We start from the raw sequence: 57671 nt of genomic DNA on the forward strand, positions 1-57671 counted from the left end.
TTGCATGGCGGATCAGCGCCGCTTTTCGTCTGCAAAAGCCCGTGAATCACGGCAAGGAGATTCCCGAAAGGGAATTAAAGGGAATTGTGCGGAAAGCACAATTAAATGGATCGCCTGTAAAGTCCTCCGAATACATGACTGTTCGGAGGCAAAGTGAGGGCTGCATCAGCGGCTGGTCTGCGGAGTCAGCAGAAGCATGTCCGTTCGGACGTAAAAGGAACCTGAGCAGCGGTCCCGCCGGAAAGGCTGGCGCCGGTTAGCGGCGTCGCAGCAAGCCCGGGGAGACGGCAGGCCGCCCGGTGCCCGAATTGACCGAGGCAACGCATGCGGAATCAGCAAAAGCCGGGAATGCATTGACGGTGGCATTCCATTCGCCAGTCAAAGTCATCATTATCCCAACCTCCTTCTTTGCTGTCCGCTGCGTGGATTGCGATGCGGCCTGGAACCCAGGCCGATCACCATGGGGTCAGGAATAAAGGTATCGCAGGATTCGGCGAATTGCCAGCAATTCGCAGAGGAAAAAGTAGAACTTTCCGGAAAGAAAGGTTTACAGGCCCCAACGGACAATAGCGGGTGTCTTTTTATCCCAGCCCAGGGTGCAGACCTTGGCCGTCCCCAGGACAAAGTGCCGGCCCTCCGCAGGCGGCAGTTCCAGCCAGCGCGCGGTGAGGATCCGGGAGAAATGCCCGTGCGCCACGATCAGCACGTTATCCATCCCGGATTCCAGGATCCGGCCGATAATCTTGTCCGCCCTGGCGGCGACCTCGTCCAGCGTCTCACCGTTGGGCACGCCATGGGTCCAGATCAGGTAGTCGGGGTTGTCCTTGCGGATCAGGTCGGAGCTGATCCCTTCGTAGTCGCCGTAGTTCCACTCCACGGCCAGCGGCTCGTGCCGGGCGTCGGGGAAGCCGGCAAGTTCGGCGGTCCGCCGTGCCCGGCGCAGCGGCGAGGTGAGCACCAGGTCGAAATCAACGCCGTCCAGCACCTTCCGGGCCTCGACGGCCTGCTGTTCGCCTTCCACGGTCAGCGGGAGATCGGTCAGGCCGGTGTACTGCCCGCTTTTGGACCACTCGGTCTCACCGTGGCGGAGGATCCAGAGTTGCGGGCGCGGGGCAAAGGCGGGGTTGGTCACTTGGACTCCTCAACGGGTGAAGGTTCGACGACGGCGGGAGAGGCTTCGGCCCCAGGTCCTGCAGGTGCTGATTCAGGCTGTTCCGCCCACCAGCGGAGCAGGCGTGCCTCCGCTTCTTCGGTGGGCAGCGGTCCGTATTCCATCCGTTCATTTAGAAGGAATTTGTAGGCGCGGCCCACCACGGGCCCGGGCTTGAGTCCCAGCAGCGCCATGATCCGCGCACCGTCCAGGTCCGGGCGCACGGCGTCCAGGGACTCCTGTTCCCGGAGGGCGGCAATCCGTGCTTCAAGGTCGTCGTAGGCGAAGGCCAGGCGTTCGGACTTTCGCTGGTTCCTGGTGGTGACGTCGGAGCGGGTCAGCCGGTGCAGGCGTTCGAGCAGCGGCCCGGCGTCCGTGACATAGCGCCGGACGGCGGAGTCGCTCCAGCCGGCGTCGCCGTAGCCGTAGAAGCGCATATGGAGTTCCACCAGCCGCGCCACGGCCTTGGTGGTGTCGTTGTCGAACCGCAAAGCCTTCATCCGCTTGCTGGTGAGCTTGGCACCCACCATGTCGTGGTGGCGGAAGCTCACCGCGCCGCCCGGTTCGAAGCGGCGCGTGGCCGGCTTCCCGACGTCGTGCATCAATGCTGCAAAGCGCAGCACGAAGTCCGGCCCGGGCACAGGGCCCTCCACGTCCGTTTCAAGCTCGGCTGCCTGTTCCAGGACCTGCAGGGAGTGCTGGTAGACGTCCTTGTGCCGGTGGTGCTCGTCGGATTCGAGGCGGAGGGCGGAGACCTCGGGCAGCACGTGCTCGGCCAGGCCGGTGTCCACCAGGAGGTCGATGCCTGTCCGGGGGCGGGACCCACAGACCAGCTTGACCAGTTCGTCCCGCACCCGCTCCGCGGAAATGATCTTGATCCGGTCGGCCATGCCCGTCATGGCATCCCGGACGTCGTCGCTGACGGTGACCCCCAGCTGGGCGGCGAACCGGGCCGCACGCATCATGCGCAGCGGGTCGTCAGAGAAGGATGCTTCCGGCGAACCCGGGGTGGCCAGCACGGAGGCGTGGAGGTCCCGCACACCGCCGAAAGGGTCCACCAGCTCCATGGAAGGCAGCTTGAGGGCCATGGCGTTGATGGTGAAATCCCGGCGCAGCAGGTCGTCGGTCAGCGAGGAACCAAAAGCCACCACTGGTTTCCGGGAGTCGGGATCGTAAGCCTCTGCCCGGTAGGTGGTGATCTCGATCTGGAATCCGGCCTTTCGCATGCCGATGGTGCCGAAGGCCCGGCCGATCTCCCAAAAGTTGTCGGCCCACTTCTTGATGAGTGCCACAGTCTGGTCCGGGGTGGCGTCAGTGGTGAAGTCCAGGTCGGGGGAGGTCCGGCCCAGGAAGAGGTCGCGCACCGGACCGCCCACAAGCGACAGCTCGTGGCCGGCGTCCACGAAGCGCTGCCCGAGCTCCAGGACCACCGGGGGCACCTTGAAGTCGACAGTGTGGGAATCAGTCTTGTGATGTGCGTGCGCCATAGTTCCTTAAGCTTGGCAGAAACCTGCGCCTTGGCAGTCCAAAAACGCGTCACGATCCGCGCTGATTGGCCCTCCCCTCCGGAAAGTGCGTCATATCCCGTCCATGTTGGTGTCATGTTCCGGTCATCACGGGAGGGCAACAGTCGTTAGAGTGGACTCCATGGCCCATCCAGTACCGAGCGCTCCAGGCAGGAGGACAAACGCACCATTGCCGTCGGCAATCGGTGCGCACGTTGCCCCTGCCCAGCATTCGGCACCGGCATCGCTGCCCACGGTGGAGGAAGTCTCCGCCGGGGGCGTTGTGGTGGACACGTCCGACGCCGAATTGAGGGTGGCGATTATTGCCCGCCTTAACAGGGGTGGACGCCTTGAGTGGTGCCTGCCCAAAGGTCATCCGGAGGGCAAGGAAAACAACGAAGAGGCCGCGGTCCGGGAAATTGCCGAGGAAACGGGCATCGAGGGGACCATCCTGGCACCGCTGGGCAGCATCGACTACTGGTTCACCGTCAGCGGCCACCGGGTCCACAAGACCGTGCACCATTACCTCCTGCGCGCCACGGGCGGCGAGCTCACCATCGAGAACGATCCCGACCAGGAAGCCGTAGACGTCGCCTGGGTGCCTATCCAGGAGCTGGCCCGGAAGCTGTCCTTCCCCAACGAACGCCGCATCGCCGACCTCGCCCGCGAGGTCCTGCCCGGGCACCTCTAAGCCAGCCCGCCGCCGTCGCCATTGCGGTGTTAAGTGCCGGCGGGTGAGACGATGAAGTCGATGTCAGCTACCAACTTTCCTTCCGACCGGTCCGGCCGGCCCGATGACGCCGCACCTGACGGCGTGCCCCCAGAGCCGGCAGCCCCGGACCTCGCGGAGCCCGCAGCGGCAGGCGTCAGCGAGACCCGTTCCAGCGCCATCATGGCTGCGGGTACGCTCGTGTCCCGTTTCCTGGGCTTCGGCAAGACCTGGATGCTCGGCACCGCCCTGGGCCTCGGTTCAACGGTCAATGACACGTTCATCAACGCCAACAACCTGCCCAACCTGATCTTCCTCCTGGTGGCCGGCGGCGTGTTCAACGCCGTGCTGGTACCTCAGATCATCAAGGCCAGCAAGGCCCCGGACAGGGGAGCGGACTACATCAGCCGGCTGCTGACACTCGCTGTCCTGCTCCTGTTCGGCCTGACGGCTCTGGTCACCCTGGCGGCACCGGGGGTCATCGAACTGACCACCCAGGGCTACTCGCCACAGCAAAAAGCCCTCGCGGTCACCTTTGCCTTCTGGTGCCTCCCGCAGATCTTCTTCTACGGCCTCTACGCCCTGCTTACCCAGGTCCTGAACGCCAACGGCGCGTTCGGCCCTGCCATGTGGGCGCCCATCCTGAACAATGTGGTGGCCATCGCAGGCCTGGGGATGTTCATTTGGGTTTTCGGCACCAACGAGTTCAGCCGGCACACTTTGGACAACTGGGGGTCCACGCAGACGCTGCTGATCGCCGGGTTCTCCACCATTGGTGTGCTGTCGCAGACTGCCATCCTGCTGGTGCCGGTTTTCCGTCTGAAGCTGGGACTCCGGCCGCGTTTTGGCTGGCGCGGCGTGGGCCTGGGCCACGCGGCCAGGCTGAGCGTGTGGACGCTCCTGACGGCCGCCGTCGGGCAGCTGGCCTTCCTGTATGTCATGCGTATCGCCACCATCCCCGGTGCGGAGCGTATCCGGCTGCAGCAGGCGGGGGACCCCTCGGCGTCCACCCTTCCCGGCAACGCGGTCCTTGAAGTCGCCAGCCAGCTGTACCTGCTGCCCCATTCGATCATTGCGCTGTCCCTGGCCACCGTGCTGTTCAACCGCATGACCCGAGCCTCCCAGGAGGGCAACCGGGCGGAACTGCGGGATGCCCTGTCGCACGGGCTGCGGACCATGGCCGTAGCCACTGTTTTTGGTGCCTTGGCGCTGTTCGCCCTGGCAGGTCCGCTGGGCATGTTTTTCTCGGGCGGCCTGCGCCAGGACGGCGTCATGCTGGCCCAGACGCTGACCATCCTGGCCCTCAGCACCCCGTTCATGAGTGCCAACTTCATGATGTCCCGCGTGTTCTACGCCAACGAGGACGCCCGCACGCCCTTCTACGTCCAGCTGCTCCTCGCCGTGGTGTACGTGGCCGGCGCCTTCGCCATCCAGTTCCTGCCGGTGGGCCGGATCATCTACGCAGTCGCCGTCCTGTATATGGTGGGCAACATCCTGTCCGTGGTCATCAGCGCATTCTTCCTGCGCCGCATGCTGGGCAGCCTCGACGGTCCGCGGATTGCCAACTCGTACATCCGCATGGGGTACGCGGCCCTGGGTTCGGCCATCGCCGGTGCCGTTGCCCTGTGGCTCATGGGCAGCTACAACCCCGACGGCTTCGCGTGGAGCGGGCGCCTCCAGGCGCTGGTGACGCTCGTGGTGGCGGGCCCGGTCATGCTGGCCGTCTACTTCCTCCTCCTTCGCGTGTTCCGCGTCTCTGAACTGAGCGACATGCTCCGGCCCCTGCTGGGAAGGTTTGGCCGGGGTGGCCCGGCTTCCGCTCCGGAAGCCGGGGACGCGCCGTCGCCCTCTCCCTCCGCCGGTCCCTCCGCTGACCGCCCGGAACGGGCCACAACATCCGTGGACACCGGCCTCATTCCCCGAATTTCCGGGGAGTTCGACGCCGTGTCCTTCCGTGCCGGCCCAGATCCCCAACGAGGGGCCCGCCGCCAGGACACGTACGACGACGGTGCGCGGCAGGGTGCCGAAGGAGCCTACCTGCCGGGCGAGGACCAGCCAAGCACCGCACGGGGCGGCCTGCTGAGTGAACAGATTCCACTTCCCGGCCGGCGCACCTACCAAGGCAAGGCCGGCGAGAACCCATTTTTCAGCAGCCGGCGGAAGCGCAGAAAGTAGCCCATGTGTGTCCCGGCGGCCGTCTTCTCCGCGGCCGTCCGTAGCGGATCGGCTAGGATCGAACAGGTACAGGGGTAGTTGCATTCAGGGTTTGCCGTGCGCGGCGCCTGAAGGGCGGTTGCGTCATCGAGGCCGGCGATCCCGGACAGTCTAGGAGGAACACGTGTCCAACCCGATCGATGTCGGATCAGTACTGGGCGGCCGGTACAAGGTCACCGCCACAGTGTTGGCTTCGCACGACCACGATCTGGTGCTGGACGGTGTGGACCAGGTCCTCAACCGCCCGGTCAGCATCCTGGTTGCCGGGCCGGAGAACACGGAACAGGTTGCGCAGAGTGCCCGTGAAGTGGCCACCGGCGAACGTCCCGGAACGGTGCAGGTCCTGGACCTTGGCGTGACCGAGGACGCCACCTACCTCATCACAAACCACACTTCCGCCGCCGACCTGCTGGACCTGGTGGTGGCCCCCAGCCCGCCGTACGTGGAGCCGTTCTTCACCGACACCTTGGGCAGCGAGATTTTCGGGCAGGCGCGGTCGCACGAGCCCGAGCCGTACGACGAAGAAGACCACGTCGAGGCAGGCTACATCAGCTACGCCGATTCGCACCCTAACCAGGTTGATCCCTACCGTTCAGCTCCGGACGTCCCGCCCAGGCCTCCTGTCCGTCCCGCTGCCCGGCAGCCCGCACCGACGGGCCGGACCGGAGCGGCTGCAGCCGCTGCTGCTGGTGCCGCCGGTGCTACCGCGGCTTCCGGTGCCGCCGCGGCTTCGAAGACGGGGACGGGCGCCTCCCGGATAGACCCTAATGCCACTGCTGCACAGCCGATCGCCCATAACCCTGCAACCGCGTCCGGGCCGGCACGCTCCGCGGATACAGACACTGGCCCGAACGATACTGCTCCTGCGGGCAACTCTTCGGCAGAGGCCCAGCCATCCGTTGCGGAACGCAAGCCGAAGGTGTCCCTGTGGTCCAACGACGACTATGCCCAGGCTGGGGACCAGGAGCCGTACGAGGACATTGATGAGGCCCCGCAGGAGCCGCGCCCGGTCAAGAGCAAGTCAGCCCTGTTCGCCCGTGCGGCGGCACCCGCTGCCACCGGTGTCTCGTTTGCTGACCGCGATGACTACAACGATGACCAGGAAGAGTCCGAAAACCAGCCCCGATCCATGCGTTGGCTGGTGGGCGGTCTACTGGCTGTTGTCCTGATTGCCGGCCTGATCTTCGCCGTCACCAACCTCGGAAGCCTTTTCACGTCGGAACCGCAGGCCAAGCCTACTGCTGCGCCTGTTACCAGCACTGCACCGCAGGCCTCTGCGCCGGCAACGCAGGCAGCTCCGTCCGCGCCCCCTGTTGTTCCGCCGGTCATCGAGAGCGTCACCAGGCAGGGGAATTTCGACTTCGCCGCCACGTTCGACGGCGACCTGATCAAGGCATACGACGGTAACGCCGCCAGCTACTGGTCGGACATGGAGTTCGCGACGGAGAACTGGGGCGGTCTGGCACCCCAGGGTGTCCCGCTCGTAGTGAAATTGAAGGGCACCGCCACCATCTCCGCCATCACGCTCTCCCAGCTCGGAGGATCGGGTGGCAACATCACCGTCTACACCAACGACCGGCCTTCCATGGACGGAGCCAAGGCAGTGGGAACGAACAGCTTCACATCCACTGACTTGAACATGCCCCTCCCGGAACCCGTCCAGGCGCAGTACGTGATCGTCTCCATTAACTCCCTGCCCAAGCTTGCGGCGCCCAAGACCCGGTATGGCTACGGCCTCCGGCTTGCTGAGATCAAGGTCCAGTAGAGCTTCGTCACCACGGCACCCTGCTGCTGCAATCAGGCCCGCAGCAGCAGGGAATGTAGTCTCGAAAGAGTGCCCTCCGGCCACTGGAACTCTGTCTTCCGCAATGGCTTACGTTGCCTGGGCGCTGGAATATTCAGCATGCCGACGCAGTTGTGCCATGTGGCCGGCCTCCACGGGGAGGCGAGTCGAACAAGGAAGAGGTTCACGGTCCAGTGACCATCGAAGAGAAGACGGCGTCGGACGTTCGCGACGTCATTATTGTGGGCTCGGGCCCCGCGGGCTATACGGCAGCCGTCTACACGGCCAGGGCAAACCTCAAACCCTTGCTGCTGGCTGGCTCGGTGACCGCCGGCGGAGAACTGATGAATACCACGGACGTGGAGAATTACCCCGGGTTTCCCGAGGGCATCATGGGCCCGGACCTGATGGAAAACTTCGAGAAGCAGGCGGCGCGGTTCGGCACGGACATCCAGTTCGAGGATGTGACTGCCCTGGAGCTCGACGGGCCCGTCAAGACTGTCACCATCGGTACGGGGGAGACCTTCAAGGCAAAGGCAGTCATCCTCTCCACTGGTTCTGCCTACCGCGAGTTGGGCCTGCCCAACGAAAAGCGGCTTTCGGGACACGGTGTTAGCTGGTGTGCAACCTGCGACGGTTTTTTTTTCAAGGATCAGGACATAGCTGTCATCGGGGGTGGTGACTCGGCGATGGAGGAGGCCCTGTTCCTCACCAAGTTCGCGAAGTCCGTAACGGTTGTTCACCGCCGTGACTCGCTGAAGGCTTCGAAGATCATGGCCGACCGTGCTCTCGCGCACGACAAGATCAAATTTGTCTGGAACAGCACCGTGGATGACATCCTGGGACTGGACAAGGTCACCGGTTTGCGGTTAAAGAACCTCTTGGACGGGTCAGTGTCCGATCTCGCCGTTACAGGCGTGTTCGTGGCTATCGGCAATGACCCCCGTACCGACCTGGTTAAGGGTGTCTTGGAGCTGACCCCGGAGGGGACCATCGCCGTCGAGGGGAGGAGTTCCCGGACCAGCCTCCCTGGCGTCTTTGCAGCCGGTGACGTCGTGGATCCCACGTACCGGCAGGCGATCACTGCCTCGGGTTCGGGGTGTGTGGCGGCTATCGATGTGGAGCATTACCTCGCAGACCTGAACGCGTAGTCTGCGCAACTGTTGATTCGAGAGAAAGATAAGGTTATGAGCAACGCTAAAAATGTAACTGATGCCAGTTTCGGTACTGATGTCCTGTCCGCCGACAAGCCGGTAATCGTTGATTTCTGGGCCGAGTGGTGCGGCCCTTGCCGCAAGCTCGGGCCCATCCTGGACGAAATCTCCGTTGAGTATGGCGAGAAAGTGGACGTGGTCAAGGTCAACGTCGATGACAACCCTGCAATCGCAGCGCAGTACGGCATCACCTCTATTCCTGCCGTCTACCTCTTCCAGGGCGGTGAGGTGAAGAACACCGTTATTGGTGCCAAGCCGAAGCAGTTCTTCGAAAAAGAGTTCTCGGACGTCCTGTCCTGACGCTTTTCGTCCCCGGACTGCCATCTGACCTCAAGGTTTAGTGCAGGGACGGGGTTGTGGAGTGGCCATCGCCTTTCGGCGGTGGCCACTTTTGTATGTCCCGGGCATACAGGGCTGTGGGCGCACCGCCAGAATATATGGACTCTCTTGGTCGGTAAGCAAGATGAAGAGTCGAAGACTTGCTGCTCCTGCACGTCTATGTTTCACGTGAAACAGTGATCGTCGTTGCCCTCTTGTCGCCTTCTGGGAGAACAGACCTCATCATCACGGACGGGCTCTGGCCTGCGAGGCCATCCAACTCGGCCATGGTCGGTGTCGGCGGTTACCCGGGACCATCTGAGGTTCGGCCTTCTGCACTCCTAGGCAATCGTCGCTTTCACATGTTGTCCTACGCCCGGAGGTAGGCTCTGGCGCCAGCCGGGAGGCATGCAGCCCACTCAGCAGGATGCAACATCGACTGGGGTCGGCGCAGCGTGGCCTCCTGCCAATTCCGCTTCTACGCAGTCTCCTGGAAGCTATTTCACGTGAAACTGCTTGCATCCAGGGGTTGCGCTCAGGCCGTGCGGGCAGAACCGCACGCAGAACCGAAGGGAAACAGATAGCAAAAGTATTCGGACCTTTTCCCACGACTATCAGGACGTGTAGGGTCGCTCAGTCAATCCAGGCCGCGGTGCCTTTGTTGGATCGTCAATAGCTCGAGAGAGTGCAGCTGCATGCCGTGAGGCGGGTCGGAGTGACCTGGAGGGGGAGGAACCTGATGGCGCGCGGGGAGTTCGAAACATTATAGGCATGAGCTCTCCCGTCCGCCCTCCGGGGCATAGCTGGTGATGCACCGCGACTGTTACAGCAGGTCCTAAACGTGTAGTACGGCGACCTGCAGTCTGCAGGCGCGACTCGCGCGAGTAAACCTCTCTGACGCAAAGGATCCATAGGCCCTATCTGTGCTCAAAGATGGGGTGCCGCGTCGGACGGTCAATCAGGCAGCGCAACACTGCTAGCCATAGGCACGGTTGGAAGGTGCTGGCCTATTCCTGCTGCGAAAGAGCGCAACCAACAGCAAAACGGTCTATAACCCAATCTTGTAGGGAAAGATGACGACCAAGCCCACTTGCCTGGCTGGCCGGTCTCCATCTTCCTGCCTCGATCTGCTATAGCTCCATGACCGGTGCACCCCACAAGTCAGCACAATCGTACGCTCCAACTGTCCAGGAGAGATTGAGTACCAGCGGCTGCCCACAGTAACGACTGACCGAACTACACACGGCCTAAGACCTCCACCGCGGTATAGCGTGCAGTTGGCCCATCTAGGACTCCGTGATTCACGTAAAACACCGGCTTGCGCGGAGACGGTAGCCAGCGAGGAAGCCCCAAAGGTTCGGACGTTTCACGTGAAACAATCACCCGTGTGCTGCGCGTCAACGTGTACGAGAAGCCGAGGCAGCACCTATGGCGGCCTAACTGGAGGTTGCCGTTGTGCTCTTGTTGATTGCACTATCCTAGTCCTGGCCCCAAGCAAGGAATCCGGTGACGGGGAACTGCTCCTGCAAGCGAAGCTGGCGAGGCACTCGTACCTACACGGACAGGTGCCGTCTGCTTTTCGTCGCTAGCTGCCCTGGATGGGGAAAACGGAGAGCCGTTCAGGGAACGGCCGTCGGGCTTTTGCAGGCCGCCACACCCAACGAGGTCATGCCCTGGCGGTCACCATTGGTCAAGGTGAACCGCCCCCATAGGTTTGAAGACGCCACCCTGTGCCCTTGGTTGTGCTTAAGGAAGATCACGGGGCTTCATTTCTATGCCTCGAGATATTTATACGTTCTATAGAGGAAGGCGGTTGCCCATATCACCCGATCGGCCCCTATCACCGCCACAGAGGGCCCTGCCGACTCCGCGGTGCAGGTTGCGCCGCAGGAAGACCCCAAGGGTCCCGCCTTCAGTGCTCGACCTTATCCACAAGGTTATCCACCGCTACCCACCCTGCCTCTCCACAGCCTTTTCCACAGGCAAGCGCGGTCTACCTGCCATGAGTCAGGGCTACGGGGGCGCAGATATGGTCAGTATCACGCACCGCGCGAGCGGGCATACGAACCACAAACGCCGCCAGTAGCTCGCAGCTCACACGTGGTCGCAGTCTTGGTGAGGCGAAAACACCTCGTAACGAGCGATTAGCGCTCTTCAACTGCCCTAGTTGCGCAGGTCGCTGCTGTTTCACGTGAAACGGTACGCACCCCGGAGGTCCACGCCGGCGGTGAGAAGAGGGTGAGCGGGTACGACGGGCCTGTCTTACAAGAATCAGTGCGTCCATCAATGGCACAGTGGCCTTCATATATCCACAGCGTTATCCACAGGGATATCCACCGGCATAGCAACTTGAAAAGAACGCTCGAGGCGCCCTGAGGCTTACCGATACGTGGCAGGCGAAACCAGCGGAGGAAGGCATCCTTGCTTCACACCCTGCAACCTACAGGCACCCGCCAACTGCCGGCCGGGCTCGGTGGTGAACCAGCGCGGCGACCGAGCTACTAGTCAGTGGCGCTCAGAACGTCGTCGACTTAAGAACCCCCGCCTGGACCACATCGCTTGCCGACCCCAGCATCCAACGCCGCCAAACAACGGCGCTCTGGGCTAGGAGTCTGTAGGAACGGGGCACGCCGTCCCACGAGAACCGCCGACGCGGACCAGGGGCCAGACCAGTCCTGACTATGAGCCACGGATCCTTACCGCCCCAACGGCTCAGCACTAGGCAGAGCGACCACCAAAGCGTAGGACACCGGGTGCCACTGCACGCAATGCGGCAGCTAGCTGAGGGAGGGGTCGAGAACACTGGGAAGTTCACTGGAAGCATTGCGATCCATGCGGATGAGCCAAGGACACCTGTAGCGCATTGGGGCGCTCCGCGTACGTCATGACCAATACTGCTTCGGGACGAGACCGTGGATACCGACGGCGGAACGGACGCAGCCGAGAGCCGGCGGCCCCCGGGTGGGGGAAAGCGTCTAAACGAGTGTCAATATCCATCCCCGGCTGCAGTGCAGAGGCCTTCAGATCCTCGTAGGACGCCTTTGCTCCTGCAGCGCAGTGAAGCCGGCGGGGAGAGAGGGACACTGCACGGACGCTGCGGGGGCACTGCATCACCGTTTCACGTGAAACACCGGACGGCAAGATACGTTGCAACGCCTCCATCTGTCCGCGCTTGCACCCTTCCAGGCCCCAAGGTCTGGCCGTGGCGACAGCAGCGCAGATCGCTCTAGCCGCTACAAAGTCAATTTCTGGTGAGTCCAAACACGCAGGCCGGGATCCAGAGGCATTGCGATTACTTTGCACGCAGCATTCCGCAACCCCAGCCGTCCAGAGTTTCACATGAAACATACGGCACCCCGGCGGGTATGGCAGGCAAGGCACCGCTGGCTGGCCCTCGGTGAAAGACCCTGCATACCAGTGTTGGTGCGCCGCCGAGCAACCTCGGGCTAGACACAGGGGCAATTGCCAGCCGATGACCGCAATTCCGGGCGGACACTTGCAGGACCAGCTTCGACAACGAGATCGTAGTCAGCGAAGGCGCCTCGGCGGCAAGCGGCATTAAGCCCAATTCCTTCCCTGAGGAGGCCCAGGTGCTCGAACGGCGTCAGGATGTGCTGCTTGAAGGGGGCGACAAAAGGGATGGAGGCACGCCAAGGCTCACGCTTCGACTTTGGCCGCTGCCTTCAGCTACTGCACATCTGCAGATATCTCGCGTGTGCACACTTCAGTTGCCTCAACATCGACCGTGTAGTGCGCCCCACCGGCTTCAAACTCCGCAGCGTCTCTTCCGGACTACCGTGTCGCAACGAACTCCGCAAAACCACTGTCCATGGCCAGCAGGGCGCGCCAAGGTTGCCGTCAGAAGATAGAACGACAATGTGCAGCTGCTTACCTACAAAAGTGAAGACCGCCGGAGTGGATCTACTAGTGCGGTGACATCTAAAACCCGGCCCGTGCAGGCATCGCTTGCGGGGGAGTAGGCCCATCCGCAGGTGCGTCAGGAGCACGCAGCTCGGCTCAGGAATTCCCCGTCGTTTCACGTGAAACATCACAAGGGGCGCCGACCCACTGACAGGAAATTTCAAGCAAGGCACCAAACGGCACCGCACCAAGCATCCGCACTGGAGGGCGTAGCAAGTTGCCGGCCTTGAACGCCAGCGCACGCGAGACGGAACATGACTCCTGGTGTGACGGGAAAGCGTTGCCGCCAATAAGCTGACCGTCTGGCGTCGGGGGACACTGCTAAGCCTCAGGCCACCCACGCACCGCGTGCCACCCAATTCCGGTCGGTAGAAACAGAAAAGGCCCGATTCCTGAGAATCGGGCCCTTCACCACACCTAGTTGGAGGAACCGGGAGCCAACACGTCCATGATCCGGTTCAAGTCCTCAACGCTCGCAAACTCGATGCTGACCTTGCCCTTCCTCACGCCGAGAGAGATCTTGACATTGGTGTCCAAGCGGTCGGACAGCGACGAGGCCAGATAATCCAACCTCTCATGCCTTGCGCCCGGCCGGGGAATGTTGTTCTTGGCTGGCTTCGCAGGGTCCTGGTACAGAGTGACTGCTTCTTCCGTTGCGCGAACAGACATGCCCTCAGCAACGATCTTCTGGGCCAGGCGCTCCATGGCTGCTGCGTCAGGAAGCGAGAGAAGCGCCCTGGCGTGGCCGGCTGACAGCACCCCGGCGGCGACGCGACGCTGCACCAGCGGCGGCAGCTTAAGGAGGCGGAGTGTGTTGGACACCTGCGGCCGCGAACGGCCGATTCGGTCAGCCAGCTGCTCATGGGTGGTACCGAAGTCCTCCAGGAGCTGCTGGTAAGCCGCGGCTTCTTCCAAGGGGTTCAGCTGGCTGCGATGGAGGTTCTCAAGAAGGGCATCCCGCAGAAGATCATCATCCGTGGTGTCCCGGATGATTGCTGGGATCGTTTCCAGCCCCGCTGCCTGAACAGCACGCCAACGGCGTTCACCCATGACAAGCTCATAGGGTTCGCTACCTTGTTCGGTTGAAGTACGAACCACAATTGGCTGCAGGACACCGATTTCACGTACTGAGTGAACGAGCTCCGCCATATCGTCTTCGTCGAAGACGCTACGGGGCTGTTTCCGGTTGGGATGGATGTCCCCGACGGAGATCTCCGCAAAGCGGGCACCCGGAACCTCCACGAGCTCAATGCCGGAATCCGAAGGACGCACCATATCGGGTGCGTCGGTGGCGGCGTTACCAACTACCACCTCGGCAGCAGCAGGTATCTCCATCGAAGGGGTGGACTCAGCTTCTGCCTTGATGTCAGTAAGGGCCGGCTTCTTGGCAGGAGCTTTTTTCGCGGGAGCCGCAGCTGCTGCAGGAGGAGTCTTCTTCTCATCAGCAGCGCCCCTATCCACGGCGGGCTCAGCAGCTCCTGATCGAGCTGAGGATCGACGCGGGGCACCGTCTGAAGAATCCTCATCCTGCATCCGGGCAGCCACAGGCACAGAGGGCTGCTCCAACGGTTCAGTCTTCTTCCGTCCCTCAGGGAAGAACAAATCCACCGGCCGGGATACCGCCCCGCCGTTTCCAGAGGACCCATTGGCTGCAGCGGAACTAGGAATCAGCGCGCCAAGACCGCGGCCTAGGCCCCGTCGCTTCTCGCTCATGGGTAAATCCCTCCAGTGGTAGAGCCAGGCCAGCCTGGCTCCGTGCGTTGCGGTATTGAAGATTCTAGCGTTCGGCTATTTCAGCAGCGGCTTCCAAATAGGACAGGGCACCACTCGAGGAAGGATCGTACGTCATGACCGTCTGTTGGTAGCTCGGAGCCTCGGAAATCCGTACCGAACGCGGAACTACGGCCGAGAGCACCTGCTCAGGGAAGTGCTGGCGCACCTCCGCTGCCACCTGGGCAGCAAGGTTGGTACGGCCGTCATACATGGTGAGCAGGATGGTCGAGACAACAAGGTCCGCGTTGAGGTGCTTCTGGATCATCTCAATGTTCTTGAGGAGCTGGCTAAGCCCTTCCAGCGCGTAGTACTCGCACTGGATGGGAATCAGCACCTCGCCAGCCGCACAAAACGCATTGACCGTAAGGAGGCCCAGGCTCGGCGGGCAGTCAATGAACACGTAGTCCAGGCGCTCTTCGCCGTTCTTCTCACGCGTCTTCGCGTAGACATCGATGGCACGGCGCAAACGCTGCTCCCGGGCAACGAGGGACACCAGTTCAATTTCGGCGCCGGCGAGGTGGATGGTGGCCGGCGCGCAGATGAGCTTTCCGATGTCCGGGCACGGGGCCACGACGTCAGCAAGCGGGACGTCATTGATCAATACGTCATAAATGCTGTCCACGTCGGCATGGTGCTCAATTCCCAGAGCGGTGGAAGCATTGCCCTGCGGATCGATATCGATCACGAGGACGTTCAGTCCAGCAGCGGCCAGCGCGGCAGCGATGTTCACGGTGGTGGTGGTCTTGCCCACCCCACCCTTTTGGTTGGATACGGTGAAGATCCGAGTGTTATCAGGACGCGGAAGGTTTCGTCCCATCAAGCGCTCACGGCGCTTAGTCTCATGGGCCAGCTCACGGGCGATAGGACTCGTGTCATCGATGGCATCAATGACGTTTGAACGACCAGCCGCGGTTGTTTCACGTGAAACGGCATTGCCCGAAGAGGGGGAGGCAACTGTCTTAGGGTGAGTTCCGCCCCGACCAGGAGCCATGGCTGTACCGGCCAGTCCCGACCCAGCGACAGAACGTGCCGACCCCAAGGACACAAACGGCGGGATCCGTTGTGCGGAGGCTTCACTACTGGTCACTGGGGCACACTCACTCTCGTTCAGCCAATTTTGCTGCCGTTCTCTAGCCTAACTGCTCAGGCCTGCTGACAGCCGTCAGCGGGCCCGCGTTAGGACTTCTTTTGGGACTTGTTCACCACGATGCGGACCACCGTGGTGGGCTCCTCCAGGAGGGTGTCCCCAACAGTCAGCACCGAAGTCTCGACACCGCCCAGCTTACGGATGGTCTTGGCCGCCTTTTCGATCTCTTCGCCCGCGCTACGGCCCTTGATGGCCACCACTTCACCCCGCCCTTGCAGCAGCGGGATGGTCAGGCCGGCAAGGTTGGCCAAGGCAGATACCGCGCGGGCCGTCACTACGTCGGCGTCCACGAGCCCCACAGCCAACTCGGCGCGGGTGCGCATTACGGTGACATTGTCCAGGCCAAGATCATCAACCACTTCCTGAAGCCAGATCACGCGTCGCTCCAAGGGTTCAATGAGCGTCAGTTCCAGGTCAGGACGTGCAATGGCCAGGCAGAGACCCGGCAGTCCGGCGCCGCTTCCGACGTCGGCCACATGGCTCCCGTGGGCAATCTCGCTTTCGATGACCGCACAGTTAAGCACATGGCGACTCCATAGCCGGGGAACCTCGCGTGGCCCGATCAGGCCCCGTTCCGTCCCGGAAGTGGCAAGGTGCTCCACATAGCGCTTGGCCAGCTCCAGGCGATCGCCGAAGATCTTCTCAGCAGCGCGAAGCTCTGCTGCCGTGATGTCAACCATAACTATTGGGGTCATTCTCTAGTCTGCGGAAACAACGATGTGGCGTCCGGCGCCTTCGCCCTCGGACTCACTGGCCAAACCGAGATCGGCCACGGCGTCGTGCACAATCTTGCGTTCGTAGGCGCTCATCGGTTCAAGGGCAACCGGCTTGCCGGTTTCCTTCACGGAAGCTGCGGCGTCCTCGGCGATTTTCTGCAAATGCCCGGTACGTTCCTGCCGGTAGCCGTTGATGTCCAGGACAAGCCGGGACCGGTTCTCCGTAGCGGACAGAACTGCCAGGCGGGTGAGCTCCTGCAGGGCTTCCAGGACTTCGCCGTCGCCACCCACCAGACCTTCCAGCCCTTCCACTTCCTCCTCGGAGACGATGGAGATGTAGGTCCGTCCATTGCGGACCTCAATGTCAATGTCGCCGTCGATGTCGGCGATGTCCAGCAGTTCCTCCAGGTAGTCCGCGGCGACGTCCCCCTCTTCCTCGAGGCGGCTGGCGGCGGAACCTTTGGCGGAAGAATCGTCCTGGCTCACGGACACGTCCTGATCCTCGATCCCTGCAGAAAAGTCGTGCTCGGTGCTCTCGGCTGACATTACTTCTTCTTCCTGTTCTTCCGCTGGGGCTGGATGCGTTGTCCCTTGATCTCAACTGCGGTAGACCCGGCGGCGCCGGCTTCTTCATCGCGCTTGCCTGAGAGGACAGACAGGGCCGGCAGGCCCTTGGCGGCACGGCGTTCGGCGAGAGCCCTGGCTGCGGGGGATCCCGGCGTCGGCATGCGGCGGATGACGAAGAACTGCTGGCCCATGGTCCAGAGGTTAGTGGTGGTCCAGTAAATGAGGACACCAATGGGGAAGTTGATGCCACCCACGCCGAAGACCAGCGGCAAGATGTACAGCATCATCTTCTGCTGGCGCATGAACGGGCTGGCCATGGCTTCTTCAGACATGTTCTTGGCCATGATCTGCTTCTGGGTGATGAACTGCGAGGCAGTCATCGCGATGATCATCACGATCGAGAGCACCACCACGGCAACGTTTCCGGCGCCTCCATGCAGCAGGGCTGCGGACAGCGGGGCACCGAAGATGCTGGAGGCGTCGAACTCAACAACCTGGTCGTGGCTCATGGCACCAATGCCGGCGCCCTGGTCCTTGGCCTGCGAGATTCCCGAGAGTACCTGGAACAGCGCAAAGAAGAAGGGCATCTGGATCAGCATGGGCAAGCATGCCGAGAACGGGTTTGTGCCGTGCTTCTTGTACATGGCCATCTGTTCCTGGGCCATGGCCTGGCGGGACAGCTGGTCCGTCTTGCCCTTGTATTTCTCCTGGAGCTTTTTCAGGTCAGGCTGCAGCAGCTGCATACCGCGCTGCGCCTTGATCTGCTTGACAAAGACGGGAATAAGGGCGGCACGGATCACCAAGACCAGCCCGATGATGGCCAAGGTCCAGGTCCAGCCGTTCGCGGCGGGCATCCCGATGGCGCTAAGGCCATCGTGGAACGCAACCATGATGAACGAAACCAGCCATTTAAACGGGGCAATTATTGTCCCAAAGATGTCCATACTTATCCCTATTCGTCAGGCCGCACTGCGGCCTTCTTCATCAGTCCGAGCAACCAGGTACCTGTCCGGATTGTTCAGCACAACAATTGTGGGGGTCTGGCCTGCGGGCCAGACCCTGCCGCCGGCGGGGACGTGGTCCACTCCGCCGGCATTCCATGGATGGCAGTGACCAAGGCGCCGCACTGCGAGCCAGCTTCCCTTGACGGCCCCATGAACGGTAACCGCTTCGAGGGCATAAGCCGAGCATGAAGGGAAAAATCGACAGACCGGCCCATACAAGGGAGAAACCACCTTGCGGTAGGCGATCAGCAGAAGAATGAGGATGTTGCGGGGCAGGTTCCAGAGGACCTTCCCGACGGCGGACATCACCTTGCCGGAACGGGCGACGGCGGCGGTGGCGTTAGGCACGCAGTGTCCCCTCCTGTGTTGTATCGACTGAACCCTTGGCGGCAGCCTGCTTAGGGCGGCCGGCCAGCCGGTTCAGCGTAGATTCCAGTGCAGCGTTATAGTCCGACAGCAGCTGGTCCCAGCTGGCGGAGGCGGACGCAGGAAGCGCCCGCACCACGATAGCGAGTCCCGTCCCGTGCTCGCGCAACGAGGCAGCACCTGCTTCTCTCAGTCTCCTCTTAACGAGGTTCCTGACCACCGCGTTCCCTACACTCTTGGAAACAATGAACCCGATCCGGCTGGGTTCGTCGGCAGCGATAGCTGCCGCATATAACACTACGTTCCGGCGCCCATTGCGGACACCGGAACGTACAGTTGTTGAAAAATCGGTTGAGGTCCTCAGGCGGTTGCGGGCGGCCAGCACCTTAAACTCGCAAAGGGATGTCTACCGACAAGCCAGTTATTTAGGCCGACAGTTCGGTGCGGCCCTTGCCACGACGGGCTGCCAGGATGGCACGGCCGGCACGGGTACGCATACGAAGGCGAAAGCCGTGCTTCTTGGCTCGACGGCGGTTATTCGGCTGAAAAGTCCGCTTGCTCACGTTAGTTACTCCAGTGGATCAAAGGTGCGCCCACCCGATCAGTATTGGGGAAGAACTGGCCGACGCTAAGTTTTGTATATGCACGCTTCCCCCGGCTGCTCCAGGCGCGATGCGCTTGGATGTTCAGATGGGGCCAAAAAGCGGACACAAAGGACTTCACAACGTTAGGGCAATTTGCAGCTCGGAGTCAAACCGGAACAGCTCTTCACCGCTGTCCCCAGCTGTTCCTAAGTATCCCCAACAGCCTGTGGATGAAGTGGCTCACAGGGCCGCTTCCGGAACCACAACCGTGTAATTATCCACAGCCGGATAGCCAGCTATCTTCTAGGCTTTTCATCCCCTAGAGTGTCCCAGTAGCCGATTATCCACGGACTGTGCATAACCCTGTGGATTATTGCTGGGCCAGCATCGTGGTTCCGGACTTGGGCTGCAGGCAATGCAGGGATAGCAAGTTTTGAGGGAACCGATTGATGACAGTAGACGAAGCCAACCACGCCAATACTGTCGGAAGTTCCTGGCGCCGGGTTGTGAGCCTGCTGGAACAGGACCACCGCGTATCCCCGCGTCAGCGCGGCTTCGTGATTCTCGCCCAGGCACAGGGCCTCATCGGTTCAACGCTCCTGGTGGCCGTACCCAACGAGCTCACCCGCGAGGTGCTCCAGACCCAGGTCAAGGAAGCCCTTGATGATGCACTGCACAACGTCTTTTCCGAAGACATCCGCTGCGCCATCGACGTGGACACCGATCTGGTCCCCATTCACGAGGAACCCGAACCCGTCGTCGAACCTGCTTTCGCCCCTGACCAGGTCATCGAGCAGAAACCGCAGCCAATGCTGCCCAGCACATCCCACGAATTCGGCCGGCTGAACCCCAAGTACGTTTTTGACACCTTCGTGATTGGTTCCTCCAACCGCTTCGCCCACGCGGCGGCCGTTGCTGTTGCCGAGGCACCCGCCAAGGCCTACAACCCGCTCTTCATCTATGGCGACTCAGGTCTGGGCAAGACCCACCTTCTGCACGCCATCGGCCACTATGCCCGCCGGCTGTACAGCGGGATCCGCGTCCGCTACGTAAATTCGGAAGAATTTACCAACGATTTCATCAACTCGATCCGCGATGACGAGGGCACGAGCTTCAAGACGACCTACCGGAATGTGGACGTCCTGCTGATCGATGACATCCAGTTCCTGGCCGGCAAGGACCGAACGCTGGAGGAGTTCTTCCATACCTTCAACGCCCTGCACAACAACAACAAGCAGGTGGTCATCACTTCGGACCAGCCGCCCAAGCTGCTGGCCGGGTTCGAGGACCGCATGAAGTCCCGCTTCGAGTGGGGCTTGCTGACAGACATCCAGCCGCCCGAACTTGAGACCCGAATCGCCATCCTCCGGAAAAAGGCGCTGAGTGAGGGCTTGTCGGCACCGGACGATGCGTTGGAGTACATCGCGTCCAAGATCTCCAGCAACATCCGCGAGCTTGAGGGCGCACTGATCAGGGTGACGGCATTCGCCAGCCTGAACCGCCAGCCGGTGGACGTAGCTCTTGCGGAAATGGTTCTGAAGGACCTCATCACTGACGACGGCGCCCAGGAGATCACGTCCGCCCAGATCCTCCAGCAGACAGCTGACTACTTCAAGCTCAGCATGGAAGAACTGTGCAGCAAATCCCGGACCCGGACGCTGGTGACTGCGCGGCAGATCGCCATGTACCTCTGCCGGGAGCTGACCGACATGTCGCTTCCCAAAATCGGACAGGAACTTGGCGGCCGCGACCACACCACTGTTATCCACGCCGATCGGAAGATCCGCGAACTGATGGCCGAGCGCCGCGTGATCTACAACCAGGTCACCGAGCTGACCAACCGGATCAAGCAGCAGCAACGCGACTCCTGAATCCACACCGCGCCCGCCAGTCTATACCTTATTAACAGGGCCATGTGGATAAGGCTGTGGATAGTTAAGGGGACAAGCGCGGTTAATAGGCTTAAAACCCTTAAGCCGCCTGTGGATCGTTAAAAATGGCCCTTCGCGTTGTCCCCATCCACACCCTGTTTAAAACCCCCTTAACGCACAATCCGTGAACAGGGCTTAAGCCCGGAGCCGTACGGCAGGACCGGGTTATCCACAGTTTCCACAGCAGTTATTAACACTACTAATCCCAAGAAATCGAAATTCCTTAGACAACAAGAGCGTCCCGCCCATCCGGCAAGGGGCCCTGCCGGCCCTCACCAGGCAGGAGCGGACTCTGGGGATGGGTTAATCGCGGATCTTCCGGCTAAGCTGTCAGCAGCGCTCCCATCCCTGGGTTTTCGTGTGGTTCCTTACTCCGTGGACCATGCACCGGGCAGGGTTCGCCCAACTTCTTCCGGAGTTTCCTGCGAAATTCCCGGGTTTACATGGCAGCAGCAATGAAAGGCGGCACCCTTCCGTGAAGTTCAGAGTCGATCGGGACGTCCTGGCAGAAGCCGTCACCTGGACAGCCCGGTCGTTGTCTCCGCGGCCGCCAGTGCCCGTCCTCTCCGGCCTGCTCTTGAAGGCTGAAGCCGGAACCGTCAGCCTTTCCAGCTTTGACTACGAGACCTCGGCACGGCTTGAAATCACGGCAGACATCAGGGATGAGGGCACCATCCTGGTATCAGGCAGGCTGCTGGCCGACATCTGCCGCAGCTTGCCTTCCGCGCCTGTGGATGTGGAAACCGACGGAAACAAGGTCACCCTCACCTGCCGCCGAAGCAGCTTCCATCTGGCCACTATGCCCGAAGCCGAATACCCACCCCTGCCGTCCCTGCCGGCTATCAGCGGAACCGTCCCGGGCGATGCGTTCGCCCAGGCAGTCTCCCAAGTCATCATCGCCGCAAGCAAAGACGACACCCTCCCCATCCTCACCGGCGTGCGGATGGAAATTGAAGACGACCTCATCACGCTTCTGGCCACCGATCGTTACCGGCTTGCCATGCGCGAAGTCCCCTGGAAGCCGGTCACACCGGGCATTTCCACCAGCGCCCTGGTCAAGGCAAAAACCCTCAACGAGGTAGCCAAAACGCTCGGAAACAGTGGGGACATCAACCTCGCCCTGTCCGACGACGACAGCCGGCTTATCGGGTTCGAAAGCGGCGGACGCACCACCACGTCACTGTTGGTGGACGGCGATTATCCCAAGATCCGGTCGCTGTTCCCCGAGTCCACCCCCATCCATGCCACCGTCCAGACCCAGGAACTGGTGGAAGCTGTCCGCCGTGTGTCACTCGTGGCGGAGCGCAACACCCCGGTCAGGCTTGCTTTCACCGCCGGCCTGCTGAACCTGGACGCCGGCACCGGAGAGGACGCCCAGGCATCGGAGGAGCTGGAAGCCCAGCTGTCCGGGGACGACATCACCGTCGCCTTCAACCCGCATTACCTGATCGAGGGACTCAGCGTCATCGAGACCAAGTTCGTCCGGTTCTCATTCACCACGGCACCCAAGCCCGCCATGATCACCGCCCAGGCAGACGCCGACGGCGAAGACCAGGATGACTACCGCTACCTGGTCATGCCGGTCCGCCTTCCCAACTAGTCCCCACCGCCACCTCGCCTGGCAAGCTCGGCCAGGGAACCCTGGCGGCGTGGGCCCAGCAGTTGGCCCCCCACTCCCACTAGCGCAGAAAAGAGTTCCACCATGCACATTGGACTGATCGGCCTCGGCAAAATGGGATTCAACATGCGCGAGCGGCTGCGCAAAGGAGGCCTGGAAGTCACCGGCTACGACCGCAACCCGGATGTCACTGATGCGGACAGCATCGATGACCTGATTGCTGCCGTGCCGGCACCGAGGACCATCTGGGTCATGGTTCCCTCAGGACCTATCACGGATGCCGTCATCACCGAGCTCAGCGAAAAGCTGGAGCCCGGCGACCTTGTCATCGACGGCGGAAACTCCCGGTTCACCGAAGACCAAAAGCATGGCGAACTCCTTGCCGGCAAGGGCATCCACTTCGCTGACTGCGGGGTTTCGGGCGGAGTTTGGGGCCTGCAGAACGGCTACGGACTGATGGCCGGCGGTGACGCCGCAGACATCGAACGTGCCCTGCCCGTCTTCGATGCGTTGCGTCCGGAAGGTGAAAGGGCGGACAGTTTTGTCCACGTCGGCGGTATCGGGGCCGGGCACTACGCCAAGATGGTCCACAACGGGATCGAATACGGGCTGATGCAGGCGTACGCCGAGGGCTACGAGTTGCTCGCCGCCAAGGACATCGTCACCGACCTCCCCGGTACATTCCGGGCGTGGCAAAAGGGCACCGTGGTCCGTTCCTGGCTCCTGGACCTTATGGTCAAAGCCCTCGACGAAGATCCGGGCCTGGCCTCGATCGACGATTACGTGGAGGATTCCGGCGAAGGCCGCTGGACCGTGGAAGAGGCCATCGCCAACGCAGTCCCCGCCCCGGCCATCACCGCCGCGCTGTTTGCCCGGTTTGCATCCCGGGAAGACACTTCGCCGGCCATGAAAATGGTTTCCGCGCTGCGCCACCAGTTCGGCGGCCACGCAACCCGTCCCGCCAAGTAGCACCCACCGGGAACCAGCAGAGTTCCCAGAATTGCCGAAAACCGCGTGTATCTGGAACACCTTTCACTGACCGACTTCCGCAGTTATGCCCAGGTTGACCTCAGCCTGGGACCCGGGGTCACCGTCCTGGTGGGATACAACGGCATCGGCAAGACCAACCTAATGGAGGCCATCGGTTACCTGGCCACCCTCAGCTCGCACCGGGTCAGTTCCGATGCGCCCTTGCTGAGGTTCGGCACAGAACGCGCACTGGTGCGCGCGCGGCTGGTCCGTGGCACGCAAACCACGGTCCTTGAGTTGGAGATTAACGCCGGCCGTGCCAACCGGGGCCGCATCAACCGCAGTAACCCGGTGCGTGCGCGCGACATACTTGGCATCTGCCAGACCGTCCTGTTTGCCCCGGAGGACTTGGCACTGGTCAAGGGCGATCCGTCCAACCGCCGGCGCTTCCTTGACGAGCTGCTGGCAAGCTTGATCCCGCACCATGCCGCCACCCGCAGCGACTATGACCGGGTCCTTAAACAGCGCAACGCCCTGCTTAAGTCTGCGCGGGCCGGAAAGTTCACTGCAGCACATGAATCCACCCTTGATGTGTGGGATCAGCACATGGCCCGGGCCGGGGCAGCATTGCTGCACGCGCGGCTGGAACTCGTGGAGCGCCTCCGGCCGCACCTTGCCCGGGCTTACGCCGAACTTACGGATGCGTCCAAGCCGGCCGACGCCACATACCGTTCAACGCTCCAGAACCAGATGGATGACGACGGCGTTCCGGCAGGTAGTACGCAGCGCGCCACCCCGGGAGGCTCTCCAGACGGCCAGGAGGACCTCCGCCTTCTCTCTGTCGAGCAGCTTACGGAACGGTACGTCCAGGCGTTCGCGGAATCCCGCAAGAAGGAACTGGAACGGGGCATATCCCTGGTTGGTCCGCACCGCGACGAACTGGAATTGATGCTCGGGCAGGCGCCTGCGAAGGGGTATGCCTCCCATGGGGAAACCTGGTCCATGTGCCTGTCCCTGCGGCTGGCCTCGTACTATGTGATGCTGGACGATGCCCGGACCGGCGGTTCGGCTCCCATCCTCATCCTTGACGACGTCTTTGCCGAACTGGATGTCCAGCGGCGGCGTAAACTGGCGGCAATAGTCTCCGGCGCGGAACAGGTTCTGGTGACCGCCGCCGTCGACGCCGATATTCCGGAAGAACTGTCCGGGCGGCGGGTGAAGGTTATCCCTGGAGGTATCGATGAGTAGTGACCAGGGCGGCGGGTTACAGCCCGGCCGCGAGCCTGACGACATCGATGCCCCGCAGGCGGCGTTGAACAGGATGCGCGATGCCGCGGCCGCCCGGGGCGAAGTCCGCCGGAAAGTGGCAAGGCCGGGCTCGCAGAAGGCCAAGGGCAGTATCCGGGACACCCGCGGCTTCAGCCAGTTCCACGCCACGGGTCGGGATCCTTTGGGTTTAGGGAAGGTAGTAGGCCGGCTGGTGGCGGAGCGGGGGTGGACCTCACCTGTGGCGGTCGGCTCGGTCATGGCGGAGTGGGCCACGCTGGTGGGTCCGGAAATCTCTGCCCACTGCACGCCTGAAAGCTTCGCCGGCACCACCCTCCACGTGCGGTGTGATTCCACCGCCTGGGCCACCCAACTTCGGCTTTTGAGCAACAGCCTGCTCGACAAATTCCGCCGCGAACTGGGCGACGGGGTGGTAACCAGCATCCAGGTATTGGGACCCTCGGCACCAAGTTGGCGCAAGGGTGGACGCAGTGTCAACGGCCGCGGTCCCCGGGACACGTACGGATAGTCGGGACGGCAACTCTTGAAACTGTGCGCAACGGCGTGTAGGGCGCTTTAAGGGCCGCAGCCCGTACAGGCACCCGGAGGGTGCACCGTTGGGCCGCCCTAGGCGGGGCCAAGAGCCTCGCACAGCCATATTCACCCGCGCTGGAGGCCCTGGAATGCAGGGATATGTGGTGGTTCACGGTAGAATTGGTGCAGATAACTGGGCGCGGATGAAACGTTGACTTCAGTCTGTTCTTCGCGCGCTCTCCGCGTGCGGAGCGCGGACCACCCCACCGTCAGCAGGTCACCGGCGCCATGAGTTTGTGCCTGTTGGCGGGTGGCTTATCCCTGGGAAAAGCCACCGGCCGGCCATCATCGAGAACAGAGGAGTCGCAGCGCCTGTGGCTAACGACAATACAGATATTCTGGCAGCAGATACAGCAGTCGAGGATGGCCGCACCCCTGATACCCCGGCTGCGGCAACCACCCCACGGGAATACGGTGCCAGCGACATCACTGTGCTTGAGGGCCTTGAGGCTGTCCGCAAGCGTCCGGGCATGTACATCGGCTCCACCGGACCCCGCGGCCTCCACCACCTGGTTTACGAGGTGGTGGACAACTCGGTGGATGAGGCGCTGGCCGGATACTGCAGCCATATAGAGATCGTCCTGCAGGCCGATGGCGGCGTCAAAGTGGTCGATGATGGCCGCGGTATTCCGGTGGACATGCACCCCACCGAACACAAGCCCACCGTCGAAGTGGTCATGACCATCCTGCACGCCGGCGGCAAGTTCGGCGGTGGCGGATATGCCGTCTCCGGTGGCCTGCACGGCGTGGGCATTTCGGTGGTCAACGCCCTGTCCAGCCGGGTGGACACCGAAGTGCGCCGCCAGGGGCACGTATGGCGGATGTCCTTTGCTGATGGCGGCAAGCCGCAGGGCAGCCTGGTCAAGGGCGAAGAGACAGATGCCACCGGCACCACGCAGACCTTCTACCCGGATCCGGCGATCTTCGAAAGCACCGAGTTCGATTTCGAAACCCTGCGGGCCCGCTTCCAGCAGATGGCGTTCCTGAACAAGGGCCTGCGCATCACCTTGACGGATGAGCGGGCGCCAGCCGTTGACGACGCCGACGGCGACCTGGACCTTGACGACCTCAGCACCGAGGGTGAGGTCAACGCAGAACACCGCACCGTGGTGTACCAGTACAACGAAGGCCTGCTGGACTACGTCAGGCACCTGAACTCCGGCAAGAAGGTGGAGGTGGTCCACGAGGACGTCATCGCCTTTGAAACCGAAGACACGGAACGCCGCATCGCCCTGGAAATGGCAATGCAGTGGACCAACGCCTACTCGGAGAGCGTGCACACCTACGCCAACACCATCAACACCCATGAGGGCGGAACGCACGAAGAAGGCTTCCGCGCCGCGATGACGTCCCTGATCAACCGGTACGCGCGCGAAAAGGGCATCATCAAGGAAAAGGACGACAACCTCACCGGCGATGACATCCGCGAGGGTCTTACCGCTGTCATTTCGGTCAAGCTGGCCGAGCCCCAGTTCGAGGGCCAGACCAAGACCAAGCTGGGCAACTCCGAGGTGAAGGGCTTCGTCCAGCGCGTGGTAACTGATGGCCTGGGCGACTGGCTGGAGCGCAACCCCGGCCCGGCCCGCGACGTTATCCGCAAGGCCATCTCCGCCGCGCAAGCCAGGATGGCGGCCAGGAAGGCCCGGGACAATGCGCGGCGCAAGAGCCCGCTGGAATCCTTTGGCATGCCCGGCAAGCTTTCGGACTGCTCCTCCAAGGACCCCGAAAAGTGCGAGGTCTACATCGTGGAGGGCGATTCGGCCGGTGGCTCCGCCAAGCGCGGCCGCAACCCCGAGACCCAAGCCATCCTGCCCCTCCGCGGCAAGATCCTCAACGTGGAGCGCGCCCGGCTGGACAAGGCCCTGGGCAACGCAGAAGTCCAGTCCATGATCACCGCTTTCGGCACCGGCATTGGCGAGGACTTCGACCTGGCCAAGCTGCGGTACCACAAGATCGTGCTCATGGCAGATGCCGACGTGGACGGCCAGCACATCACCACGCTGCTGATGACCCTGCTGTTCCGGTACATGCGGCCCCTGATCGAGAACGGCTACGTGTACCTTGCCCAGCCGCCGCTGTACCGGATCAAGTGGTCCAACGCGCCGCACGACTACGTGTACAGCGACCGCGAACGCGACGCCAAGCTGGTGTCGGGGCAGGCCGCCGGACGCCGCATTCCCAAGGACAACGGCATCCAGCGCTACAAGGGCCTTGGCGAGATGGACTACACCGAGTTGTGGGACACCACCATGGACCCCGATCACCGAACGCTGCTGCAGGTGACCATGGACGACGCCCTGGCCGCCGACCAGATCTTCTCTGTCCTCATGGGCGAAGACGTGGAATCCCGCCGCAACTTCATCCAGCAGAACGCCAAGGACGTCAGGTTCCTGGACATCTAAGGACCCGCTCCAAAGTATTCGGAACCAGACATATACCTGAAACGGAAAATAACTATGAGCGACGAAACCCCTGTGAATCCCGCCCCTGAGGACGGAACTCCGGACACCGTTCTTGAAGGCGACGTGCTGATCGACCGCGTGGAACAAGTGGACCTGCAGACCGAAATGCAGCGCTCCTACCTGGATTACGCCATGGCTGTCATCGTGGGCCGGGCTCTCCCGGACGTCCGCGACGGCCTCAAGCCCGTGCACCGGCGCGTGCTGTACGCTATGTTCGACGGCGGCTACCGTCCCGACCGGTCCTTCAACAAGTGTGCCCGCGTGGTGGGCGAAGTCATGGGCCAGTACCACCCGCACGGCGACACCGCCATTTACGACGCCCTGGTGCGCCTGATCCAGGACTGGACCATGCGCTACCCGCTGGCCCTGGGCCAGGGCAACTTCGGTTCGCCAGGCAACGACGGCGCGGCCGCACCGCGCTACACCGAGACCAAGATGGCCCCCTTGGCCATGGAAATGGTCCGGGACATCGACGAGGAAACCGTCGATTTCCAGGACAACTACGACGGCAAGAACCAGGAACCCACCATCCTGCCGGCCAGGTTCCCCAACCTGCTGGTGAACGGTTCCTCAGGCATCGCCGTGGGCATGGCCACCAACATTCCGCCGCACAACCTTCGGGAGGTGGCCGACGGCGTCCAGTGGTACCTGGCCAACCCGGGTGCCAGCCGCGAGGAACTCCTCGAGGAACTGCTGGTGCGGGTCAAGGGCCCGGATTTCCCCACCGGAGCCACGATCCTTGGCCACAAGGGCATCGAAGACGCCTACCGTACCGGCCGCGGATCGGTCACCATGCGCGCCGTGGTTGCCGTAGAGGAACTGCAGGGCCGTACCTGCCTGGTGGTCACCGAACTTCCGTACCAGGCCAACCCGGACAACCTGGCGATCAAGATTGCGGAACTGGTCAAGGACGGCAAAATCCAGGGCATCGCCGACCTCCGCGATGAAACGTCCGGGCGCACCGGCCAGCGCCTGGTGATCGTGCTCAAGCGCGACGCAGTGCCCAAGGTGGTGCTGAACAACCTCTACAAGCACACGGAACTGCAGAGTAACTTTTCCGCCAACATGCTGGCCATCGTTGACGGCGTGCCGCGCACCCTGAGCCTCGACGCATTCATCCGCCACTGGGTGACGCACCAGATGGACGTCATCGCCCGCCGCACCCGGTACCGCCTCCGCAAGGCCGAGGAAGAAGCCCACATCCTGCGGGCCCTCCTGAAGGCACTGGACATGCTGGACGAGGTCATTGCCCTCATCCGGGCTTCCAGCACCACCGAGGCCGCGCGGGACGGGCTGATGGAGCTGCTGGACATTGATGAGCTGCAGGCCAGGGCCATCCTGGACATGCAGCTGCGGCGCCTGGCCGCCCTGGAACGCCAGCGGATCCAGGAAAAGCACGCAGAACTCGAAGCCATGATCACCGAATACAAGGAGATCCTGGCTTCGGAGGAGCGCCAGCGCGGCATCATCAGTGCTGAGCTGGGCGAGATCGTGGACAAGCACGGCGATGACCGGCGCACCAGGATCCTCATGGGCTACGACGGCGACATGTCCATGGAGGACCTGATCCCCGAAGAAGAGATGGTGGTGACCATTACCCGCGGCGGCTACGTCAAGCGCACCCGCAGCGACAACTACCGCTCACAGCAGCGCGGCGGCAAGGGCATCAAGGGTGCCCAGCTTCGCGGTGACGACGTAGTGGAGCACTTCTTCGTGACCACCACCCACCACTGGCTGCTGTTCTTCACCAACCTGGGACGCGTCTACCGTGCCAAGGCATACGAGCTGATGGAAGCGGGCCGGGACGCCAAGGGCCAGCACGTGGCCAACCTGATGGCATTCCAGCCTGATGAACACATCGCCCAGGTCCTGGATCTCAAGGACTACCAGCAGGCGCCCTACCTGGTGCTCGCCACCAAGAGGGGCCTGGTGAAGAAGACCAGGCTGGAGGATTACGACACCAACCGCTCGGCAGGCGTGATTGCCATCAACCTGCGCGACGGCGACGAGCTGGTCTCAGCCCAGCTTGTCTCGGAAACCGACGACCTCTTCCTGGTCTCCCGGAAGGGACAGTCGATCCGCTTCACTGCTACCGATGACGCACTGCGCCCCATGGGACGTGCCACATCCGGGGTAACCGGCATGAAGTTCCGTGAGGACGATGAACTGCTGGCCGCAGACGTGGTCACTGACGGTTCGTTCGTGTTCATCGTGACCGAAGGAGGCTATGCCAAACGCAGCGCGGTGGAGGAATACCGGTTGCAGGGCCGTGGTGGCCTGGGCATCAAGGTGGGCAAGTACCAGGAAGAACGCGGCCACCTGGTGGGCGCACTCATCGTCCATGAAGAAGATGAAGTCCTGGTGGTCATGGAGGGCGGCAAGGTTGTCCGCTCCTCCGTTGCCGGTGTTCCTGCCAAGGGCCGCGACACCATGGGCGTCATCTTCGCCAAACCGGACAAGAATGACCGGATCATCGAGGTGGCGCGCAACAGCGAACGCGGACTTGAGGACGAGGAATCCACCGGGGATGACGTAACGTTGGCTGAAGATGGTGGGACCGCTGGGGAACCCGCCGCGCCAGCAATGGCAGAAGAATCACCGGCCGTAGAGTCAGAGGACGCCTCGGGCGACGCTGAGCCGAACGAAGACAACACGGAGGTAACGAGTGAGTAATTCCGACTCATTTCCCAAGCCGAACAGTACTGTTCCCGACGGGAACCGGCCTTCAGCGGCGCCCCGCGTGAACGCCCCCGTTCGTCCGCAGCAGCGCCCCTCGGCCCCTGCCGGCGCTCCGGGCCAGCGGCCTGCTGTCCCGGGCCAGCGCCCGCAGCAGGGCGACGGCCCGGTACAGCCTGGCCAGCGCCCTTTCCAGGGGCAGGCGCCCCAGCGTCCGGCACCGGCAGGTCAGCGCCCTGTACAGGGTGGCTCCAGCCAGGGCACTCCCGGCCTGGTCAAGCCGGCACCGAAGGCAAAAGTCCGCCGGGCCCGGCTGCTGATCAGCAAGGTCGATCCGTGGTCCGTCCTGAAGATGGCATTCCTGCTGTCCGTGGCACTGGGAATCGTCACCGTGGTGGCCGCCATTGTTCTGTGGACGGTCCTGGACCTCACCGGAATCTTTGACCAGGTGGACAGTCTGCTCGGCACGCTTGCCGGCTCTGAAAGCGGTGGCTTCGAACTGAAGAAGGTCGCCTCGTTGGGCCAGGTGGCCTCGTTTGCCACCATTATTGCCGTGGTCAACGTCGTCCTCCTGACGGCACTGTCTATGCTTTCCGCTGTCCTTTACAACATCTCTGCCACCCTGGTTGGCGGCATTGGCGTGACCCTCACCGACGATTAGGAGGCCATTTTTCACCGGCTCCCCGCTGGTGGAAAGGCCCGATTTGAGATCGGGCCGGGGTGTGCTGTAAAGTCATGTCTCGGCCCGGTGAGGGTTTGGGGCGTATAGCTCAGGCGGTTAGAGCGCTTCGCTGATAACGAAGAGGTCCCAGGTTCAAGTCCTGGTACGCCCACGGAACCTGTGCAGGTTTCAAACGGAGGTTTGGTCCGGAGTAATCCGGTACCGGGCCGGAATGGGGAGCATGTGAAGAAGTTGCTTGTATTGGCAGCCGCAATCGCAGGCTTCCTGGTCTACCGGAAAGCACAGGAATCCGAAGCCCGGAAGACAGTCTGGAGCAAGTCGACCGATACGGTTGACTAATCCGGACACCTGAACCGGAGCCCGTCATGGGCCCCAGGGTTACAGGGTATGATGGACGGGTTGCTTCTTATGGGGGCATGGCGCAATTGGTAGCGCACCTGCTTTGCAAGCAGGGGGTTCGGGGTTCGAGTCCCCGTGCCTCCACCATAAGGAAGTCCCGGTCAGCGGAAACGCCGACCGGGACTTTTTGGTTTCCATCTGCGCAAGGAACCAGCACTAGGGGGCTGAAATGAACTTCTTTTTCGCGGCCCTGGGGGTCTTGGGCGTAGCATCATCCGGGCCCTTGATCGCGGCTACTCTTGGCGCCACGAGCGTGAGCGCCCTTGCCATCGCCTTCTGGCGCAACGCGATCGGTGCAGCCGTCATGGCCACCCCCACCCTTGTCCGGCAGCCCCGCCAGTTCGGCAGCATCAGCAGCCGCGATTTCCGCTGGTCTGCGCTGGCCGCCGTCGCCCTTGCGCTGCACTTCGCCTGCTTCATCACCTCCCTGCAGCTCACCTCGGTGGCAGCCGCGACAGCCCTGGTGTGCCTGCAGTCAGCCTGGATTGCCGTCTTCCAGCTTGTCCGCGGCATCCGCCACCGTTGGCAGGTCCTGGCCGGGCTGGGGATCGCCTTCGGTGGTGTCGTTGCCATCACCGGCTTCGATATGGGCTCTTCGCCGCGGGCACTCACAGGCGACCTGCTGGCGATGGCCGGCGGGGCGCTGGCCGGCCTCTATACGCTTGCTGGGGGCAAGGCACGGCAGAGCATGACCACCGGAACCTACACCACGCTCTGTTATGGCATGTGCGCCGCCCTCGTGGCAGTGCTGGCCCTGATCGGGGGGCAGCCCCTGGTGGGGTTCGAGCCGGCCGGATGGCTGGGCATCGCAGCCATTACCGTCTGCGCGCAACTGGTGGGCCACACCGCCTTCAACCACCTGCTGGCCACCATGAGCCCGCTCATCGTCTCGATGATCATCCTTCTGGAAATCCCCGGGGCTGCGCTGTTGGCGGCCGTGTTCCTGCACGAAACCCTGCCTGCGGGCACGTACGCGGGGCTTGGCCTGATCCTGGCGGGACTCGCCGTCGTGGTCCTGGGTCAAAGGAACGGCAAGGGTCAAAGGAACGGCAGGCACGGCAGCCGTGGCACGGCGCCCCAGGAGGATCCGCCGTCGGAACGCCTTGCCGGGCTGGGGACTGACTGAGCCTTTATTGGCCGCCGCGGCGGACTGGCTGGGCTGTGTTAACGGTGTGGATGGCCCGGAGCAGCTTGGCCGGGAAGTAGACCGAGAAGAAGACCACCATGGGAGCCTTCAGCGCCATCTTCCTGACGTTATGGGCCTTGTAGGTCCGGTCGAACCGGGTGACGTAGTAGCGGTAGTCCCGTGGTGAATCCTCCAGCCGTCGCGCGGACATCCCGGAGACCATTTGCGGCCAGTAGCGCACCGGCAGCTCATGGTCGGCCAGGTGCAGGGACAAATCGATGTCCTCGTGCATCTCGTCCTTCTCGTCCCGGCAGGTCTCGGAGCGGATGGTCTCCCAGGCACTGGCGCGCAGTGCCATGTTGGAGCCAAACAGGAAATGGTACTGGTGTTTGGCCAGCTTCAGCATGAGCTGGCGCATCTTGTCGTCCGCCTTGAGCCCAAAGCGCCGCATCGGCATGTCGTAGTAGACTACCGGGCCGGTGGCAGCCTGGACCGAGTGGTCCGCGAAGGCCTTCTGCACCTGCTCAACCCAGTCGGGTTCCACTATGGAGTCAGCGTCGATCCGCCCCAGGATGTCTCCGGTGGCACTGTCCAGCCCGAAGTTGCGGGTGGGGATGAGGCCCTGGTCCCGGTCCTGGCTTAGGAGGATGATGGGGCTTTCCGGATACTCAAGCTGCATCTGGCGGACAATGTCAGCGGTCCGGTCTTTGGAAAGGTTGTCCACCACGATGATCTCGTGGGCAGGAACGGACTGGTAGATGGCAGCTATCAGGCACTGCCTGATCACGCTCTCCTCGTTGTACGCCGGGATGACGATTGACACGCGGAGCTGTACGGCTGCGTCGTTCACGGCATCCCCAGAGGATCGATTGGCTGACATCACCTCAAATCTAGCATCTGGGCCATGTCATGCCACGGACGGGGTGCACCATGCGCGGCGGCACGGAAGTCAGTGAGGGCCCGATCCGGGAGGCTGCACACGGGCATGCAAAAGGGGCCCCGCCAGAAGAACGGGACCCCTTGAACGCGGTGTGAAGACTAGGCCTGGTTGCCCTTGTCTTCCTTCGGGGCCGCCTTGGCGTCGTCGGCCGCGGTGTTGGAGCCCTCCGCGGCGTCGTCGGCTACGTGCTTGGCCTTGTCTGCTGCGTCGGCGGTGTTTTCCTTGACAGTGGCCGCGGCGTCGCCGGCTTCGTCGGCGACGGCACCGGCGGCAGAAGCGGCTGCGGCGGCACCCTTGTCAGCGGCGTCGGCGGTGTTTTCCTTGACATCGCTGACGGTAGTGGCAGGAACGGGCGCAGGAGTCGGCGTGACCGGCGAGGGCGTCTTCCAGGGGTCCTCAACCGGCTTGGAGGCCTTCCATGCTGCAACGCCCGCAGCCACGGCGGCGGCCACAACTCCAAAGACCAGCCAGCCGCGCTTCCTGGGCTTTTCCGGCTGGGCCAGCTGCACATCCACTGCGCGGCCGGCTCCGGCAGCAGCTGCCTTCAGCTGCGTGCCGGTTGCCTGGGCCTGCTCCTGGAGGGCGTGGATAATTCCCACATCACCAAGTTTCTGCGCGACAGCGTCCACCCGTGCCGGGGTGTTCTCGAGGGTGCGGTGCACCGCAACGGACGCCACCCCAATCTGGTCCGAGAGCCTGGGCAGGTACTCCACCACTACCCGGTCACGCGCATTCAGGACCACCGGGGTGGCCTTGTCCAGGGCTTCGTGCAGGCGGGGGGATGCACCCTCAACCACGTCATTGATCTTTGGGGCCAGTTGGGCCAGTCCGTCCTGGATCCGGGGAGTCACGGTGGCAACACCGTCGGCCAGGCTATGGGCCGCCGTCTTCAGGCCTTCCTGGATCTTGGGAGATGCGGTATCCAGGCTCTGCTGCAGGCGGGGAACAGCCCAGTCCACGGCAGCTTCCACCCGGGGGGCCGCCCAATCCTTGGCGTTTTCCACCGCACTGGTGACCGACTGCTCAAGGTCACGGGCAATACGATCCGATTTCTTCACAACTACCTCCCGATTAATGTGACGGTTCTGTCGCTAGCCTACGTGCCCAGATCACCACGGGCTATTCACTCTGCGGATTTTAGGGGGATTTCACCCAGCGCGGAACTGCAGCCGCAGCCGCGGATGCCCAGAACCGGCATGGGAGAATCAAGCTATGACTGCCATCGCAACTGCAAAAGCAACCATCCACACCAGCCTCGGCGACATCGTGGTAAACCTCTTCGGCAACCACGCGCCCAAGACGGTCAAGAACTTCGTTGGGCTTGCCACGGGCGAGCAGGCCTGGACCCACCCGGAAACCGGCGAGGACAAGACCGGCACGCCGCTCTACAACGGAACCATCTTCCACCGCATCATCAAGGACTTCATGGTCCAGGCGGGCGATCCCCTGGGCCGCGGAACCGGTGGTCCCGGCTACCGCTTCGACGACGAGATCCACCCGGAACTGAGCTTTAACCAGCCCTACAAGCTGGCCATGGCCAACGCCGGTATCCAGATGGGCAAGGGCACCAACGGTTCACAGTTCTTCATCACCACCATTCCCACGGACTGGCTCCAGGGCAAGCACACCATTTTTGGTGAAGTGGCTGACGACGCATCCAAGAAGGTCGTCGACGCCATCGAGGGTGTCCGCACCGGTATGGGTGACCGCCCGGTTGAGGACGTCACCATCAACAGCATCGACATCGAACAGCTGTAACGCCCCACCATGAGTTACGGAATTCCGTCGGCTGAGCCGTCCGCCCAGGTCCCGGTCTGCCCCCGGCACCCGGATCGGCCGTCCTACGTGCGCTGCCAGCGCTGTGGGCGCCCGGCATGCCCTGACTGCCAGCGGGCGGCCGCCGTCGGATTCCAATGCATTGACTGCGTCAACGAAACAAAACGTACGACGCCGGAAGTACGGACCGTCTACGGCGGTGCCGTTGCCACTGGCAAGCCTTTGGTGACGTTCGGCATCATCGCAGCCTGCGTTGTGGTCTACGCACTGCAGCTGCTCATTCCCGGCGACTGGGTATACAAGCAGTTCGCGTACAACAACATCTTCGCCGCCCCGCAGTACGGTGCGTTCGAGCCGTGGCGGATGGTGACATCAGCCTTCCTCCATTCCCCGGATTCGCTGCTGCACATCCTCCTGAACATGTACACGCTGTGGATTTTCGGCCAGGCCCTCGAGCCTATCCTCGGCCGGGTCCGCTTCCTGGCGCTGTACCTGATCTCCGCCTTTGGTGGGTCAGTGGGCTACCTCCTCATGAACCCCGTGCTGGTGCCAGGGCAGGGTTTGGTGGGGCTGGTGGGCGCCTCAGGGGCGATTTTCGGACTCTTCGGCGCCATGTTGCTGGTCCAACGACAGCGCGGCGGCGACACCCGGCAGTTGTGGGTCCTGATCGCCATCAATGGCGTGATCGGTTTCCTGATCCCCCATATCGCCTGGCAGGCCCACCTGGGCGGTCTGATCACCGGTGGGTTCTGCGCGGCGGTTCTTTCCTACACCCCGCGCGGACACCGGCAGGCCCTTATCCAGGCGCTGGGCCTGGCTGCAGTGGTGGCGCTGCTTGTCGCCGTGAGCTGGATACGGGTGACGCTCTAGGCCACGCAACGTCCCACATTTACAGCTATGCCTCCGCCACCGCCCGTGACGGGGGCATAGCTGTTTTCCACAGCCCTTGTCCACAGTGTTAATAACTTACACAGCTGTAGTTCCCCTGCCACTTCACCCTGTGCAGGCCCTGGGCCGCCGATCGTCCGGAACTCGAACTGCCGTTCTCCACACTTGTGGATAACCTGTGGGGATATCGCTGTGTGTAAGTGGATAAACAACGCCGTGCCGGCGCTTCTGTGGAAAACAACGGCGAGTGGGCCGGGCGCCAGCCTCGCTGCCAGCGTCTGCCGGAGGTTATCGACAGCCGTATCCACACTGTTAATAAATGACAGACCTGTTGTTCCCACCCCCAAACGGACCGCCGGAGTAGGGCGGCCTCCCGCAAAAGGGGAAGATTTCCACGTCGTTTCCCACAGGTGTGGATAACTTGTGGGTATCGCGATGTTGGTAAGTGGATAAACGCAAAGGCTCCAGACCGCGTCCTGCCTATGATGAGAGCCAGCCAAGCCGTTCAACCGAAAAGGACACCCGTGGGCGCCACTGAACATCTGTACCTGGATAAACAGCATCCCGCACTCTGGAGGGCGATCAGCGGCCTGGGCCTGAAGGTTCAGGAAGCTGCAGAAGAGGCTGGAATTGGGCGCGGCCTGCTGGAACTCCTCAACGTGCGGATTTCCCAGATCAACGGCTGCGCCTACTGCCTGGACCTCCACGTGCGGAAAGCGGCCGAAGCCGGAGAAAGCCCGCAGCGGCTGGCAGTATTACCGGCATGGCGCGAGACTGCGCTGTTCACGGACAAGGAACGGGCCGCGCTGGCGTTGGCAGAGAGCATCACCGAACTCCGGGATGAGCGGTCAAGGGAGCATGCGGAGGCCTACGCGCGGGAGTGCCTTAACGTTGAGGAGTTTTCCGCAGTGAGCTGGGTGGCTGTGACCATGAATGCGTTCAACAGGGTGTCCATTACCAGCCACCACCCGGTCCGGCAGGACCGCCCGTAGGCCGGTGGATCACCAGGCGGGACTCCGTCCCGACCACCGGGCGGGACGTCCGTCCACCGAGGTTCCCGGGCTTATCCACAGGTATTCCACACTGTTAATAACCGCATCTTCCCGGCACATTCCGGGGAAGAGGCTCTGTACGGGTATGTGGCTCCTTCAGCCCAGCCAACTGTGGAAACTTCTCCACAGTGTGGATAACCTTCCCAACAGCTGGGGATAACGGGTGGCGGTAGAGGCGGAAGTCCTATTCGCGCCAGATGCCGGAGGATCCGCGGCGATGGCTGTCCACGAGGTGGGTGTCCACTATTCCCACTGCCTCCATTAGGGCGAACATGGTGGTGGGTCCCACAAAGGAGAAACCGCGCTTCCGGAGCGCTTTTGACAAGGCTACCGACTCCGCTGACTGGGTGGGAATATCCGCTGCCGCCCGCGGCTCCGGGGTGCTGTCCGGGCGGAAGCTCCAAACAAAGTCCACCAGTCCGCCGTCGCCGCGAAGTTCCAGGGTGGCCTGGGCATTTTTGACCGTGGCAAGGATCTTAAGCCGGTTTCTGATAATTCCCGGATCCTGCATCAGCCGGTCTACATCCGCACCGCTGAACGTTGCGACCTGTTCCGGATCGAAGCCGGCAAAGGCGGCACGGAAGGCAGGGCGCTTGCGCAGGATGGTTGCCCAGGAGAGGCCGGCCTGAAAACCCTCAAGGCAGATGCGCTCGTACATGCCTTGCTCGTCAGTGACGGGCAGTCCCCATTCCTGGTCGTAATAGTTCCGCATCAGGGGATCCGTGGCAGCCCAGGCGGGCCGGGCCAGGCCGTCCTCGCCAACGATTACGCCGTTGGAATCGGGAGCCAGTGTGGTCCTCCTTGGAACAGTTGCGCGGCAGGTGCTAGGAGCGCCAGCGGGTGGTCATCAGGAACCCGACTATGGCGATGCCGAAGCCCGCCACGATATTCCAGGACTGCCAGGCCTGGACCGGGAAACGCCCCTCGCTGATGTAGAAGGTGATGATCCAAAAGAGGCCAATGATCATTAGGCCGAACATGACCGGCTTGAACCATACGGGGTTGGGCTTGTATGCCTGCGGGGATGCCGGCTGGACGGTGCTGGCGGTCTTCCTGCGAGGCTTTGACTCGGGCACTGGCTCTCCTTGGCGGGCTGGGCAAGCTCGGCGGCGCGGGCTTGGTATCCTGCAAGAAGGAAATTGCCAGCGGTCTACGCGATCTTGGTCAAATCTGGATTCTTACTAGCAGCCAATTCTAGCCGCAGTTGATGGGCACCCGGTGCCCAGGGTAAATGCCCGGAGGAGAACGCGTGGTATTGCAGGAGAAGGCGGGGCCCGCCACTGTGCCCGCGCCCCGTCGCGCCCTCCTGCGCGGCACCATCTCGGTGCTGGGCGAGCTGCTGATAACTGCCGGCGTCATCCTCCTGCTCTTTGTCGCGTGGCAACTGTGGTGGACCAACGTCGAGTCCGATGCCAAGCAGAGCCAGGTCATCAAGGAATTCGCACAGGACCTGGGCAGCGCCGCCCCGGCAGCCACAGCGCCACCGGCGCCTCCTGCTGCCGGCGAGGATTTCGGAAAGCCCGTGGTGGGGACGGCTCCGGGCCACGCCGGCACGATCGGCATCATGTACATCCCCCGGTTCGGCCCCACCTATACCCGCCCCATCGTCCAGGGGACCAGCCAGGACGTCCTGGACACGCTGGGCCTTGGCCACTACAGCAATACGGCGATGCCGGGCGCAGTGGGCAACTTTGCCGTCGCCGGCCACCGGCAGACGCATGGGGCGGTGCTGGACAACATCCACACGCTGGTGCCCGGCGACAAGATCTACGTCCAAACCAAGGACGGCTACTACGTCTACGTGTTCCGGAACAACCAAATCGTGATGCCCTCCCGCACCGATGTCCTGGAACCGGTCCCGACCCAGCCGGGCGTCACGCCCACCGAAAGCTACCTCACCATGACCAGCTGCAACCCCCGCTTCGGTGCGGAAGAACGCATCATCGCCTACGCCCTGCTGGACAGTTGGCGCCCTGCCGCGGCAGGGCCGCCAGCCGAAATTGCGGCGCAGGTTGCAGCAGCCACCGGAAGGAGCTGACCGTGTACGCCTGGATCTTCCGCCACCTTCCCGGACCACTCTGGCTCCGAATCATCATCTCGCTGGCACTGATCTTCATTGCCCTGGTCCTGATGGTCCAGTTCCTTTTCCCCTGGATGTCCCACTTCACCCAATTCACCGACTCAACGATTGGTTCCGCAGACCGGCCATGACCACAACCAAGATCCTTGTAGTGGATAACTACGACAGCTTCGTCTACACCCTGGTGGGTTACCTCCAGGAACTCGGTGCCGAGACCACGGTGGTCCGCAACGACGACGTCACCCTCGCCGAGGCCATCGAACTGGCCGGCACCCGGGACGGCGTCCTCATTTCCCCCGGTCCCGGAAACCCTGCTGAGGCGGGCGTCAGTATCGAGCTCATCAAGTGGTGCGGTGAAAACAGCGTCCCCATGTTCGGCGTGTGCCTGGGCCACCAGGCGCTGGCAGAAGCCTTCGGCGGCAAAGTGACCCATGCCCCCGAGCTCATGCACGGCAAGACGTCCCAGGTGGAGCACATCGGCACCAGTGTCTTCGCCGGGCTCCCCTCCCCCGTCACGGCCACCCGCTACCATTCGCTGGCGGCGGTCCGGGAATCCATTCCCGATGTCCTCGAAATCACGGCGCAGACCGCGTCGGGTGTCGTCATGGGACTGCAGCACCGGACGGCACCGTTATGCGGGGTGCAATTCCATCCTGAATCGGTACTCACCGAGGGCGGGTACCAGATGCTCGGCAACTGGCTGGAATCGCTGGGCATGAAGGGCGCGGCTGCGCGTGCAGCGAAACTGAGCCCGCTGATCCAGCACTAGCGGACAGGCACCGGCCAAGGAGGCGTCAGCCTTTCCTGGTGGGCTTGGGCGTAGGGGTCGGCGTTGCTGTCGGCGTCGGGGTCTCCGTGGGTGCCGGCGGCGGCGGTGGTGGTGGCGGAGCTTTTGCCACAACAATGGTGATGGTCTTTCCCTGCTCAACGGCGGCGTTGACGGGATCGCTCTGGTCCGTCACCTTGCCGGGCTCCACCTGCGAATTCTCCGTCTCAATAACTGAAGGGACCAGGCCGCGCTCCTTCAGTGCTGCCTCGGCTTCTTCGCGGCTCATGCCGCGCAGTTCAGGGACAACCACCTTGCCGGTGGACACGATGAGTTCCACGCTGGTGCCGATGCCGACGCTTTGCCCGGGTGCCGGGTTGGAGGTGATGACAATTCCGGCCGGGACAGTGGCGCTGTTGGCGGTGGTGGTTGACGGAGCGCCGGCAAGTCCCACCTGGCGAAGGATGTCCCGTGCGGCCGCCTCAGTCTTGCCGGGAAGGCTGTCCGGGATCTTCACAGAACTGGGGCCATCGGAGACATTGAGGATTACCTCGGCCCCCGGATCCAGTGAACCCCCCGCGGCGGGATCCGTGCCGATGGCGGTCCCCTTGGGCACCGTGTCGTTCGCCGCCCGCGCGATTTTGGGACGAAGGCCTGCGTTGTAGAGCTCCTGAAGCGCAGCGGTTTCCGTCATGGACGCCACCGACGGGATGGCTACCTTCGGCGGAGCGGGAGCGGGACGGTTGACCGTTTGGTACAGCCACAAGCCACCGCCGGCGAGTATCAGCAGGGTGAAGATCACCAAGGTGGCGATCCAGGCACGACGACGGGACTTCTGCCGGGCGGTCCGTTCACGTTCGGCAGGGAGGCCCAGCGGCAGCGGAGCGACCCCGTAGGCATCCGCACTGTGCCCACCCGCTCCGTGCTCATCCGCCAGTTCCAGCGGGACCGCGGGTCCGGCGTCGTTATGGAAGAGGTTGGTGGCAGCGAGCCGACCGGTGGGCGCGTCATCAAGGAAGCTGGCTCCCGTTGCAGCGAACGCCTCGGTGGGCGGTGCGGCTTGGGGAACGTGGTCATTCGGATCGGTAGGTGCCTCTGAAGCCGGGAGGGCCGGGACGGGGACTCCGGCCTTTGCAGCACGCAGGGAGCGCCGGAAGGCTGCTGCATCCTGGAACCTGTCCGCCCGGTTTTTCTGCAGGGCCTTGGCGAGGACGGTGTCCAGCGCGGGTGATACGTCAGGGTTGAGGCTGCTGGCCGGCTCCGGAATTTCGCGGACATGCTGATAGGCCACGGAAACCGGGCTGTCGCCGACGAACGGCGGCCGCGAGGTCAACATTTCGTAAAGCAGGCATGCTGCGGAGTAGAGGTCGCTGCGGGCATCAACGGTCTCGCCCCGGGCCTGTTCCGGCGAGAGGTATTGAGCGGTTCCCACCACGGCCTGGGTCTGGGTCATGGTGGCGGAGGAATCGGCGATGGCGCGGGCAATGCCGAAGTCCATCACCTTCACGGAGTTGGTGCCCGGGCAGTACATCACGTTGGCAGGCTTGATGTCCCGGTGCACGATGCCCGCCTTGTGGCTGTATTCGAGGGCTCCCAGGACGCCCAGGGAATAGTCGATCGCCTGGTTTATGGTGACCTCATTGGCGCGGATCAATTCGCGGAGGGTTTTGCCCTCAACGTATTCCATGACGATGTACGGCACGCGCACGTCCTCGCTGGAGCCGTCATGGACCACGTGTTCGCCGGTATCGAAGATGGCCACGATGGAGGGGTGGTTCAGGGCGGCAACCGCCTGCGCTTCACGTTTGAACCGTGCCTGGAACTGCGGATCCCGGGCCATATCGGGCCGGAGGAGCTTGATGGCTACGGTCCTGCCCAGGCGGGCATCGGTTCCCTTGTAGACGTCCGCCATTCCGCCGCGGCCAATGAGGTTACCCAGCTCGTAGCGCCCGTTCAGGACACGCCGGTTATCCACCGGCAGGCTGTCCTCCCGGTGCAACGGTGTGCGTGCTGACTCATTCACTGGTGGTCCAGACGATTAGGGTGCGCAGGTTGGGGGCGTTCCGGGCGTTCGGCCGGCCGCACAGGTTGCCAGGGGCGAGATCGGCGTAGGTCCCGCCACCGGTGACGACGACGTGGGGGCAGGGGTTGGGGCTGCCGTGGTGGGCGCGGGGCTGGGAGCCGTGGCGTAGATGACGGTAATGAGCGACCCCTTGGGCACTGTCCCGGTGGGGTTGAGTTCCAGCACCGTTCCAGGCGTTGCTGTGCTGCTCTCCTGCGGAATCACGGTCACCTGGAGTCCCAGTCCCGCAAGCGCAGACTGGACCTGCCGGTAATCCTTGCCCAGGTACGCGGCCGGGATCACGTTGACCGTGGCCTGGGTGGGCGTGGGGGTGGGTGTCGGCGTCGGCGTGCTCCGCGTCTGCGTAGGCGTCGCCGAAGGCGTCGCCGTCCTGCTGGGCGTCGCCGACGACGGGGGCGCGCTGCTGGTGGTGGTGCCGGAGGTGGGGTTGCCGGACGGCGAGAAGAGGCCCGCCTGGTTCAGGAGGAAGCCAACCAGGGCAAAGAGGAGCAGCAGGATCAGGGCCACCAGGGGCCACGTCCACGGGCTGCGTCCCTTGCGCCGGGGCTCGTCGGAGGGCCCGTCGTCGTACGTTTCCTCTTCCTGGTCCCAGTTCCGCTCGGCGGCCAGCGCATTTGCGCGGGCCAGCGGGCCCTGGGGCGCACCCCGTTCTGCGGCGGAAGCACCTGCGGCGCCCGCAGCCATCCCGGCGGCAGCACCTGCCGCGCCCGCGCCCAGCACCGGCAGCGCCGACGTGGCGGTGGGCGTGGAGTCATGTTGCGCTCCGATGACGCCGGTGGGGGCGGTGGCGGTGTCAACGGGGGCAGTGATGGGGCCGGTATCGGCGTCGAAAAGAAGCATCCCGGGCACTGCTGCCCGCGCTGCACCCACATCTCCGTTGCGGATGGCTTCCGCTGCTTCGGCGAGCTTGATGGCATTCGCCGGCCGGTCCTTGGGGTCCTTGGCCAGCATGGACATCAGGAGTGCCCGGACCGGAGTGGGCAGGCTTTCCGAAAGGGGCGGCGGCGGGTCGTTCACTTGGGCCAGGGCAATGGCGATCTGCGATTCGCCGGAGAAAGGGCGGTGGCCGCTGAGGCACTCGTACCCGATGACGCCGAGGGAGTAGATATCGGAGGAACCGGTGGCGGTCTGGCCCGTTGCCTGCTCCGGTGCCAGGTACTGCGCGGTTCCCATGACCTGCCCGGTCTGGGTAAGCGGGACCTGGTCGGCCAGGCGCGCGATGCCGAAGTCAGTGACCTTGACCCGACCGTCCGGGGTGATCAGGAGGTTGCCGGGCTTGACGTCACGGTGGACGAGGCCCTGGGCGTGGGCCACGGCCAGGGCGCGGGCGGTCTGCGCAATGATCGACAGGGTGCGGTCCGGCGACAGCACCTGTTCGTGCTCGATGATGCTGCTCAGTGGCTGGCCAGGGACCAGTTCCATGACCAGGTAGGCTGAGCCCTCCTCCTCGCCGTAGTCGAAGACGTTGGCGATTCCCACATGGTTCAGGAGGGCGGTGTGGCGGGCCTCCGCACGGAAGCGCTGGAGGAAGCCCGGGTCACCCGTGTACTCCTCCTTCAGCACCTTGATGGCGACGATGCGGCCCAGGACCAGGTCTTTGGCCTTCCAGACTTCCCCCATGCCGCCAATGGCAATCCGCGTGGTCAGCTGGAATCTGCCGCCGAGGGTGATTCCTGTTGTAGGCCTCACTTATTCAACACCGCCTCAAAAATCTTCTTCGCGTTAGGACTGGTCAGCTTTGCTCCCGCGTAGATGTCTACGCCTTCCATGACGATCGTGACGCTGACCTTCGGGTTGTCAGCGGGGGCGAAACCGGTGAACCACGAATTATTGGTTCCGTTTCCGAGTTCGGCGGTGCCGGTCTTGCCTGCGACCTGTACGCCGGGGACGGCGGCACCCTTGGCAATACCGTCGGTGACCACGCTGGTCATCCAATCGGTGATCTGCTTGGCGATCTCGGGCGTGGTGGACGTCCTGAGCTGGGCGGGCTGGGGCTCATCAATGACCCGCAGGTCCGGGGCCCGCAGGGTCTTAACAAGGCTGGGGGCCATCTGCGCGCCGCCGTTTGCGATGGCGTTGGTCATCATGTTGACCTGCAGCGGCGTGACCCTGACATCCTTCTGGCCGATGGCGGACTGGGCCAGGCCGGGCGCGTCCAGCTTGTCAGGGAACCCGTTCCCTGTGGCATGGCCAAGCTTCAGCTGGTCCCCGACGTCCTCGCCGAACCCGAACTTCTTGGCCTGGGCGGCGATGGCGTCGCGGCCAAGGTCCAGGGCGATGCTGGCGAACGGGGTGTTGCAGGACTGCTGCAGTGCGAAGGCGAAAGTTGCAGTGTCCCTGGTGTAGCAGTTGCCGCCGGCGTAGTTGGGCAGCTTGTACTGGATGCCGTCAAAAGGCATCTCCGCGGGGTTGGGCAGGACACTGTCCTTGTTGTACTTCCCTGAGGCCAGGGCGGCAGCGGTATCCACGAGCTTGAAGACCGAACCGGGGGCGAGGAGTTCGCCGGTGGGACCGCTGACGTTCTGGTTCAGGTTGATGCCAGGGACCTTCACCAGCTCGTTCATGTTGGCGCTTTCCGCGGTGGCGTTCTGCGTGGCGGCCAGGTTCGGGTTATAGGACGGCTTGGACGCCATGGCCAGGATGGCACCGGTCTTGGGGTTGGTGACCACGATCGAGCCGCGCTGGCCATCCGGGATCAGGCTGTAGGCAAGCTGTTGGATCTGGGGGTCGATAGTCAGTTCAACCGATGCACCCTTGGGCTGGTTGCCCAGGAAGAGTTGGCCCACCCGGTCAAGGAAGAGCTGGTCCGAGTTGCCTGCCAGCTCGGCGCCCATGGCCTGCTCGAGGCCAGTGGCTCCGTAGTTTTTCGAGAAGTAGCCGGTGAGCCCCGCATATAGCTCTGGCTGCGAGTAAGTGCGCTGGAACTTGCAGGTCTCCGAACCGGTATCCACCGACTCGGCCACGGGGGTCCCGCCAACGATGATGGCCCCGCGGTCATTGCAGTAGTTCTGCAGGATGGCGCGCTGGTTCAGCGGATTGGTCTTGAGGTCGTCGGCACCCACCACCTGCACGTAGCTGATGGCACCGAAGAGCAGGGCAAACATGGCCACTGCGGCTACCCATGAGTGTCGAATTGCCTGGTTCATGCTTGCTTCACCGCCTCGGTTGGAGTGTCAATGCCCATTGCCGCCGCCGTCGCCGTGTCGGCGGGCGGCAGTGGAGTGGTATCCACCGGACCGCGGGCAGCGTGCGAAATCATCAGCAGCAGCCCCACGATGATCCAGTTAGCCAGGAGGGATGATCCGCCGGCCGCGAGGAAGGGCGTGGTAAGCCCCGTGAGGGGAATGAGCCGGGTGACACCACCAATGACCACGAAGCACTGCAGGGCGACTGCGAAGGACAGACCGCAGGCGAGCAGTTTTCCGAAGGCGTCGCGGGTGCCGAGGGCGGCACGGAAGCCGCGCGTGATGAGCAGCAGGTACAGCAGGACGACGGCGAACAGTCCGATCAGGCCCAGTTCCTCGCCCAGTGAGGCGATGATCATGTCGCTGTTGGCGAAAGGAACAAGGTCCGGACGACCTTGGCCAAGGCCGGTGCCTACCAAGCCGCCGTTAGCCATGCCGAACAGGCCTTCGATGACCTGCCGGCTGCCGTTCTCATAGACGTCCGGGGAAAACGCGTTGAGCCAGCCGTAAACGCGTTGCTGGACGTGGGCGAACACCTGGGCCGCCACAAAGCCGCCACCAATGATCAAGGCCAGCCCGATCACCACCCAGCTGATCCGGCTGGTGGCGACGTAGATCATGACGATGAACAGGCCGAAGAACAGCACGGAGGAACCCAGGTCGCGCTGGAAGACGAGGACTCCAATGCTGACCAGCCAGGCGGTGATCATGGGGCCCATGTCCTTGAACCGCGGGAACTGCATGGGCCCGATCTTGCGGCCGGCAAGCAGGATGAGGTCGCGGTTGGAGGAGAGATACCCGGCAAAGAATATTGCCAGCGTAATTTTTGCCACTTCGCCTGGCTGGAACGTCATGGAACCAAACCTGATCCACACCCGTGCGCCCAGGACTTCCCCGGCGCTGATCCCCGGGACAAGCGGAAGGATCAGCAACAGGGCGGAGGCGGCCAGCGAAATAAAGGTGAACCGGCGAAGGATGCGGTGGTCTTTCAGGAAGAACACCACGGCGATCGCCACCGCCATGGCGATGAGGGTCCACCGGAGCTGGTTGTTTCCGGTGTCCTCCCCCGGAGCGTCCAGGCGGTGGATCATCGCCAGGCCCAGGCCGTTCAAGGCAACAACGATTGGGAGTATTACTGGATCGGCATACTTCGCGCGAAAGCGCAGCACGCCGTGGAAAACCAGGGCTGCCGCCGCCAACAGGCTGGACTGGAACCAAAAGTCGGAGTCGAAGGCCTTCTCCTGGTCCACGCCCACCAACATGTTGGCGCCGATGCCCACGACGAGGGCCACCAGCAGCAACACAAGTTCAACACTGCGGCGGGGCTTGGGCGTGGTGCTTACCTGGCTCATTTGGCCGCCTCGCAGGTGATGGTGGGAGTGGGTGAGGGGGACGGCGCCGATGGTGCAGGGGCAGGAGCGGACGCACCGGCTGCAGGCGGCGGGGCTGCCGCGCTGGCAGGGGGTGCGCTGCTTGATGGTGCGGGCGGAGTGGCGGACCCGGAAGGCTTGGGGCACTCCTCTTCGGGTGACGTGGTCCCCGTGAGCTCCAGGTTCTTGACGATCCGCTGGGCGTCGTAGAGGTCATTGGCCGGAACCGTCTGGCGGACCCGCTGCTGCGAGAACGGTGGGAGGGAGTCCATCCGGATATCCGTTACTGCCTCGAGGGAGGACAGCTGGATGGGGCCCAGCCTTTGGGACACCCCGTTGTAGATTGCCACGCGGGAATCGAACTCTCCCACGTAGTAGCGGGTCTGCGTCCAGGCGTACCCAAGCCAGAGGCCAATAGCCACCACGACCAGCACGGCGGCCGCAATGGACCAGGTCAGCCAGCGGCGTGGGCGCAGTGCCGGCAAGGCGTCTTCACCGCCGGCCGGTTCCGCCCTGTGGGTAAGGAGCGTGGCTGCGCGGCGGGCCACGGTACGTCCGGCCACGGTGGGGATGGAACCGGATTCTGCGGCGGCAGCAGCCGCACCCACCAGCTCGTGCGGGCGGGAGGCAAGTTCTTCGCGCAGGACCTCGGCGGAGAGGTGTTCCCCCAGGTGGGGGTCGGTGCTGCCGCCTTCGGCCGCGGCGGCGTCGCCGTCCTTGGCATCGCCATCTTCCGGTTCGTTAACTGGCACGGAGTCCCGCTTGGCACTACCGGGTTCCGAACCAGCCAGTTCCTTGCCGTTGTCCTCCTTGCCATCCTTCGGGGCGGGGGCAGCAGCTGTGGCGGCGGGGGCAACACCTGCCGCGGCAGCGGGCGCACTGCCCTGCACCGGCGGGACAATTTCGACCGCGGCCGTGTTGACGTCGTCGGGCGTTTCCTCCACGATGTCCACCAGGACCACGGTGACGTTGTCCGGGGAACCGGCCTCGAGGGTCAGCTCAACAAGGGTCTCGGCGCACTCATGCAGGTTGTGGGTTTCCCTGACCGTCCGTTCCACGGCATGCCCGGCAACGTAGTTCAGCCCATCCGAGCACAGCAGCCAACGGTCCCCGGGCCGGGCATCGAGGGTGTCCAGGTCCAGCTCGGGGCTCGCATCGACGTCACCCAGGACGCGCATGAGGACGTTCTTGTGAGGGTGCGTTTCCGCTTCCTCAGGCCGCAGCCGGCCTTCGTCGATGAGACGCTGGACAAAGGTGTGGTCCACGCTGACCTGCTTGAATTCGCCGTCGCGAAGCCGGTAAGCCCGTGAGTCGCCAATATGCGCGAAATGCAGTTTGCCCTCGGCCAGCAGGAGCGCGGTGACGGTGGTGCCCATGCCCGCCAGCTTCGGGTTGATGTGCACCAGCTCAGAGAGCAGGGAATTGGCAGTCTGGATTTCGTCAGCCAAAACGGTTTCGGCGTCGTCGCCGTGGTCAGGGCTGTCCAAATGGATCATGTCCAGGACCGTTGCGGCCGAGGCAACGTCGCCTCCCGCGTGCCCGCCCATGCCATCTGCAACGACAGCGAGGTGGCGGCCGGCATAAGCGGAATCATCGTTCTTGGAACGGATCCGGCCGACGTCGGACCGTGCCGCGAAGCGCATGATGAGGGGCCGCTGCGCCGGGCTGGAGCCGGTTGCGGGTTTTTCGGGAACGGCCACGGTTACGGCCTCAATTCAATGACCGTCTTGCCGATTCTCACGGGTACCCCTGGTTCAACCGGCAAGGCACGGGTAAGTTGCTGGTCTCCCAGATAGGTCCCGTTGGTGGAGCCGAGATCTTCGATGAACCAGCGGCTGCCTTGGGGGAAGAGCCTTGCGTGGCGCCCCGACGCGTAATCGTCCTCAAGAACCAGGGTGGCTTCCTGGGCGCGTCCCAAGAGGATGGGGCTGGCTGCCAATGCCAAGGTGCGGCCTTTGAGCGGTCCCTCAAGTACCACCAGTTGCCGGGCCTGCTGCTTCACGGGCTGGAGCGGCGCTTCGGCCAGTTCGGGGTTGCGCCGGACCTGTCGGGCCGTGGGTGCCCCGGCTGCCGCCTTGCGGCCCACCATGAGGTCCCGGCGCATGGCCGAGACGATGCTGAAGATGAGTACCCAAAGGAGCAGCAGGAAGCCGAACCGCAGCGCGGTGATGGTGAGGTCGCTCATGCGTGGCCGCCCTGGTTGGCAGGAAGCAGGCGGAAGATAATCTTTGTCCGTCCCATCGTGATGGTGGAGCCGTCTGTGAGTTCGGTGCTTCCGGAGACCTTTTGCCCGTTGACGTAGCTGCCGTTGGTGGACCCCAGGTCCACGGCGCTGGTGACACCGTTTGCCGTGTGGATCTCCAGGTGGCGCCGCGATACACCCGTATCTTCGATATGGATGTCTGCCTCGGATGAGCGTCCCAGGACGATGGACGGAGCGTTCAGCGAATAGCGCTGGCCCTCAATATCCAGCACCGGCTGCAGCCTGACAGGCTGCCGGTTCGGGGCCGCCGGCACGTTGGGCCGGGGCTGGGCGGCACCGGAGCCCTGCGACTTTTCCGTGGACGATGCGATTTCGAAGTCACCGGCGCGAAGCTCGCCATCGCGCCGGAATGAAATGCGGACCGGGCCCTGAAGGGTGTAGCCCTGGCTGCGCACGTGGTTGATCACGACGTCGCACAGCTCCTCGGCAAGCGGGGTGCCCCACTCCTGCGCGCGGCCGAAGTCATCGTCACTGAGCTGGACGTCGAACACATTGGGCACAAGGGTGCGTCCGGCTGCCACGGTAAGGGCTTTGTGGTCCACCTCGCGGCGGAGCCGGCTGGCGATCTCAACAGGTTCAACCTGGGCTTTGGAACCGGTGGAGAAGACACCGCGGACGGCCTTTTCAATGCCACGTTCAACCTTGTCCAGCAGACCCATGGTTCTTCTCCTTTCCCCCCGGCTCCGGGGCAGTAGTTGGTGCTGGCCAGCACCTGCATGACAGCCCACCGATGCACGGTAATGCCCGATGACGGTGGCCACTCCTACATCCGATACTAGTGGCCAGCCCTGCGAATGACCTTAATCCACAACGGCCGGGCGCCGGCAAAAGTTCGGATGCCTCCTTGTTCCGGACCATTGCGGTGCGCGCTTTCGGGGCCGGCTGCAGGCCAGGAGTTGCCTACTTTGGCAGGGTTTGCAGCCTGTTCCGGAGGCACCCGGGAGGGCGTACGGGGCCCAATTGGTAATTTGCTGCATGTGTCCGTTATGCTTGATCTCGCTGCTTTTGCAAGGCACGGAAACGGGAAACCGGTCCGGCTTAGCGGAAGAAGTTGCGCGCGAGTGGCGGAACGGCAGACGCGCTGGCTTCAGGTGCCAGTGTCCGAAAGGGCGTGGGGGTTCAAATCCCCCCTCGCGCACGCAAATAAAAGAGCCCCGGTCAAGGACCGGGGCTCTTCTGCGTTCCCGTACGAAATTCCGGTTCTGCGGGCTTGCACCTCCGTCCGGACGTTGCACCCACGCGTTCCCGGGTGCTTCGTCCAGTGGCGGGTGCGTTCAGCGGTTGGCCGGCGCCGGCGGCCGGGACCCCGTGCTAACTGGACGGGCGCGCGGAAGCCTTGAACCGGCGTCGTGAGTTGGCCAGGTGGCTGCGCATCGCTGCCGCCGCCGCAGCTTCGTCGCCGTCGGCGATCGCCTCCAGGATGGACCGGTGCTCCTGGACCACCTGGTCAAAATGGTCCCGGGCGTAATGCTCGACGCCGGTCATCAGGCGGGTGCGCGGCATGGCAATCATGGTTTGGCCCAGGGCCGCCAGGCAATCCGAGTAATAAGGGTTGCCTGATGCTGCAGCCACGGCCCGGTGGAACTCGAAGTCCGATTTCATGGCATGGGCGGGGTGACCGGCGCTTTCGGTGAAGGCGTCAAGTGCCGTGCTGACCGCGCGCAGCTGTCGGTCCGTGTGATTCCGGGCGGCCAGGGCCGCAGCTTCCGTCTCCACCCCCATGCGGAAGGCCAGCAGGTGCAGCCGGTCCTCGGTAGTGGCGACCGGACGGACGCCCGGCACTGCCAGCGGCCCTTCCGTGGGGGGAGTGAGGGCGAAGCTGCCGCGTCCGCGTTCGGTCTCCACGAGTCCTTCCGCCTGCAGCCGGGTGAGGGCGGCCCGGACCACGGTCCGACTGACGCCGAAGTCACTGATGAGAGTGTTCTCGCTGGGCAGCTTTTCGCCCGGCTGGATCACGCCGTCGACAATGCGGTTGCGAAGGTCAGCGGCAAGGTCCGCGGTGAGGTTCCGGCTCATGGCTAAAGATTACGGCTTCGGGGTTACGCGCCGAACTCCACGCTCTCGGTGGTCCAGGCGCGTGCCTGGTCGCTCAGCGTGACGCCGAGGCCGGGGCGGTCCGGGACGATCATCCGGCCGTCCTTGGTTTCCAGGCGTTCGTTGAACAACGGGTCCAGCCAGTCGAAGTGCTCCACCCAGGGCTCCCGCGGGTACGCAGCGGCGAGGTGGAGGTGGATTTCCATGGCGAAGTGTGGGGCCAGGTCCAGTCCGCGTTCGTCGGCGAGGGCGGCGAGGCGGAGGAACTGGGTGATGCCGCCGACCCGGGGGGCATCGGGTTGGATGATGTCGCAGCCGTTGGCGCCGATGAGGCCCTTGTGCTCGGCCACGGAAGCGAGCATCTCACCGGTGGCGATGGGGGTGTCCAGGACCTGAGCCAGATGGGCATGGCCCTCGAAGTCGTAGGCGTCCAGCGGCTCTTCGATCCAGGTGAGGTCGAATTCCTCGAGGCGGCGTCCCATGCGGAGGGCGGTGGCGCGGTCCCACTGCTGGTTGGCGTCCACCATGAGCGGCACGTCCCAACCGATATGTTCGCGGACTCCGGCAACGCGGCGCAGGTCCTCCTTGTTGTCCGGCAGCCCCACTTTGATTTTGATGCCGCCTATCCCCTCCTCGATCGATTGGGTGGCACGCGCCTTTACTTCGTCCAGGGTGGCGTTGAGGAAGCCGCCGGAGGTGTTGTAGGTCCGTACGGAGTCGCGGTAGGAGCCCAGGAACTTTGCCAGCGGCAGCCCGGCGCGCTTGGCCTTGAGGTCGTACAAGGCGATGTCGACGGCGGCGAGGGCCTGGCTGGCGACGCCGGACCTGCCCACGGACGCGCCGGCCCACAGGAGCTTGGTGTAAATCCTGGCGATGTCATTGGGGTCCTCGCCGATGAGGCCTTCGGCAACTTCCTTGGCGTGCGCGTACTGCGCGGGGCCGCCGGCACGTTTGGAGTAGCTGAAGCCGATGCCCGAGTGGCCCAGCTCGGTAGTGACCTCGGCGAACAGGAACACCACCTCCGTCATGGGCTTCTGCCGGCCGGTGAATACCTTGGCGTCGCTGATGGGGACGGCGAGGGGAAGGCGCGCGGTGGACAGTTTGACGTGCCGGATCAGGTCGACGGTGCTCATGAATCCTCCTAGAGGCGGGACGGGGCTCCTTCGCCCACAGCCATAGGATATAAGTACACTACTTGTATTACAAGTAGCGTTTAGCTTCGCAGTGCACCCAATCCGGAGACCAGGGCCTCGAGGCCCAGCCGGAAGGCAGCGTCCGCCTGGCGCCCCCGCTCCTGGCGGCCTGGTTCGCCAATGCCGGCGGACGCGCCGGACGCGGCAGAGGAACTCCGCACGGCCGCCGTGAAGTGCGGCGTGGAATCTGCCATGGACCCGGACTCGAAGATGTCCTCCGGTGCCGTGACGTCGTACGCAGAGCCGAAGATAAAGGACTCCAGTGCCACGATGGCGGGGACGATGCCCTCCTGGGGAAACCCGGCGTCGGAGAATCCCTTGCTGACGGTCTCATACATGGCAAGGGTCTGCGGGGCGTCGGTCACGGGCAGGACCGCGATCACCGGGATCAGCGGAGTGTGGGCGGCGAAAACGTCCCGGTAGCTCCAGGCCCAGGTGCGGACGGCGTCCTCCCAGCTGCCGGCTTCGAAACCCGAGACATTCACCAGGGACATCAGGTGATCCTCAACCAGGAGCAGTACGTCCTGTTTTGCTGCCACATGGTTATAGAGGGCGGAGGGCGCCACGTCGAGCATCTTGGCAAGCGCGGCCATGGTCAGTCCGTCGTAGCCCTTGCGGCTGACCAGTTCCAGCGCGGCTGCCGTGATCCCCGCCTTGTCCAGCACTGCAGCCGACGGCCGGCCTGCCCGCCTCCTCTGTCCAGCGGCAGTGCTGGTGGAGCGCCCCTGTGCGGCTGATACTGCCGGCATTGCTGCCCTTTCGTCGATGTCCCCTGCATTATTCCATCCAGCACTTCCGCTCCCGGCGGTCACCGGCTATAGTTCTAGCTAAATGAATGGCATTCATTTAGTGGTCCCCGTCACTAAGGGCCGCAGAAAGGACATCATGCTGAACCTGAACCGCGACGTCGTGGTCGTTGGAGCCGGGCCGTCCGGACTCACCGCCGCCCGTGAACTGAAGAAAGCCGGCCTTAGCGTCGCAGTGCTGGAGGCACGCGACCGGGTGGGCGGCCGCACCTGGACCGACACCGTGGACGGCGCCCTGCTCGAGATCGGCGGCCAGTGGGTTTCCCCGGACCAGACCGCCCTCCTGGAACTGCTCCAGGAACTGAACCTGGAAACCTACCCGCGCTACCGCGACGGCGAGTCCATCTATGTCGGCACCGACGGCGCACCTGTGCGCTACACGGGGGACACCTTCCCCGTGGACGCGGAGACCGCCGTCGAAATGGACCGTCTGGTGGCACTGCTGGATGGGCTCGCCGCGGAGGTTGGACCCACCGAACCCTGGGCCCACCCGAAAGCCCGCGAGCTGGACATCATCTCCTTCCACCACTGGCTGCGGCAGACCTCCGCCAATGAGGAAGCGTGCAGGAACATCGGCCTGTTCATCGCCGGCGGTATGCTCACCAAGCCCGCGCACTCCTTCTCCGCCCTGCAGGCCGTCCTGATGGCCGCCTCGGCCGGGTCCTTCACCCACCTGACGGATGAGGACTTCATCCTGGACCGCCGCGTGGTGGGAGGCATGCAGCAGGTCTCGCTGCTGCAGGCAAGGGAACTGGGGGAGGATGTGGTCCTCGGCTCCCCGGTGCGCAGCATTAACTGGGAGCCGGATACCGACGGCGGCCACCGCGTAACCGTTGAATCTGACCGCGCCACCGTCACTGCCCGGTTCGTGATCATGGCCGTGCCGCCCAATCTCTACTCCCGCGTCTCCTTTAATCCGCCGTTGCCGCGCCGCCAGCACCAGATGCACCAGCACCAGTCGCTGGGCCTGGTCATCAAGGTGCATGCCGTCTACAGCACCCCGTTCTGGCGGGATAGAGGGCTCTCCGGCACCTGCTTCGGCGCCGATGCGCTGGTCCAGGAGGTCTACGACAACACCAACCATAACGATGCCCGTGGAACCCTGGTGGGCTTCGTTTCCGATGAGAAGGCCGACGCCGTCTTCGAATTGAGTGCCGAAGAGCGCAAGAAGGCGATTCTTGCATCCATTGGCGGCTACCTCGGTGACGAGGCGCTCACCCCCGAGGTCTACTACGAGTCCGACTGGGGCTCCGAGGAATGGACCCGCGGCGCCTACGCAGCCAGTTATGACCTGGGCGGACTCCACCGCTACGGCAAGGACCAGTTGGCCCCGGTGGGCCCCATCTACTGGTCCTCATCGGACCTCGCCGCGGAAGGCTACCAGCACGTGGACGGTGCCATCCGGATGGGCCGCATTACCGCGGCGCGGATTGCCGAGGTAGCCAAGGTCCCGGTGTCATCCGGCTGGTAAATAAGCATGCTTACTAATAGGCTGGCGGCGGGGAGCGTCCCCGGCTTTTCGACGAATGAGGTGAGGCATGACTGACGCCCAGGGCATCAGCAAGGTTACTGAGATCATCAACGATTCCAAGATCGGTATGGTCACCACCATCGACGAAGAAGGCGCCCTCGTCAGCCGGCCGCTGGCCGTCCAGGAGGTAAAGGACGACGGCGACATGTGGTTCTTCACAGGCCTCGGCACCTCGCAGGTTGCGCACGTCCGGGCTGATCCGCGTGTCAACGTCGCCTTTGGCAAGAACACCGAATGGGTTTCCGTGGCCGGGACCGCCGAGGTGGTCACGGACCGGACCAAGATCCACGAACTGTGGAACCAGGTTGTTGAGGCCTGGTTCCCGGACGGGCCGGACACCCCCGAGGTATGCCTCCTGCGGGTGGACTCGGATTCCGCAGAGTACTGGACCAGTCCCGGTGGTACCGCAGCCACGGTATTGCAGTGGGTCAAGTCCAAGGTGACGAACAGCCGGATGAGCGTCGGCGAGAGCGGCACTGTGGAACTGTAGCGAAGACTATCGGCACGGGGCGGGGCGGCTACGGCAGTTCCGCCCCTTTCAATGCCTGCAGAAGTGCCGGCAGCAGCACGTCATTGCGACCCCACACGGGATCCAGGATCTCCACGTACCAGGAATCCGCCAGCAGGAGGGCCAGGGCGTCATTGGTCTCCCCGGCCCAGTCCTGGATCTGCGCCTCCTCCACGGGGTTTTCGCTGGAGCCGAGCACCGTGGTGATTTCCGTTCCGGCCAAGGTCACGGGAATGGCGGCGCTGCTTGCCTCGCCCGGAGCATGGGCCACGGTCACCAGTTCGGTGCGGGTGGACAGCGCCAGCAGTTCACCCGCGGTGGCGGCGCTGCAAAAGCCGGTCACGTACTCGCGCTGTGCTGCATCTTTCGAACGGATGCCCGGCTGCGACTCCCTGGTGAAGATCCCGTTGCGGTTCAGCTCCGCCAGGGCTGCGGCTATTGGTTGAGTCTCGGCGTCGAACGCGGCGGCAAAATGTCCAGGCTGGTACGAACTACCGCCTTCCAGCCAGCGGGCCGTCAGCTCGCCGGCGGCCTCCAGCGTGGTGGCTTGCCGCCAGACTCCCCGGTCTTCCAGCAGCCGGCCGTACTCGTCATGGACAGGCAGTTCCTCAGGCTTCATCTTGGGATGCTATCGCCGGGACTCAGGACCAATCCAACCCTGCGACACAGCAGTTAACCTCAGCCGGCCTGCTTCGCCTGCAGGCCGGCCGGAATTCCCGCCGCCCGCTCCGCCGCAGCGAGCGACGCAGCCAAGGTTCCGACGGCGTCCGGATAGCCCTTGTGGGTGGCAGTCCGCAATTGGTCAGCCGTCCGCATAGCCTTGATCAGCGCGGACGTCTCCGGGAGCCGCACGTCGGTCAACTCCGGGTAGTCGATGCTGCAGCCCGGATCCAGCTCATAGCGCCGCCACCGCAGCATGAGCTCATCATGCTGCATCCGCGCGGCCTGGTGGGCAGAAAGCTGCTGCCGGTGGTCACGCCGGGCAGCGTGCCATGCCAGCAATCTTGGGCTTCCCCGGTAGGCGGAAATGCCGGAAGCGGCAGCTGCCCCAGCCAGCAACAGGCCGGCCCAGGGCGACACCAGCGTTGGGATCAACAAGGCAGGGAGGGCCACGCAGGAACCAAGGAAGAGGTCCCAAAAAACCTGGTCCGAAGCCTCCGGACTGCTACTTGCGGGCGCCAGGAACCGCCGTCTTACAACGAAAACGGTGACGGCAACGCTGGCCACCAACACCGGGCCGCAGAGCAGGAGCGCCCACGCAACTTGAAGCAGTCCCTGGGTCAAGGACCCCGCCACGACTGACATCCTGCACCTCCAGCGACCGTCATTCCCATAACGACTTGGCCCCGGCCGGAGAGCCCGGGCTGGTCCTTCCATTGCACCGTCTTCCGGGCACAGCGTCAATGGCTGCAGAAAGGAACGGCAGGCACTCCAAAGGGCGCCACCAGGGGCGGTACCGTGGGACCATGCGACTCAAAATGTGCAGCATCCACGTCCAGGACCCCGCCGCCGCCCACGCCTTTTACACCGGCACGCTGGGCTTTGACACGCTTATGTCCATGCCGGAGTACAACCTGTACATCATCAAGGATCCGGGGGCGGACGACAGTTCCGTGGGGCTGCTCCTGGAACCCAGCGACAACCCGATCGGCGCCAACTACATGAATGCCGTGCGCGAGGCGGGCCTTCCCGCCATTGTCTTTGGGGTGCCCGATGTGCAGGCCGAGTATGACCGCCTGCTGGCTGCCGGGGTGAGTTTCAAGACGCCGCCCACCACCGATCCGTTCGGGACCAGTGCCGTGTTCGACGACGGCTGCGGCAACTACGTCCAGATCCACCAGGACTAAGGGCCCGGGGCAGACAGGGGACTACGCCTGTGCGCGGTCTTTCTTGGCCTGCTTCTTTGCGGCTTCGTCCTTGACCCGCTGGGCTTCGGAGCGGACCGCCGCGTGCGTTGCGCGTTCGGTGACCAGCCACTGCGGCGGAGCCTGGAGCAGCGCGGTGATTTCCGCCGTCGTCAGCGCTTCCTCCACGCCGCCGCGTGCCAGGCCGCTGATGGACACGTTCAGCTTTTGGGCCACCACGGGACGGGGGTGTGGCCCGTTGCGGCGGAGTTCCGCGAGCCATTCCGGTGGGTTGGCCTGAAGTTCGGCGAACTCCTCGCGGGTAATGGTTGAATCCTGGAACTCCTGCGGGGTGGCCGGCAGGTAGATGCCAAGTTTCTTGGCAACGGTGGCCGGCTTCATGGACTGGGAGTTTGCAGAGGTCATGCTTCAAGGGTATCCGGGCGGCGGGTACTGTGAAGACGTGCCCGCCGACAATACCCCCACGCCTGATGCCCAATCCTCGCCTGATGAGCCGGCCCCCCGGGTGCTGCGAGTCGCTTATGTGGCAGGGGTAACTCCGGGCAAATGGATCCGGCGCTGGGAAGAGCGGATGCCGCATATTCCGCTTGAGGTATTTATGGTCGACGACGGCGCCCAGCTTGGAGTGCTGCAGGAC

The 57671-nt window shown here is 63.6% G+C and carries 53 protein-coding genes and 3 tRNA genes (2 of these 56 running past the window's edge); 29 read left to right on the forward strand and 27 right to left on the reverse strand.

What is annotated here, in order from left to right:
- On the forward strand, window positions 1–260 hold the 3' portion of the coding sequence (locus J7I84_RS13960; RefSeq protein WP_214945154.1) for a hypothetical protein. Its footprint begins 58 nt before the window's first position; 260 of the gene's 318 nt are visible here — the last part of the coding sequence; the start codon falls outside the window, past its left edge; its stop codon occupies window positions 258–260.
- Window positions 261–547: 287 nt separating this feature from the next.
- Here J7I84_RS13960 and J7I84_RS13965 read toward each other — a convergent pair whose 3' ends face one another.
- Both J7I84_RS13965 and J7I84_RS13970 read right to left on the reverse strand, forming a co-directional pair.
- Window positions 548–1132: a histidine phosphatase family protein gene (locus J7I84_RS13965; protein WP_214945155.1), complete on the reverse strand. Its 585-nt coding sequence runs from the start codon at window positions 1130–1132 to the stop codon at window positions 548–550.
- Complete coding sequence (locus tag J7I84_RS13970) at window positions 1129–2637, reverse strand: CCA tRNA nucleotidyltransferase (protein ID WP_214945156.1); 1509 nt, start codon at window positions 2635–2637, stop codon at window positions 1129–1131. Before J7I84_RS13970 ends, J7I84_RS13965 begins: the two co-directional genes overlap by 4 nt.
- Window positions 2638–2845: 208 nt before the next feature.
- On the opposite strand from J7I84_RS13970, the gene J7I84_RS13975 reads away from it, so the two are divergent.
- The 5 genes from J7I84_RS13975 (at window position 2846) to trxA (ending at window position 8875) form a co-directional block, all read left to right on the forward strand.
- On the forward strand, window positions 2846–3346 hold the full coding sequence (locus J7I84_RS13975) for an NUDIX hydrolase (RefSeq protein WP_214945157.1): 501 nt from the start codon (window positions 2846–2848) through the stop codon (window positions 3344–3346).
- Between the two features lie 60 nt (window positions 3347–3406).
- Window positions 3407–5539 (forward strand): murein biosynthesis integral membrane protein MurJ, encoded by a 2133-nt coding sequence (gene murJ, locus J7I84_RS13980; protein ID WP_214945158.1) that lies wholly within the window; start codon window positions 3407–3409, stop codon window positions 5537–5539.
- Between the two features lie 163 nt (window positions 5540–5702).
- Window positions 5703–7343, forward strand: a complete 1641-nt coding sequence (locus J7I84_RS13985) for a discoidin domain-containing protein (protein ID WP_214945159.1) — start codon at window positions 5703–5705, stop codon at window positions 7341–7343.
- 212 nt (window positions 7344–7555) lie between these two features.
- Window positions 7556–8512, forward strand: coding sequence for a thioredoxin-disulfide reductase (gene trxB, locus J7I84_RS13990; protein ID WP_214945160.1), 957 nt, complete (start codon window positions 7556–7558; stop codon window positions 8510–8512).
- Between the two features lie 36 nt (window positions 8513–8548).
- Complete coding sequence (trxA, locus tag J7I84_RS13995; RefSeq protein WP_214945161.1) at window positions 8549–8875, forward strand: thioredoxin; 327 nt, start codon at window positions 8549–8551, stop codon at window positions 8873–8875.
- Between the two features lie 4356 nt (window positions 8876–13231).
- On the opposite strand, the gene J7I84_RS14000 is transcribed toward trxA, so the two are convergent.
- The 8 genes from J7I84_RS14000 to rpmH form a co-directional block, all read right to left on the reverse strand.
- Window positions 13232–14527 (reverse strand): ParB/RepB/Spo0J family partition protein, encoded by a 1296-nt coding sequence (locus tag J7I84_RS14000; protein WP_214945162.1) that lies wholly within the window; start codon window positions 14525–14527, stop codon window positions 13232–13234.
- A gap of 64 nt (window positions 14528–14591) precedes the next feature.
- Complete coding sequence (locus J7I84_RS14005; RefSeq protein ID WP_311381145.1) at window positions 14592–15674, reverse strand: ParA family protein; 1083 nt, start codon at window positions 15672–15674, stop codon at window positions 14592–14594.
- Between the two features lie 89 nt (window positions 15675–15763).
- Window positions 15764–16414 (reverse strand): 16S rRNA (guanine(527)-N(7))-methyltransferase RsmG, encoded by a 651-nt coding sequence (gene rsmG, locus J7I84_RS14010; protein ID WP_214945211.1) that lies wholly within the window; start codon window positions 16412–16414, stop codon window positions 15764–15766.
- Window positions 16415–16432: 18 nt separating this feature from the next.
- Window positions 16433–16996, reverse strand: coding sequence for a R3H domain-containing nucleic acid-binding protein (locus J7I84_RS14015; protein WP_214945164.1), 564 nt, complete (start codon window positions 16994–16996; stop codon window positions 16433–16435).
- The gene (yidC, locus tag J7I84_RS14020) at window positions 16996–17961 is read right to left on the reverse strand and encodes a membrane protein insertase YidC (protein WP_214945165.1); all 966 of its coding nucleotides are present in this window, start codon (window positions 17959–17961) and stop codon (window positions 16996–16998) included. Before yidC ends, J7I84_RS14015 begins: the two co-directional genes overlap by 1 nt.
- Window positions 17962–17976: 15 nt before the next feature.
- Window positions 17977–18369, reverse strand: a complete 393-nt coding sequence (gene yidD, locus J7I84_RS14025; RefSeq protein WP_214945166.1) for a membrane protein insertion efficiency factor YidD — start codon at window positions 18367–18369, stop codon at window positions 17977–17979.
- Window positions 18362–18772 (reverse strand): ribonuclease P protein component, encoded by a 411-nt coding sequence (gene rnpA, locus J7I84_RS14030; RefSeq protein ID WP_214945167.1) that lies wholly within the window; start codon window positions 18770–18772, stop codon window positions 18362–18364. Before rnpA ends, yidD begins: the two co-directional genes overlap by 8 nt.
- Before the next feature lie 40 nt (window positions 18773–18812).
- Window positions 18813–18950 carry a 50S ribosomal protein L34 gene (gene rpmH / locus J7I84_RS14035; RefSeq protein WP_003800212.1) on the reverse strand — a complete coding sequence of 46 codons (138 nt, stop codon included), beginning with the start codon at window positions 18948–18950 and terminating at the stop codon, window positions 18813–18815.
- A gap of 470 nt (window positions 18951–19420) precedes the next feature.
- Here rpmH and dnaA point away from each other — a divergent pair, with 470 nt between their 5' ends.
- The 12 genes from dnaA (at window position 19421) to J7I84_RS14095 (ending at window position 32694) form a co-directional block, all read left to right on the forward strand.
- The gene (gene dnaA / locus J7I84_RS14040) at window positions 19421–20842 is read left to right on the forward strand and encodes a chromosomal replication initiator protein DnaA (RefSeq protein ID WP_142131989.1); all 1422 of its coding nucleotides are present in this window, start codon (window positions 19421–19423) and stop codon (window positions 20840–20842) included.
- Between the two features lie 535 nt (window positions 20843–21377).
- Window positions 21378–22502 (forward strand): DNA polymerase III subunit beta, encoded by a 1125-nt coding sequence (dnaN, locus tag J7I84_RS14045; RefSeq protein ID WP_214945168.1) that lies wholly within the window; start codon window positions 21378–21380, stop codon window positions 22500–22502.
- A gap of 102 nt (window positions 22503–22604) precedes the next feature.
- A complete protein-coding gene (gene gnd, locus J7I84_RS14050) occupies window positions 22605–23489 on the forward strand; it encodes a phosphogluconate dehydrogenase (NAD(+)-dependent, decarboxylating) (RefSeq protein WP_214945169.1) in 885 nt (294 codons plus the stop codon).
- A 45-nt stretch (window positions 23490–23534) separates the two neighbouring features.
- The gene (gene recF, locus J7I84_RS14055; protein ID WP_214945170.1) at window positions 23535–24737 is read left to right on the forward strand and encodes a DNA replication/repair protein RecF; all 1203 of its coding nucleotides are present in this window, start codon (window positions 23535–23537) and stop codon (window positions 24735–24737) included.
- Window positions 24730–25284 (forward strand): DUF721 domain-containing protein, encoded by a 555-nt coding sequence (locus tag J7I84_RS14060; RefSeq protein ID WP_214945171.1) that lies wholly within the window; start codon window positions 24730–24732, stop codon window positions 25282–25284. The genes recF and J7I84_RS14060 overlap by 8 nt, the downstream gene beginning before the upstream one ends.
- Before the next feature lie 379 nt (window positions 25285–25663).
- Window positions 25664–27751: a DNA topoisomerase (ATP-hydrolyzing) subunit B gene (gyrB, locus tag J7I84_RS14065; RefSeq protein WP_214945172.1), complete on the forward strand. Its 2088-nt coding sequence runs from the start codon at window positions 25664–25666 to the stop codon at window positions 27749–27751.
- A 54-nt stretch (window positions 27752–27805) separates the two neighbouring features.
- A complete protein-coding gene (gyrA, locus tag J7I84_RS14070; protein ID WP_214945173.1) occupies window positions 27806–30484 on the forward strand; it encodes a DNA gyrase subunit A in 2679 nt (892 codons plus the stop codon).
- The gene (locus tag J7I84_RS14075) at window positions 30477–31148 is read left to right on the forward strand and encodes a DUF3566 domain-containing protein (RefSeq protein ID WP_214945174.1); all 672 of its coding nucleotides are present in this window, start codon (window positions 30477–30479) and stop codon (window positions 31146–31148) included. Before gyrA ends, J7I84_RS14075 begins: the two co-directional genes overlap by 8 nt.
- 98 nt (window positions 31149–31246) lie before the next feature.
- Window positions 31247–31320, forward strand: a tRNA-Ile gene (locus J7I84_RS14080).
- A 71-nt stretch (window positions 31321–31391) separates the two neighbouring features.
- Entirely contained in the window at window positions 31392–31508 is a 117-nt protein-coding gene (locus tag J7I84_RS14085) for a DLW-39 family protein (RefSeq protein WP_210411329.1), read from the forward strand.
- Between the two features lie 71 nt (window positions 31509–31579).
- Window positions 31580–31655: transfer RNA gene (locus tag J7I84_RS14090), tRNA-Ala, on the forward strand.
- Between the two features lie 82 nt (window positions 31656–31737).
- Window positions 31738–32694, forward strand: a complete 957-nt coding sequence (locus tag J7I84_RS14095) for a DMT family transporter (RefSeq protein WP_214945175.1) — start codon at window positions 31738–31740, stop codon at window positions 32692–32694.
- Between the two features lie 4 nt (window positions 32695–32698).
- Here J7I84_RS14095 and J7I84_RS14100 read toward each other — a convergent pair whose 3' ends face one another.
- Window positions 32699–33574 carry a glycosyltransferase family 2 protein gene (locus J7I84_RS14100; protein WP_214945176.1) on the reverse strand — a complete coding sequence of 292 codons (876 nt, stop codon included), beginning with the start codon at window positions 33572–33574 and terminating at the stop codon, window positions 32699–32701.
- 158 nt (window positions 33575–33732) lie between these two features.
- Entirely contained in the window at window positions 33733–34692 is a 960-nt protein-coding gene (locus J7I84_RS14105; RefSeq protein ID WP_214945177.1) for a hypothetical protein, read from the reverse strand.
- A 154-nt stretch (window positions 34693–34846) separates the two neighbouring features.
- Between J7I84_RS14105 and J7I84_RS14110 the strand changes: the two genes are divergently transcribed.
- The 3 genes from J7I84_RS14110 (at window position 34847) to J7I84_RS14120 (ending at window position 37290) form a co-directional block, all read left to right on the forward strand.
- A complete protein-coding gene (locus J7I84_RS14110) occupies window positions 34847–35392 on the forward strand; it encodes a peptidylprolyl isomerase (RefSeq protein ID WP_214945178.1) in 546 nt (181 codons plus the stop codon).
- A gap of 9 nt (window positions 35393–35401) precedes the next feature.
- Window positions 35402–36280 (forward strand): rhomboid family intramembrane serine protease, encoded by an 879-nt coding sequence (locus J7I84_RS14115; RefSeq protein ID WP_214945179.1) that lies wholly within the window; start codon window positions 35402–35404, stop codon window positions 36278–36280.
- A 542-nt stretch (window positions 36281–36822) separates the two neighbouring features.
- Window positions 36823–37290, forward strand: coding sequence for a carboxymuconolactone decarboxylase family protein (locus tag J7I84_RS14120; RefSeq protein WP_214945180.1), 468 nt, complete (start codon window positions 36823–36825; stop codon window positions 37288–37290).
- A gap of 244 nt (window positions 37291–37534) precedes the next feature.
- Here the strand turns inward: J7I84_RS14120 and J7I84_RS14125 are convergent, their stop codons facing one another.
- Together J7I84_RS14125 and J7I84_RS14130 are read right to left on the reverse strand one after the other, a co-directional pair.
- The gene (locus tag J7I84_RS14125; RefSeq protein ID WP_214945212.1) at window positions 37535–38140 is read right to left on the reverse strand and encodes a DNA-3-methyladenine glycosylase I; all 606 of its coding nucleotides are present in this window, start codon (window positions 38138–38140) and stop codon (window positions 37535–37537) included.
- A 34-nt stretch (window positions 38141–38174) separates the two neighbouring features.
- The gene (locus J7I84_RS14130; RefSeq protein WP_214945181.1) at window positions 38175–38426 is read right to left on the reverse strand and encodes a cell division protein CrgA; all 252 of its coding nucleotides are present in this window, start codon (window positions 38424–38426) and stop codon (window positions 38175–38177) included.
- A gap of 173 nt (window positions 38427–38599) precedes the next feature.
- On the opposite strand from J7I84_RS14130, the gene J7I84_RS14135 reads away from it, so the two are divergent.
- The 3 genes from J7I84_RS14135 to J7I84_RS14145 are packed head-to-tail and all read left to right on the forward strand — an operon-like array spanning window position 38600 to window position 40199.
- Window positions 38600–39388 carry a class E sortase gene (locus J7I84_RS14135; RefSeq protein ID WP_214945182.1) on the forward strand — a complete coding sequence of 263 codons (789 nt, stop codon included), beginning with the start codon at window positions 38600–38602 and terminating at the stop codon, window positions 39386–39388.
- Window positions 39389–39390: 2 nt separating this feature from the next.
- Window positions 39391–39561 (forward strand): hypothetical protein, encoded by a 171-nt coding sequence (locus J7I84_RS14140; protein ID WP_214945183.1) that lies wholly within the window; start codon window positions 39391–39393, stop codon window positions 39559–39561.
- A complete protein-coding gene (locus J7I84_RS14145; protein WP_214945184.1) occupies window positions 39558–40199 on the forward strand; it encodes an aminodeoxychorismate/anthranilate synthase component II in 642 nt (213 codons plus the stop codon). The genes J7I84_RS14140 and J7I84_RS14145 overlap by 4 nt, the downstream gene beginning before the upstream one ends.
- Window positions 40200–40224: 25 nt before the next feature.
- Here J7I84_RS14145 and pknB read toward each other — a convergent pair whose 3' ends face one another.
- From pknB to J7I84_RS14180, 7 genes are read right to left on the reverse strand one after another with little or no spacing between them, the layout of a single operon-like run.
- The gene (gene pknB, locus J7I84_RS14150; protein ID WP_311381146.1) at window positions 40225–42219 is read right to left on the reverse strand and encodes a Stk1 family PASTA domain-containing Ser/Thr kinase; all 1995 of its coding nucleotides are present in this window, start codon (window positions 42217–42219) and stop codon (window positions 40225–40227) included.
- A 15-nt stretch (window positions 42220–42234) separates the two neighbouring features.
- Window positions 42235–43968 carry a serine/threonine-protein kinase gene (locus J7I84_RS14155; protein ID WP_214945185.1) on the reverse strand — a complete coding sequence of 578 codons (1734 nt, stop codon included), beginning with the start codon at window positions 43966–43968 and terminating at the stop codon, window positions 42235–42237.
- The gene (locus J7I84_RS14160) at window positions 43965–45425 is read right to left on the reverse strand and encodes a penicillin-binding protein 2 (RefSeq protein WP_214945186.1); all 1461 of its coding nucleotides are present in this window, start codon (window positions 45423–45425) and stop codon (window positions 43965–43967) included. The genes J7I84_RS14155 and J7I84_RS14160 overlap by 4 nt, the downstream gene beginning before the upstream one ends.
- Window positions 45422–46816 carry an FtsW/RodA/SpoVE family cell cycle protein gene (locus J7I84_RS14165; protein ID WP_214945187.1) on the reverse strand — a complete coding sequence of 465 codons (1395 nt, stop codon included), beginning with the start codon at window positions 46814–46816 and terminating at the stop codon, window positions 45422–45424. Before J7I84_RS14165 ends, J7I84_RS14160 begins: the two co-directional genes overlap by 4 nt.
- The gene (locus J7I84_RS14170; protein WP_214945188.1) at window positions 46813–48534 is read right to left on the reverse strand and encodes a PP2C family serine/threonine-protein phosphatase; all 1722 of its coding nucleotides are present in this window, start codon (window positions 48532–48534) and stop codon (window positions 46813–46815) included. Before J7I84_RS14170 ends, J7I84_RS14165 begins: the two co-directional genes overlap by 4 nt.
- Window positions 48535–48536: 2 nt before the next feature.
- The gene (locus tag J7I84_RS14175) at window positions 48537–49019 is read right to left on the reverse strand and encodes an FHA domain-containing protein (RefSeq protein WP_214945189.1); all 483 of its coding nucleotides are present in this window, start codon (window positions 49017–49019) and stop codon (window positions 48537–48539) included.
- On the reverse strand, window positions 49016–49756 hold the full coding sequence (locus J7I84_RS14180; RefSeq protein WP_214945190.1) for a DUF3662 and FHA domain-containing protein: 741 nt from the start codon (window positions 49754–49756) through the stop codon (window positions 49016–49018). Before J7I84_RS14180 ends, J7I84_RS14175 begins: the two co-directional genes overlap by 4 nt.
- Before the next feature lie 396 nt (window positions 49757–50152).
- On the opposite strand from J7I84_RS14180, the gene J7I84_RS14185 reads away from it, so the two are divergent.
- Window positions 50153–50235, forward strand: a tRNA-Leu gene (locus J7I84_RS14185).
- 173 nt (window positions 50236–50408) lie between these two features.
- Here J7I84_RS14185 and J7I84_RS14190 read toward each other — a convergent pair.
- The 3 genes from J7I84_RS14190 to J7I84_RS14200 all read right to left on the reverse strand — a co-directional run bounded on the left by J7I84_RS14190 (window position 50409) and on the right by J7I84_RS14200 (window position 53073).
- The gene (locus J7I84_RS14190; protein ID WP_214945191.1) at window positions 50409–51113 is read right to left on the reverse strand and encodes a FadR/GntR family transcriptional regulator; all 705 of its coding nucleotides are present in this window, start codon (window positions 51111–51113) and stop codon (window positions 50409–50411) included.
- A gap of 23 nt (window positions 51114–51136) precedes the next feature.
- A complete protein-coding gene (locus J7I84_RS14195) occupies window positions 51137–52264 on the reverse strand; it encodes an L-talarate/galactarate dehydratase (RefSeq protein ID WP_214945192.1) in 1128 nt (375 codons plus the stop codon).
- Window positions 52265–52344: 80 nt separating this feature from the next.
- Window positions 52345–53073: a TetR/AcrR family transcriptional regulator gene (locus J7I84_RS14200; protein ID WP_214945193.1), complete on the reverse strand. Its 729-nt coding sequence runs from the start codon at window positions 53071–53073 to the stop codon at window positions 52345–52347.
- A gap of 82 nt (window positions 53074–53155) precedes the next feature.
- On the opposite strand from J7I84_RS14200, the gene J7I84_RS14205 reads away from it, so the two are divergent.
- Both J7I84_RS14205 and J7I84_RS14210 read left to right on the forward strand, forming a co-directional pair.
- Window positions 53156–54601, forward strand: coding sequence for an NAD(P)/FAD-dependent oxidoreductase (locus tag J7I84_RS14205; RefSeq protein ID WP_214945194.1), 1446 nt, complete (start codon window positions 53156–53158; stop codon window positions 54599–54601).
- A 67-nt stretch (window positions 54602–54668) separates the two neighbouring features.
- Window positions 54669–55151 (forward strand): pyridoxamine 5'-phosphate oxidase family protein, encoded by a 483-nt coding sequence (locus J7I84_RS14210; RefSeq protein WP_214945195.1) that lies wholly within the window; start codon window positions 54669–54671, stop codon window positions 55149–55151.
- 28 nt (window positions 55152–55179) lie between these two features.
- On the opposite strand, the gene J7I84_RS14215 is transcribed toward J7I84_RS14210, so the two are convergent.
- Together J7I84_RS14215 and J7I84_RS14220 are read right to left on the reverse strand one after the other, a co-directional pair.
- Window positions 55180–55788, reverse strand: coding sequence for a DUF6919 domain-containing protein (locus J7I84_RS14215; RefSeq protein WP_214945196.1), 609 nt, complete (start codon window positions 55786–55788; stop codon window positions 55180–55182).
- A gap of 59 nt (window positions 55789–55847) precedes the next feature.
- Complete coding sequence (locus tag J7I84_RS14220; protein WP_214945197.1) at window positions 55848–56474, reverse strand: hypothetical protein; 627 nt, start codon at window positions 56472–56474, stop codon at window positions 55848–55850.
- Window positions 56475–56635: 161 nt separating this feature from the next.
- Between J7I84_RS14220 and J7I84_RS14225 the strand changes: the two genes are divergently transcribed.
- Window positions 56636–57016: a VOC family protein gene (locus tag J7I84_RS14225; RefSeq protein ID WP_214945198.1), complete on the forward strand. Its 381-nt coding sequence runs from the start codon at window positions 56636–56638 to the stop codon at window positions 57014–57016.
- Between the two features lie 21 nt (window positions 57017–57037).
- On the opposite strand, the gene J7I84_RS14230 is transcribed toward J7I84_RS14225, so the two are convergent.
- Window positions 57038–57439 carry a DUF5997 family protein gene (locus J7I84_RS14230; protein ID WP_214945199.1) on the reverse strand — a complete coding sequence of 134 codons (402 nt, stop codon included), beginning with the start codon at window positions 57437–57439 and terminating at the stop codon, window positions 57038–57040.
- Here J7I84_RS14230 and J7I84_RS14235 point away from each other — a divergent pair.
- A protein-coding gene (locus J7I84_RS14235) for a LysR family substrate-binding domain-containing protein (RefSeq protein WP_396020070.1) crosses the window boundary here: on the forward strand, window positions 57402–57671 show its beginning. The gene runs 552 nt beyond the window's last position; only the first 270 of its 822 coding nucleotides appear in the window; it begins with the start codon at window positions 57402–57404; its stop codon lies off the right edge, out of view. The genes J7I84_RS14230 and J7I84_RS14235 overlap by 38 nt on opposite strands.

Source organism: Arthrobacter sp. ISL-85, from assembly GCF_018613675.1.
Taxonomy (GTDB): domain Bacteria; phylum Actinomycetota; class Actinomycetes; order Actinomycetales; family Micrococcaceae; genus Arthrobacter.

Excerpts from the sequence above, each read along its gene's own strand:
- J7I84_RS13970 (WP_214945156.1), bottom strand. The coding sequence starts at position 2,637 with ATGGCGCACGCACATCACAAGACTGATTCCCACACTGTCGACTTCAAG.
- murJ (WP_214945158.1), top strand. The coding sequence starts at position 3,407 with ATGTCAGCTACCAACTTTCCTTCCGACCGGTCCGGCCGGCCCGATGAC.
- trxA (WP_214945161.1), top strand. The coding sequence starts at position 8,549 with ATGAGCAACGCTAAAAATGTAACTGATGCCAGTTTCGGTACTGATGTC.
- J7I84_RS14000 (WP_214945162.1), bottom strand. The coding sequence starts at position 14,527 with ATGAGCGAGAAGCGACGGGGCCTAGGCCGCGGTCTTGGCGCGCTGATT.
- rsmG (WP_214945211.1), bottom strand. The coding sequence starts at position 16,414 with ATGGTTGACATCACGGCAGCAGAGCTTCGCGCTGCTGAGAAGATCTTC.
- J7I84_RS14015 (WP_214945164.1), bottom strand. The coding sequence starts at position 16,996 with ATGTCAGCCGAGAGCACCGAGCACGACTTTTCTGCAGGGATCGAGGAT.
- yidC (WP_214945165.1), bottom strand. The coding sequence starts at position 17,961 with ATGGACATCTTTGGGACAATAATTGCCCCGTTTAAATGGCTGGTTTCG.
- dnaA (WP_142131989.1), top strand. The coding sequence starts at position 19,421 with ATGACAGTAGACGAAGCCAACCACGCCAATACTGTCGGAAGTTCCTGG.
- gnd (WP_214945169.1), top strand. The coding sequence starts at position 22,605 with ATGCACATTGGACTGATCGGCCTCGGCAAAATGGGATTCAACATGCGC.
- J7I84_RS14060 (WP_214945171.1), top strand. The coding sequence starts at position 24,730 with ATGAGTAGTGACCAGGGCGGCGGGTTACAGCCCGGCCGCGAGCCTGAC.
- gyrA (WP_214945173.1), top strand. The coding sequence starts at position 27,806 with ATGAGCGACGAAACCCCTGTGAATCCCGCCCCTGAGGACGGAACTCCG.
- J7I84_RS14095 (WP_214945175.1), top strand. The coding sequence starts at position 31,738 with ATGAACTTCTTTTTCGCGGCCCTGGGGGTCTTGGGCGTAGCATCATCC.
- J7I84_RS14100 (WP_214945176.1), bottom strand. The coding sequence starts at position 33,574 with ATGTCAGCCAATCGATCCTCTGGGGATGCCGTGAACGACGCAGCCGTA.
- J7I84_RS14110 (WP_214945178.1), top strand. The coding sequence starts at position 34,847 with ATGACTGCCATCGCAACTGCAAAAGCAACCATCCACACCAGCCTCGGC.
- J7I84_RS14115 (WP_214945179.1), top strand. The coding sequence starts at position 35,402 with ATGAGTTACGGAATTCCGTCGGCTGAGCCGTCCGCCCAGGTCCCGGTC.
- J7I84_RS14145 (WP_214945184.1), top strand. The coding sequence starts at position 39,558 with ATGACCACAACCAAGATCCTTGTAGTGGATAACTACGACAGCTTCGTC.
- J7I84_RS14160 (WP_214945186.1), bottom strand. The coding sequence starts at position 45,425 with ATGAACCAGGCAATTCGACACTCATGGGTAGCCGCAGTGGCCATGTTT.
- J7I84_RS14165 (WP_214945187.1), bottom strand. The coding sequence starts at position 46,816 with ATGAGCCAGGTAAGCACCACGCCCAAGCCCCGCCGCAGTGTTGAACTT.
- J7I84_RS14175 (WP_214945189.1), bottom strand. The coding sequence starts at position 49,019 with ATGAGCGACCTCACCATCACCGCGCTGCGGTTCGGCTTCCTGCTGCTC.
- J7I84_RS14180 (WP_214945190.1), bottom strand. The coding sequence starts at position 49,756 with ATGGGTCTGCTGGACAAGGTTGAACGTGGCATTGAAAAGGCCGTCCGC.
- J7I84_RS14190 (WP_214945191.1), bottom strand. The coding sequence starts at position 51,113 with ATGAGCCGGAACCTCACCGCGGACCTTGCCGCTGACCTTCGCAACCGC.
- J7I84_RS14195 (WP_214945192.1), bottom strand. The coding sequence starts at position 52,264 with ATGAGCACCGTCGACCTGATCCGGCACGTCAAACTGTCCACCGCGCGC.
- J7I84_RS14200 (WP_214945193.1), bottom strand. The coding sequence starts at position 53,073 with ATGCCGGCAGTATCAGCCGCACAGGGGCGCTCCACCAGCACTGCCGCT.
- J7I84_RS14205 (WP_214945194.1), top strand. The coding sequence starts at position 53,156 with ATGAATGGCATTCATTTAGTGGTCCCCGTCACTAAGGGCCGCAGAAAG.
- J7I84_RS14210 (WP_214945195.1), top strand. The coding sequence starts at position 54,669 with ATGACTGACGCCCAGGGCATCAGCAAGGTTACTGAGATCATCAACGAT.
- J7I84_RS14215 (WP_214945196.1), bottom strand. The coding sequence starts at position 55,788 with ATGAAGCCTGAGGAACTGCCTGTCCATGACGAGTACGGCCGGCTGCTG.
- J7I84_RS14220 (WP_214945197.1), bottom strand. The coding sequence starts at position 56,474 with ATGTCAGTCGTGGCGGGGTCCTTGACCCAGGGACTGCTTCAAGTTGCG.
- J7I84_RS14225 (WP_214945198.1), top strand. The coding sequence starts at position 56,636 with ATGCGACTCAAAATGTGCAGCATCCACGTCCAGGACCCCGCCGCCGCC.
- J7I84_RS14230 (WP_214945199.1), bottom strand. The coding sequence starts at position 57,439 with ATGACCTCTGCAAACTCCCAGTCCATGAAGCCGGCCACCGTTGCCAAG.